52 protein-coding genes and 1 pseudogene (1 of these 53 only partly in view) are annotated in these 56,388 nt (G+C 66.0%); 24 read left to right on the top strand and 29 right to left on the bottom strand.

Features of this window, described 5'->3' with window-relative positions:
* Together ACFWP0_RS22035 and ACFWP0_RS22030 are read left to right on the top strand one after the other, a co-directional pair.
* A protein-coding gene (locus ACFWP0_RS22035; RefSeq protein WP_377845629.1) for a peptidoglycan DD-metalloendopeptidase family protein crosses the window boundary here: on the top strand, positions 1-613 show its 3' portion. It extends 797 nt beyond the left edge of the window; 613 of the gene's 1,410 nt are visible here — the last part of the coding sequence; the start codon falls outside the window, past its left edge; the stop codon is at positions 611-613.
* A 79-nt stretch (positions 614-692) separates the two neighbouring features.
* Positions 693-1,826 carry an anhydro-N-acetylmuramic acid kinase gene (locus ACFWP0_RS22030; RefSeq protein ID WP_377845628.1) on the top strand — a complete coding sequence of 378 codons (1,134 nt, stop codon included), beginning with the start codon at positions 693-695 and terminating at the stop codon, positions 1,824-1,826.
* An 80-nt stretch (positions 1,827-1,906) separates the two neighbouring features.
* Here ACFWP0_RS22030 and erpA read toward each other — a convergent pair whose 3' ends face one another.
* From erpA to pmbA, 12 genes are all read right to left on the bottom strand, one after another.
* A complete protein-coding gene (erpA, locus tag ACFWP0_RS22025) occupies positions 1,907-2,278 on the bottom strand; it encodes an iron-sulfur cluster insertion protein ErpA (protein ID WP_006226695.1) in 372 nt (123 codons plus the stop codon).
* Positions 2,279-2,364: 86 nt separating this feature from the next.
* A complete protein-coding gene (locus tag ACFWP0_RS22020; protein ID WP_377845626.1) occupies positions 2,365-3,114 on the bottom strand; it encodes a DUF6776 family protein in 750 nt (249 codons plus the stop codon).
* A gap of 45 nt (positions 3,115-3,159) precedes the next feature.
* The gene (argC, locus tag ACFWP0_RS22015; protein WP_377845624.1) at positions 3,160-4,224 is read right to left on the bottom strand and encodes an N-acetyl-gamma-glutamyl-phosphate reductase; all 1,065 of its coding nucleotides are present in this window, start codon (positions 4,222-4,224) and stop codon (positions 3,160-3,162) included.
* A gap of 195 nt (positions 4,225-4,419) precedes the next feature.
* Positions 4,420-4,812 (bottom strand): 30S ribosomal protein S9, encoded by a 393-nt coding sequence (gene rpsI, locus ACFWP0_RS22010; protein WP_008163098.1) that lies wholly within the window; start codon positions 4,810-4,812, stop codon positions 4,420-4,422.
* A gap of 9 nt (positions 4,813-4,821) precedes the next feature.
* The gene (rplM, locus tag ACFWP0_RS22005; RefSeq protein ID WP_377845622.1) at positions 4,822-5,250 is read right to left on the bottom strand and encodes a 50S ribosomal protein L13; all 429 of its coding nucleotides are present in this window, start codon (positions 5,248-5,250) and stop codon (positions 4,822-4,824) included.
* Between the two features lie 206 nt (positions 5,251-5,456).
* Positions 5,457-6,167 (bottom strand): ABC transporter ATP-binding protein, encoded by a 711-nt coding sequence (locus ACFWP0_RS22000; RefSeq protein WP_377845620.1) that lies wholly within the window; start codon positions 6,165-6,167, stop codon positions 5,457-5,459.
* Complete coding sequence (locus ACFWP0_RS21995) at positions 6,164-6,952, bottom strand: ABC transporter ATP-binding protein (RefSeq protein WP_377845618.1); 789 nt, start codon at positions 6,950-6,952, stop codon at positions 6,164-6,166. Before ACFWP0_RS21995 ends, ACFWP0_RS22000 begins: the two co-directional genes overlap by 4 nt.
* On the bottom strand, positions 6,945-7,820 hold the full coding sequence (locus ACFWP0_RS21990) for a branched-chain amino acid ABC transporter permease (RefSeq protein WP_377845616.1): 876 nt from the start codon (positions 7,818-7,820) through the stop codon (positions 6,945-6,947). The genes ACFWP0_RS21995 and ACFWP0_RS21990 overlap by 8 nt, the downstream gene beginning before the upstream one ends.
* Positions 7,821-7,823: 3 nt before the next feature.
* Positions 7,824-8,705 carry a branched-chain amino acid ABC transporter permease gene (locus tag ACFWP0_RS21985; protein ID WP_377845614.1) on the bottom strand — a complete coding sequence of 294 codons (882 nt, stop codon included), beginning with the start codon at positions 8,703-8,705 and terminating at the stop codon, positions 7,824-7,826.
* Positions 8,706-8,876: 171 nt separating this feature from the next.
* On the bottom strand, positions 8,877-10,031 hold the full coding sequence (locus ACFWP0_RS21980) for an ABC transporter substrate-binding protein (protein WP_377845612.1): 1,155 nt from the start codon (positions 10,029-10,031) through the stop codon (positions 8,877-8,879).
* 255 nt (positions 10,032-10,286) lie between these two features.
* Positions 10,287-11,384: a TRAP transporter substrate-binding protein gene (locus tag ACFWP0_RS21975; RefSeq protein WP_377845610.1), complete on the bottom strand. Its 1,098-nt coding sequence runs from the start codon at positions 11,382-11,384 to the stop codon at positions 10,287-10,289.
* A gap of 169 nt (positions 11,385-11,553) precedes the next feature.
* Complete coding sequence (gene pmbA / locus ACFWP0_RS21970) at positions 11,554-12,918, bottom strand: metalloprotease PmbA (RefSeq protein WP_377845608.1); 1,365 nt, start codon at positions 12,916-12,918, stop codon at positions 11,554-11,556.
* 58 nt (positions 12,919-12,976) lie between these two features.
* On the opposite strand from pmbA, the gene yjgA reads away from it, so the two are divergent.
* From yjgA to ACFWP0_RS21940, 6 genes are all read left to right on the top strand, one after another.
* Positions 12,977-13,528, top strand: a complete 552-nt coding sequence (yjgA, locus tag ACFWP0_RS21965) for a ribosome biogenesis factor YjgA (RefSeq protein WP_377845607.1) — start codon at positions 12,977-12,979, stop codon at positions 13,526-13,528.
* A 19-nt stretch (positions 13,529-13,547) separates the two neighbouring features.
* Positions 13,548-14,225, top strand: coding sequence for an alpha/beta hydrolase (locus tag ACFWP0_RS21960; protein ID WP_377845606.1), 678 nt, complete (start codon positions 13,548-13,550; stop codon positions 14,223-14,225).
* 363 nt (positions 14,226-14,588) lie between these two features.
* Positions 14,589-15,593: an ABC transporter substrate-binding protein gene (locus ACFWP0_RS21955; protein WP_377845604.1), complete on the top strand. Its 1,005-nt coding sequence runs from the start codon at positions 14,589-14,591 to the stop codon at positions 15,591-15,593.
* Positions 15,593-16,405: an ABC transporter ATP-binding protein gene (locus ACFWP0_RS21950; protein WP_377845906.1), complete on the top strand. Its 813-nt coding sequence runs from the start codon at positions 15,593-15,595 to the stop codon at positions 16,403-16,405. Before ACFWP0_RS21955 ends, ACFWP0_RS21950 begins: the two co-directional genes overlap by 1 nt.
* 3 nt (positions 16,406-16,408) lie before the next feature.
* Entirely contained in the window at positions 16,409-17,245 is an 837-nt protein-coding gene (locus tag ACFWP0_RS21945; protein WP_377845602.1) for an ABC transporter permease, read from the top strand.
* 9 nt (positions 17,246-17,254) lie between these two features.
* A complete protein-coding gene (locus ACFWP0_RS21940) occupies positions 17,255-17,947 on the top strand; it encodes an isochorismatase family protein (RefSeq protein ID WP_377845600.1) in 693 nt (230 codons plus the stop codon).
* 21 nt (positions 17,948-17,968) lie between these two features.
* Here ACFWP0_RS21940 and ACFWP0_RS21935 read toward each other — a convergent pair whose 3' ends face one another.
* Positions 17,969-20,410, bottom strand: coding sequence for a GNAT family N-acetyltransferase (locus ACFWP0_RS21935; protein ID WP_377845598.1), 2,442 nt, complete (start codon positions 20,408-20,410; stop codon positions 17,969-17,971).
* A 134-nt stretch (positions 20,411-20,544) separates the two neighbouring features.
* On the opposite strand from ACFWP0_RS21935, the gene gltX reads away from it, so the two are divergent.
* Positions 20,545-21,951 carry a glutamate--tRNA ligase gene (gene gltX, locus ACFWP0_RS21930; protein ID WP_377845596.1) on the top strand — a complete coding sequence of 469 codons (1,407 nt, stop codon included), beginning with the start codon at positions 20,545-20,547 and terminating at the stop codon, positions 21,949-21,951.
* Positions 21,952-22,048: 97 nt separating this feature from the next.
* Here the strand turns inward: gltX and ACFWP0_RS21925 are convergent, their stop codons facing one another.
* The 3 genes from ACFWP0_RS21925 to ACFWP0_RS21915 all read right to left on the bottom strand — a co-directional run bounded on the left by ACFWP0_RS21925 (position 22,049) and on the right by ACFWP0_RS21915 (position 24,557).
* Positions 22,049-23,248, bottom strand: coding sequence for an MFS transporter (locus ACFWP0_RS21925; RefSeq protein ID WP_377845594.1), 1,200 nt, complete (start codon positions 23,246-23,248; stop codon positions 22,049-22,051).
* A gap of 98 nt (positions 23,249-23,346) precedes the next feature.
* Positions 23,347-23,853, bottom strand: a complete 507-nt coding sequence (locus tag ACFWP0_RS21920) for a hypothetical protein (RefSeq protein ID WP_377845592.1) — start codon at positions 23,851-23,853, stop codon at positions 23,347-23,349.
* A 254-nt stretch (positions 23,854-24,107) separates the two neighbouring features.
* On the bottom strand, positions 24,108-24,557 hold the full coding sequence (locus ACFWP0_RS21915; RefSeq protein ID WP_306938008.1) for an Lrp/AsnC family transcriptional regulator: 450 nt from the start codon (positions 24,555-24,557) through the stop codon (positions 24,108-24,110).
* Between the two features lie 130 nt (positions 24,558-24,687).
* Between ACFWP0_RS21915 and ACFWP0_RS21910 the strand changes: the two genes are divergently transcribed.
* From ACFWP0_RS21910 to ACFWP0_RS21890, 5 genes are all read left to right on the top strand, one after another.
* Positions 24,688-28,194: an indolepyruvate ferredoxin oxidoreductase family protein gene (locus ACFWP0_RS21910; RefSeq protein WP_377845590.1), complete on the top strand. Its 3,507-nt coding sequence runs from the start codon at positions 24,688-24,690 to the stop codon at positions 28,192-28,194.
* Between the two features lie 304 nt (positions 28,195-28,498).
* Positions 28,499-31,429 carry a ribonucleoside-diphosphate reductase subunit alpha gene (locus tag ACFWP0_RS21905; RefSeq protein ID WP_377845588.1) on the top strand — a complete coding sequence of 977 codons (2,931 nt, stop codon included), beginning with the start codon at positions 28,499-28,501 and terminating at the stop codon, positions 31,427-31,429.
* Positions 31,430-31,449: 20 nt separating this feature from the next.
* On the top strand, positions 31,450-32,649 hold the full coding sequence (locus ACFWP0_RS21900) for a ribonucleotide-diphosphate reductase subunit beta (RefSeq protein ID WP_377845586.1): 1,200 nt from the start codon (positions 31,450-31,452) through the stop codon (positions 32,647-32,649).
* A gap of 354 nt (positions 32,650-33,003) precedes the next feature.
* Complete coding sequence (locus ACFWP0_RS21895; protein WP_377845584.1) at positions 33,004-33,708, top strand: histone H1-like DNA-binding protein; 705 nt, start codon at positions 33,004-33,006, stop codon at positions 33,706-33,708.
* A 258-nt stretch (positions 33,709-33,966) separates the two neighbouring features.
* Entirely contained in the window at positions 33,967-34,527 is a 561-nt protein-coding gene (locus ACFWP0_RS21890; protein WP_377845582.1) for a YggT family protein, read from the top strand.
* A 42-nt stretch (positions 34,528-34,569) separates the two neighbouring features.
* On the opposite strand, the gene ACFWP0_RS21885 is transcribed toward ACFWP0_RS21890, so the two are convergent.
* The 13 genes from ACFWP0_RS21885 to ACFWP0_RS21825 form a co-directional block, all read right to left on the bottom strand.
* Positions 34,570-36,018, bottom strand: a complete 1,449-nt coding sequence (locus ACFWP0_RS21885; RefSeq protein ID WP_377845580.1) for a D-alanine--poly(phosphoribitol) ligase — start codon at positions 36,016-36,018, stop codon at positions 34,570-34,572.
* Positions 36,019-36,034: 16 nt separating this feature from the next.
* Positions 36,035-37,162 carry an MBOAT family O-acyltransferase gene (locus ACFWP0_RS21880; protein ID WP_377845578.1) on the bottom strand — a complete coding sequence of 376 codons (1,128 nt, stop codon included), beginning with the start codon at positions 37,160-37,162 and terminating at the stop codon, positions 36,035-36,037.
* A 7-nt stretch (positions 37,163-37,169) separates the two neighbouring features.
* Positions 37,170-37,376, bottom strand: a complete 207-nt coding sequence (locus tag ACFWP0_RS21875) for a hypothetical protein (RefSeq protein WP_377845919.1) — start codon at positions 37,374-37,376, stop codon at positions 37,170-37,172.
* On the bottom strand, positions 37,373-38,560 hold the full coding sequence (locus tag ACFWP0_RS21870) for a D-alanyl-lipoteichoic acid biosynthesis protein DltD (RefSeq protein ID WP_377845577.1): 1,188 nt from the start codon (positions 38,558-38,560) through the stop codon (positions 37,373-37,375). The genes ACFWP0_RS21875 and ACFWP0_RS21870 overlap by 4 nt, the downstream gene beginning before the upstream one ends.
* Positions 38,538-38,777 (bottom strand): acyl carrier protein, encoded by a 240-nt coding sequence (locus ACFWP0_RS21865; protein WP_377845575.1) that lies wholly within the window; start codon positions 38,775-38,777, stop codon positions 38,538-38,540. Before ACFWP0_RS21865 ends, ACFWP0_RS21870 begins: the two co-directional genes overlap by 23 nt.
* A gap of 387 nt (positions 38,778-39,164) precedes the next feature.
* Complete coding sequence (locus ACFWP0_RS21860; RefSeq protein ID WP_377845573.1) at positions 39,165-39,668, bottom strand: glycine zipper 2TM domain-containing protein; 504 nt, start codon at positions 39,666-39,668, stop codon at positions 39,165-39,167.
* A gap of 206 nt (positions 39,669-39,874) precedes the next feature.
* Positions 39,875-40,816, bottom strand: coding sequence for a carbohydrate kinase family protein (locus ACFWP0_RS21855; protein WP_377845571.1), 942 nt, complete (start codon positions 40,814-40,816; stop codon positions 39,875-39,877).
* Positions 40,817-40,828: 12 nt separating this feature from the next.
* Positions 40,829-42,301 (bottom strand): DUF3426 domain-containing protein, encoded by a 1,473-nt coding sequence (locus ACFWP0_RS21850; RefSeq protein ID WP_377845569.1) that lies wholly within the window; start codon positions 42,299-42,301, stop codon positions 40,829-40,831.
* Positions 42,302-42,327: 26 nt separating this feature from the next.
* Positions 42,328-43,260: a 50S ribosomal protein L11 methyltransferase gene (prmA, locus tag ACFWP0_RS21845; RefSeq protein ID WP_377845567.1), complete on the bottom strand. Its 933-nt coding sequence runs from the start codon at positions 43,258-43,260 to the stop codon at positions 42,328-42,330.
* A gap of 107 nt (positions 43,261-43,367) precedes the next feature.
* Positions 43,368-44,714 (bottom strand): acetyl-CoA carboxylase biotin carboxylase subunit, encoded by a 1,347-nt coding sequence (gene accC / locus ACFWP0_RS21840; protein WP_377845565.1) that lies wholly within the window; start codon positions 44,712-44,714, stop codon positions 43,368-43,370.
* A 9-nt stretch (positions 44,715-44,723) separates the two neighbouring features.
* Positions 44,724-45,179 carry an acetyl-CoA carboxylase biotin carboxyl carrier protein gene (gene accB, locus ACFWP0_RS21835; RefSeq protein ID WP_377845563.1) on the bottom strand — a complete coding sequence of 152 codons (456 nt, stop codon included), beginning with the start codon at positions 45,177-45,179 and terminating at the stop codon, positions 44,724-44,726.
* 87 nt (positions 45,180-45,266) lie between these two features.
* On the bottom strand, positions 45,267-45,701 hold the full coding sequence (gene aroQ, locus ACFWP0_RS21830) for a type II 3-dehydroquinate dehydratase (protein ID WP_377845561.1): 435 nt from the start codon (positions 45,699-45,701) through the stop codon (positions 45,267-45,269).
* Positions 45,702-45,790: 89 nt separating this feature from the next.
* A complete protein-coding gene (locus ACFWP0_RS21825; protein WP_377845560.1) occupies positions 45,791-46,324 on the bottom strand; it encodes a TlpA family protein disulfide reductase in 534 nt (177 codons plus the stop codon).
* Between the two features lie 97 nt (positions 46,325-46,421).
* Here ACFWP0_RS21825 and mpl point away from each other — a divergent pair, with 97 nt between their 5' ends.
* The 10 genes and pseudogenes from mpl (at position 46,422) to ACFWP0_RS21775 (ending at position 56,140) form a co-directional block, all read left to right on the top strand.
* Positions 46,422-47,792, top strand: coding sequence for a UDP-N-acetylmuramate:L-alanyl-gamma-D-glutamyl-meso-diaminopimelate ligase (gene mpl, locus ACFWP0_RS21820; RefSeq protein ID WP_377845558.1), 1,371 nt, complete (start codon positions 46,422-46,424; stop codon positions 47,790-47,792).
* A 43-nt stretch (positions 47,793-47,835) separates the two neighbouring features.
* A complete protein-coding gene (locus ACFWP0_RS21815) occupies positions 47,836-48,438 on the top strand; it encodes a YqiA/YcfP family alpha/beta fold hydrolase (protein WP_377845556.1) in 603 nt (200 codons plus the stop codon).
* A gap of 73 nt (positions 48,439-48,511) precedes the next feature.
* Positions 48,512-50,422: a ribonuclease catalytic domain-containing protein gene (locus ACFWP0_RS21810; protein ID WP_377845554.1), complete on the top strand. Its 1,911-nt coding sequence runs from the start codon at positions 48,512-48,514 to the stop codon at positions 50,420-50,422.
* 658 nt (positions 50,423-51,080) lie between these two features.
* Positions 51,081-51,191, top strand: a pseudogene (locus ACFWP0_RS21805) (DNA-binding response regulator); the annotation flags it as partial.
* On the top strand, positions 51,164-51,454 hold the full coding sequence (locus ACFWP0_RS21800) for a hypothetical protein (protein WP_377845917.1): 291 nt from the start codon (positions 51,164-51,166) through the stop codon (positions 51,452-51,454). The pseudogene ACFWP0_RS21805 and the gene ACFWP0_RS21800, both read left to right, overlap by 28 nt.
* An 84-nt stretch (positions 51,455-51,538) precedes the next feature.
* Positions 51,539-52,435, top strand: coding sequence for a TonB family protein (locus ACFWP0_RS21795; protein ID WP_377845552.1), 897 nt, complete (start codon positions 51,539-51,541; stop codon positions 52,433-52,435).
* The gene (gene aroE, locus ACFWP0_RS21790) at positions 52,432-53,295 is read left to right on the top strand and encodes a shikimate dehydrogenase (protein WP_377845551.1); all 864 of its coding nucleotides are present in this window, start codon (positions 52,432-52,434) and stop codon (positions 53,293-53,295) included. The genes ACFWP0_RS21795 and aroE overlap by 4 nt, the downstream gene beginning before the upstream one ends.
* Positions 53,296-53,300: 5 nt before the next feature.
* Complete coding sequence (gene mtgA, locus ACFWP0_RS21785) at positions 53,301-54,038, top strand: monofunctional biosynthetic peptidoglycan transglycosylase (RefSeq protein WP_377845549.1); 738 nt, start codon at positions 53,301-53,303, stop codon at positions 54,036-54,038.
* 93 nt (positions 54,039-54,131) lie between these two features.
* Positions 54,132-55,310, top strand: coding sequence for an LPS export ABC transporter permease LptG (gene lptG, locus ACFWP0_RS21780; protein ID WP_377845547.1), 1,179 nt, complete (start codon positions 54,132-54,134; stop codon positions 55,308-55,310).
* Entirely contained in the window at positions 55,307-56,140 is an 834-nt protein-coding gene (locus ACFWP0_RS21775; protein WP_377845545.1) for a symmetrical bis(5'-nucleosyl)-tetraphosphatase, read from the top strand. Before lptG ends, ACFWP0_RS21775 begins: the two co-directional genes overlap by 4 nt.
* The last annotated feature ends 248 nt before the right edge of the window (positions 56,141-56,388 follow it).

Raw genomic sequence — 56,388 nt, 5'->3', positions numbered from 1 at the left:
CGGCAAGACCTACAGCGCCGTCTGGTTCAGCCCCGACGAAAAGAGCGGTTCGTACTACGACTTCGACGGCACCAGCCTGCGCGGCGCGTTCCTGCGTACCGCCCTGAAGTTCAGCCGCATCAGCTCCACGTTCGGCATGCGCATGCATCCCATCCACAAGACCTGGACGGGACACAAGGGCGTCGACTACGCCGCGCCCTCGGGCACGCCGATCCACTCCACCGCGGACGGCACGGTCGAGTTCTCGGGCTGGCAGAACGGCTACGGCAACGTCGTCATCGTGAAGCACCACGGCAAATACTCGACCCTGTACGCCCACCAGAGCCGCATCGCCGAAGGCGTCGCCAAGGGCTCGAAGATCTCGCAAGGCCAGCTTCTGGGCTACGTCGGATCCACCGGCTGGGCCACCGGCCCGCACCTGCACTACGAGTTCCGCGTCGACAACCAGCCCATCGATCCGCTGTCGGTGGACCTGCCGGTCGCCCGCGCCCTGGAACCCGCGGAAGTCCGCGCGTTCAACCAGGCGGTGGCGCCGTACAAGCAGCAGATCCAGCTGCTGACCGAGTTCCAGCAAACCCTGCCCGACGCGCTAACCAACGTGGCCAGCCGCTAGCCGGACCGGCAAGCAAAACGTCCATGAAAGGCGGCCCGCGCATCTTCTGCCCGGCCGCCTTTCTTCTTTCGAGGCGCCTGTGAATTCCACCAAGCCCACGCAGCTAGGGAGATCAACGCTCTACATAGGGTTGATGTCAGGCACGAGCGTCGACGGCGTCGACGGCGTGCTGGCGCGGCTGGCGGACGGCCAGGCGCCGCAGGTGCTGGCCAGCGCCGGCCTGCCCATGCCCGAAAACCTGCGCCGTGAATTGTTGGCGCTGAATGTGCCGGGCAACGACGAACTCGCGCGCGGCGCGCTGGCCGCCAACGCCCTCGCCCGCCTCTACGCCCAGGCCGTGGCCGCCCTGCTCCGGGACGCCGGCCTGCCGGCGCGGGACATCGCCGCCATCGGCGCGCACGGCCAGACCGTGCGGCACCGCCCCGACAGCGGCTATACACTGCAGCTCAACGCGCCCGCGCTGCTGGCCGAACTCACCGGCATAGACGTCGTGGCGGATTTCCGCAGCCGCGACGTGGCCGCCGGCGGCCAGGGCGCGCCCCTGGTGCCGCCGTTCCATGCCGCGGTCTTCGGCGCGCCGCAAGGCCGCGCCGTGCTCAATCTGGGCGGCATCGCCAATGTGACGCTGCTGGCGCCCGGCCAGCCCGCGCGCGGCTTTGACACTGGTCCGGCCAACGTCTTCCTGGACGCCTGGTGCCAACGCCACCTGGGCCAGCCTTACGACGCCGACGGCCGCTGGGCCGCCACGGGCCAGGTGCTGGCGCCCCTGCTCGAGCAACTGATCGCCAGCGAGCCGTGGTTCGGCCTGCCCCCACCCAAATCCACGGGCCGCGACCTGTTCAACATGCAGTGGCTGGATGATCGGCTGGCCGCATTCGACGGCCCCAGGCCGGCTCCCGAGGACGTGCAGGCCACGCTGCAGCGGCTGACCGCCAGGACGGTCGCCAACGCCATCGACGCGGCCGCCGCGGCCACGCAAGAGGTGTTCGTATGCGGAGGCGGCGCGTACAACGCGGGGCTCATGCGCGAGCTGGCCTATTGCCTGCAGCGCCCCGTGCAGCCCACCGACGCCCTGGGCGTGCCCGCCCAGCAGGTCGAAGCGCTGGCCTTTGCGTGGCTCGCGCAGGCCTTCGTGGAGCGCAAGCCCGCCGGACTGCCGGCTGTCACGGGCGCGCGCGGCGCCCGCATCCTCGGCGCGCTGTATCCCGCGTAAAAGGGGCCGCGCGCTGCGGCCCAATGCAAGCAAAAAGCCCTTCGGCAAGCCGAAGGGCCTTTATGTTTCTCGCCCGGCGATTACACCGAGAACGAGGAGCCGCAGCCGCAGGTGGTGCTGGCGTTGGGATTGCGGATGACGAACTGCGCGCCTTCCAGGTCTTCCTTGTAGTCGATCTCGGCGCCGACCAGGTACTGGAAGCTCATCGGGTCGACCAGCAGCTGCACGCCGGCCTTGTCCAGCACGGTGTCGTCTTCGTTCACGACTTCGTCAAACGTGAAGCCGTACTGGAAGCCCGAACAGCCGCCACCCTGGACAAAGACGCGCAGCTTCAACTCGGGATTGCCTTCCTCGGCCAACAGGTCTTTCACTTTGGCGGCAGCCGAGTCGGTAAATACCAGAGGAACAGGCGGGGCGGCCTGAAGGTCGACGGTTTCGGTCACTGCATTCATGGTTCACTCCTGGCCGGTACGGCCATATTTCAGTGAGCGGCGTCGCCGCTCGTATGGTGTCACTATAGCGCAGGGCTTGACCAGACTCAAAGTTCCAGTTTGACGCTGCGCGAGACCCGGACGGTTTCGCCCTCCAGGACGCTTACCGTCACGCTTTCGGGGACAAATCCCTCGGGCACGGCCAGGAGGCCCTGGCTGCGCTGGTACTGATCGAACCGCAAGGCGAGCGATGCGGCCGTGGTGCTGTCGCCGGTGGCGGTGACCGGCCCGGATTCCGCCTTGACCTGCAGGGGAGCCAGGTCCACCGTCACGGTTTCGCCCTTGAGAACGCCGGTGGCCTGGAACCGCAGCGCGCCCGCGAACGGCGCGGCGCCATTGCGGCCGCTGCGCATCAGCAGCACCTTGTAGCGCAGCCCGCCGCCCTGGCGGTCGATCTGCACGCTCCGGATGTCCACGGAGCCTTCCGGCCCCGGCGGCAGCAATTGCTCGTAGAACGCCAACTGGTCGCGCACGCGGCCGATCTCGGCCTGGGCGGCGCGGAGCTGGGTTTCGAGCTCCTGGCGCGCCGAGCGCTCGATGACCAGTTCGCCGTCGGCGGTGTCCAGCTGGGCGCGGGTGTAGCGCAGCTGCGTGGCTTGCTGCCGCATGGCCTCTTCCTGCTCTTCGGCCTGCCGCGCGCTGATCACCACTGCGTCTTGCGGACGGTAAAGCTGGCGGGCATGGAAAAACCCCGCCGAACCGCCCAGCAGCACGCCGACCAGCAGCATCGCGAGCAGACGCGCCAGCCCGTGGCGGGCGGGACGCGGCTGAGGCGTGGGGGAAGGATCTGCTGGCATAAAGAGCGGCGGCCCGCGGCTAGTGGCCGCGCAGCCCCTATGGCATCACGGCAGGATGGCGACCTGGTCCAGGCCGACCGATTCGGGAATACCGAACATCAGGTTCATGTTCTGGACGGCCTGGCCGGCGGCGCCCTTGACCAGGTTGTCCTGCACCACCATGACGATCAGCTGGTCGCCGTTGCCGGGACGGCTGAGCGCGATGCGCAGGTTGTTCGATGCGCGCACCGAACGGGTTTCGGGGAGGCTGCCTGCGGGCATGACGTCCACGAAGGGTTCGTCGGCATAGCGTTGCTCGAACAGCGCCTGGAAGTCGGTATCGCGCGCTTCCGGCAGGATGCGGGCGTAGATCGTGGAGAACATGCCGCGGATCATCGGCACCAGGTGGGGCACGAACGTCAGGCCGACCTTGCCGCCGGAGATTTTTTCCAGCTGGGCGACGATTTCGGGGTGATGGCGGTGACCCGCCACGCCGTAGGCCTTGAAGTTGTCGGAGGCTTCCGAAAACAGCGAGCCCACTTCCGCCTTGCGGCCGGCGCCCGACACGCCCGACTTGCAGTCGGCGATCAGGGTTTGCGCATCGACCAGCGACTTGCCGCCCTCGAGCAGCGGGGCCAGGCCCAGCAGCACGGTGGTCGGGTAGCAGCCGGGATTGCCGATGACGCGCGCCTTGGAGATGGCTTCGCGGTTCAGTTCCACCAGGCCATACTGGGATTCGGCCAGGATATCCGGGCAGGTGTGGGGAATCTTGTACCAGCGCTCGAAGGTGGGAATGTCCTGCAGGCGGAAATCGGCGGCCAGGTCGATAACGCGGGTGCCGGCGTCGATGAGCTCCTGGGCTTGCGCCATGGCCACGCCGTGGGGCGTCGCGAAGAACACCACGTCGCAGTCCGTCAGCGAGGCCTTTTCCGGGGCGGAGAAGGCAAGCTTCACGCGGCCTCGCAGGTTCGGATACATATCAGCGACCGGCAGCCCGTCTTCCTTGCGGGACGTGATGGCGGTCAATTCCACGTTGGGATGCTGCGACAGCAAGCGCAGCAGCTCGACGCCGGTATAACCGGTGCCGCCGACGATACCAACCTTGATGCGGGTGTTCGATGCTTGGGCCATGATATGTGCTCTTCGGAGAACGAGGATCGATTGTATCGCTCAGGAAACGGGGGTTGCGCCGCAGTGCTCGAAATGGCGCGGCAACCCTGCTTTCCGACCGGATGGGGCGCGTGGAGTTCCGCGCCGGGCCGGCAATGACGCCGCATTGCCGCCCCAAAAACAAAAAGCCCGCCGAAGCGGGCTTTTTGCAGGACATTAACGCTTGCTGAACTGCTTGCGCCGACGTGCCTTGCGGAAGCCGACCTTCTTGCGTTCGACTTCACGGGCATCGCGGGTCACGAAGCCAGCTTGCGACAGCGAGGGCTTCAGCGTCGCGTCGTAATCGATCAGGGCACGCGTGATGCCGTGACGGATTGCGCCGGCTTGGCCGGTTTCGCCGCCGCCGTGCACGTTGACTTTGATGTCAAACGATTCCAGGTGGCCGGTCAGTTCCAGCGGCTGGCGCACGACCATGCGGCCGGTTTCACGAGCGAAGAACTCGTCGACGGGCTTGCCGTTGACGACGATCTTACCCGTGCCCTTCTTGATGAAAACGCGAGCCACCGAAGTTTTGCGACGGCCGGTTCCGTAATTCCAGTTACCGATCATGGCGTTTCCTTAGATATCCAGCGTCTTGGGCTGCTGGGCGGTGTGCGGGTGCTCGGCACCGGCATAGACCTTCAGCTTCTTGATCATGGCGTAGCCCAGAGGACCCTTGGGCAGCATGCCCTTGACAGCCTTCTGAATGGCGCGGCCGGGAAAACGCTCTTGCATTTTCTCGAAGTTCGTTTCACGGATACCGCCCGGGTACGTCGTGTGGCGGAAGTACTTCTTGTCCTTCGCCTTGTTACCCGTAACAACGATATCGGACGCGTTGATGATGACGATGTAGTCACCGGTATCAACGTGCGGCGTGAATTCAGGTTTGTGCTTGCCACGCAGACGACGTGCGACTTCGCTGGCCACACGACCGAGGACTTTGCCCTTGGCGTCGATCACAAACCAGTCACGTTGGACTTCATGCGGCTTGGCCACAAAGGTCTTCATGATGGTTCCTAAGAATAAAAATTTGCTCTGGCCAGACCATCTGGCCAGTGTTCTTTCCCAAACTAGGCCGGAAATGAAACTCCAGCCTCTAATCGACTCCCGCCTAAGCGTTATTACCCGCCCGTGCAATAGCCAAAATGAGGGAAAGCCTGAAATTCTAACACGGTTGCTCAAAAAATGGGCAAGCGGGCAGAATTCAGGCGGGATCAGGCGCCCAGGTAGGCTTCCAGCACGCGCGGATGGCCCAGCAATTCGCGGCCGGAGCCGGTCAGCGCCATGGCGCCGTTTTCCAGCACATAGCCGTGCTGCGCGATCTTCAGCGCCTGGCGCACGTTCTGCTCGACCAGGAACAGCGTCAGGCCGTCGGCATTGATGGCGCGCAGCGAGCGGAAAATCTCCTGCACCACGATCGGAGCCAGACCCATCGACGGCTCGTCCAGCAGCAGCAGCCGCGGCTTGGCCATCAGGGCGCGGCCGATGGCCAGCATCTGCTGTTCGCCGCCGGACAGGTTGCCGGCGATGCCCGTGATCCGTTCCTTCAGGCGCGGGAACAGGTTGAACACGTATTCCAGGTCCGAACTGACGTTTTTCAGGCCGCGGCGATACGCGCCCAGCTCCAGGTTCTCCTGGACGGTCATGGTGGTCAGGATGGCCCGGCCTTCCGGCACCTGCACGATGCCGCGCGCGACCAGCTGGTGCGGAGCCAGGTTGGTGACGTCTTCGCCTTCGAACAGGATGCGGCCGCGCGCCTTGGGCAACAGGCCCGACAGCGCCAGCAGCGTGGTCGACTTGCCGGCGCCGTTGGCGCCGACGAGGGCGGTGATTTCGTTGGCGTTCAGGTCCAGGTCGATGCCGCGCACGGCTTCGATGTGGCCGTAGTTGACCTCGAGTCCGCGGACTTCCAACATAATGCTCATCGTGCGGCCTCCGCCTGTTCGGTGTCTTCGTCGTCTTCGCGGCCCAGGTAGGCCTCGATGACCTGCTCGTTGTTGCGGATCTCTTCGGGACCGCCGCAGGCGATGATCTTGCCGAAGTTCAGCACGGCGATGCGTTCGCACAGGCCCATGACGAAGCGCATGTCGTGCTCGATCATCAGGATGGTGTAGCCGCGATCGCGGATCGCCAGGATCTCGCGCATGAGCTCGGCGCGTTCGCCGGTGTTCATGCCGGCCACCGGCTCGTCCAGCAGCAGCAGCTTGGGCTCGGTGGCCAGCGCGCGCGCCAGCTCCAGGCGGCGCTGTTCGCCGTAGGACAGGTTGTCGGCCAGGTCATTGGCCTTATGGTCCAGGCGCATCCACGTCAGCAGTTCATGCGCGCGTTCGCGGGCGCGCTTTTCGTGCTCGCGGTAGCCGGGCAGGCCCAGCAGCAGGCTGGGAAAACCGTAATTCATGTGGCGATAGGCGCCCACCACCACGTTTTCCAGCAGCGTCATCTCCTTGAAGAGACGGATGTTCTGGAACGTGCGGGCGATGCCCATGCGCGTGATGCTGTGCGGCCTCTTGCGCAGCACGCTCTCGCCCTGGAAGGTGATCGTGCCGCCGCTGGGCGGCAACAGGCCCGTGATCAGGTTGAACACCGTGGTCTTGCCGGCGCCGTTGGGGCCGATCAGGCCAAAGATGGCGCCTTCGGGCACGGACAGGCTGACGTCATGCAGCACATGCAGGCCGCCGAAGCTCTTGGAGACGGAGGACAGTTCAAGCATGGCGCTTGCCTCCTTGGCGGCTTTGACGCATCCAGCGCTTGAAGCGCGCCGGATCCCAGATGCCTTGCGGCAGGAACAACACAATCACCACCAGAATCACTCCGTTCGCGATCAGGCGCAAATCCGCAAAGCCGCGCAGCAGTTCGGGCAGCACCGTAATGATGAAGCTGCCCAGCACGGGACCGGCCAGGCCGCCGATGCCGCCCAGGATCGCCATGGTCAGGATCTCGACGCCGCGGTCAAAGCCGTACTCGTTGGGGCCGATGAAGAAGGTCAGGTGGGCGTTCAGCGCGCCGGCCAGGCCGGCGATCATCGCGCCGGCGACAAACGCCAGCATCTTGTTGGCGCGCACGTCGATGCCCATCAGGCCGGCCGCCGTTTCGTCGCCGCGTATGGCGTCGAAAGAGCGTCCGATCTTGGAGGCGCGCACGCGCCACAGCACGAACAGGACGATGACCACCGCCAGCACCACATGCCACCACTGCGTCAGCTGCGGAATGCCGTTAAGGCCCAGCGCGCCGCCGGTGAGGGACTCGGTGTTCAGGATGGTCACGCGGACCACTTCGCCAAAGCCCAGCGTGGCCATCGCAAGATAGACCCCTGACAGCCGCAAGGTCGGCAAGCCGATCAAGGCCGCCACCAGCGCGGGCGCGGCCATGCCGCCGGCCAGCGCGACCGTGAACGGCGCGTCGTAGTTCATGGTGAGCAGCGCGGCGGCGTACGCCCCGATGCCCATGAAGGCGGCGTTGGCCATGGCCAGCATGCCGCAAGCCAGGGTCAGCCAGATGGAGAGGGCCAGCAACGCGTTGGTGCCCAGCGTGAGCACCAGATTGCCATAGATGGCCCAGAAGTTTTCGAATCCGCTCATACTTTAAGCCTTGCGTTGAACCACTTTGCCGAACAGACCTTGCGGGCGCACCAGCAGGATCAGGAACAGCAGGCCGAAAGCCACCGCGTCGCGCATGGTGGAGCCGATGTAAGCCACCGACAGCACCTCGGCGAAGCCCAGGAAGAGACCGCCCAGCATGGCGCCGCGGATGTCGCCCATGCCGCCCAGGATGATGACCGCGATGCCCTTGTGCAGCATCGGCTGGCCCATCAGCGGGAACAGCGCGTTCGAGTACAGCCCGATCAGCACGCCGGCCACGCCGCCCAGGGCGGCTGCGGCGAACGAGGTCGTGACGAACAGCTTCTCGACGTTGATGCCCAGCAGCCAGGCGGCCTTGGGCGATTCGGCGATGGCGCGCAGCGCGCGGCCGAACTGCGTGCGGCGCATGACGTACATCAGCACGGCCATCAGCGCGAACGACAGGAAGATGATGCCCAGCTCGATGACGGTCAGGTGCAGGCCGGCGACTTCGATCACTTCCTCGGGCACGGTGCCGTGCGGGAAGCGCAGGTTGCTGGCACCGAAGATGCCTTGGGCGCCGTTATTCAGGATGATGCCCACGCCTATGGTGGCGATCATGGGGATCAGGTGGGGCGCGTTGCGCTTGCGCAGCGGCTTGAGCACCAGGTAGTCGATGATGACCCCGGTAAAGCCGGCGACGAAGAACGCGACCATCAGCGCGCCCCACAGGGGCAGGCCGAATTGCTGCACGACGAACAGTGCCGCGTAGGCGCCAACCATGAAAACGGCGCCATGCGCCAGGTTGATCACCCCGAGCACGCCGAAGATCAGCGTGAAGCCCAGCGCGAACAGTGCATACACACAGCCCAGCGACAAGGCATTGACGAATTGTTGTTCGAACATGATGGGACTTTCCAGATCTATGAGGGCCTCCACGCCGTGCCCGCAGCGTGGCCTTGCTGCCCCCGGAAGGGCCTTTTTTTATCTTGGGACGGCCCTGCGACAAAAAGCGCCTTGCGAACGGCGGCGACACCGTCCGCAAGGCGCATCCCCCCGCGCGGGGATGCGTACTGCTTACTTCTCGATGACGTACTTGCCGTCCTTGGTCACGCTGACGATCGGCGCCTGGTCGGCGTCGTAGCCGGCCGGCTTGCCGGCGCGGTCGTTGGCCTGGCGGAACTTGAACGGGCCGGTGGCACCGGTCCAGGTCACGGCCGGCAGGGCATCGCGCAGGGCTGCGCGGTCCTTGGCCAGTTCGCCGGTGATCTTGGTGTTCTTCAGCGCCTGGGCCACGATGTACATGGCGTCATACGACTGCGCCGCGAACTGGTCGGGAGCGTTGCTGAACTTGGCCTTGTAGGCGTCGATGAACTTGATGTTCTCCGGCGCCTTGTTCTCGATCGACCACGGGCTGCCGATCCACAGGTTGTTCGACGCGCCGCCGGGGGCCAGGTCGAAAATCTTGACCGAGTTCATGCCGTTGCCGCCGATGACGGGCACGTTCAGGCCCAGCTGGCGGGCCTGCACCATGATCGGGGCGCCTTCGGCCAGCAGTGCGGACAGCACGATGGCGTCGGGGTTGGTGCCCTTGATCTTGGTCAGCTGGGCCTTGAAGTCCACGTCGCCCTTGGCGAACGTTTCGGTCGTCGTGACCGGGATCTTCTGGTCTTCCAGGGCCTTCTTGAAGTTGTCGTAGCCGCTCTTGGTGAAGACGTCGTCGTTGCCGTAGAGCACCGCCACGTTCTTCAGGCCGGTCTTGGCCTTCACGGTGGAGATGGTGGCCGGCAGCACGTCGGCTTCGGTGACCGAGTTGCGGAACACGTAGTTGCCGATGGACGTGATGCCGTCGGCGGTGTTGGACGTGCCGAAGGCGACCGTCTTGGCGGCCTGGGCGATCGGGTCGGCGGCTTGGGCCGAGTTCGACAGCGTGGGGCCGAAGACCATCAGGACGTTGTCCTTGAAGATCAGTTTCTTGAAGACGTTGATCGCTTCTTCTTTCTTGCCTTGCTCGTCCTCGACCACCAGCACGAGCTTGTTGCCGTTGATGCCGCCCGCGGCGTTGATTTCGTCGGCCGCCAGCTGGAAGCCATTGCGGATCGACACGCCGTATTGGGCGGCGCCGCCGGACAGGGCTTCTGCCACGCCCAGCTTGATGTCGGCTGCGTGGGCAGCCGGGACGATACCGGCAGCGATCAGCGCGGCCAGCAGCTTCTTGGTCTTGGATTGCATGGTTGATACCACCCTAAAGTCTGTCTCGGAATATTGGTAGTCCGGGCTGTTGTAATCCTGCCGGATTGACGTCGGATGCCGCCTAAAGGCGCCAAGTTTGCGCGTCAAGACCCGGGATATTACTCCTTTGTATCAGGCCGAAACTCGAATGCCGTTCAACAAAAGCCTGAAAACCGCCCATTTTTTTGTAAAAAATGTGGGGTTACTAGCAAAAACCCTACTCCTTGCCGAATGCCATTCGGCATCCGGAACCGCCTAGCTCCTGGCCGACAGCGCCACGCCCAGATACTGGCCGTAAGCGCTCTCGGTCAGGCGGAACCACGGCATCTCGCTGTCGCGAAAGCCCATGTAACTATCGTGCATCGCCTTGAATCTGGGGTCTTTCGCGCTCAAGTCCTTGTAGACCTGCTGCGTCGTCTCGAACGCCACATCCATGATGGAACGCGGAAATGTGCGGATTTGCGCGCCATTTGCCGTCAATTGGGCCAGCGCCCGCGGGTTGCGGGCGTCGTAGCGGGCGGTCATGGAGGCGTGGGCGGCCTGGGCCGCGGCTTCCACCAGCGCCTGGTAATTCTTGGGCAGCTTGTTCCACGCATCGTCATTGATATAGAGCGAGAGCTGCTCGCCGCCCGCCCACCAGCCGGGTGCGTAGTAATACTTAGCAACCTTATTCAGCCCGAGCTTGTCGTCGTCATAGGCGCCCGCCCCCGCCACCGCCTGCAGGCCGTCCTTTTCGAAGGCCTCGGCCAGCTTGGCCAATTCCGCCTGCTGCGGCGCCACGCCCATGCGGGCCAGCACGTCGCCGGCCAGGCCGTCCACGCGCATCTTCAGGTCTTTCAGGTCGCCCGCGCGCTTGATTTCCTTGGCGTACCAGCCACCCATCTGGGCGCCGGTATTGCCCAGCGGGAAGTTGATGATTTTTTCGGGCTTGAAGAGCTCGCGGGTCAGGCGCAGGCCCTCGCCCTCGGTCATCCAGGCATTCATCTGGCGCGCGTTCAGGCCGAACGGCACGGCCGCATCGAAGCAGAAGACGGGATTCTTGGCGTAGTAGGCGCGGGAGGACACGTGGCCGCATTCCACCTTGCCGGTGGACACGGCTTCCATCAGGCCCGCGGCGGCGACGATCTCGCCGTCGGGGAAGTGGCGGATGTTGAATTTGCCGCCGGTGGATTCCGACACGAACTTGCAGAAGCTCTCGGCCGCGCCGACGCGCAGGTCCAGGGCGCTGGGAAAACCGGAGGAAAGGCGCCAGCTGAGCGACGGCATGTCCTGCGCGAACGCGGGCGCGCCGACGGCGGCTCCCGTTGCGACGGCGCCAAGACCGGCATGCTTCAAGAATGAACGTCGTTGCATCTCTTTGCTCCTTTACAGCAACACCTGGGACTTCGAGCAATACCCGCCGGATATTACACGCAGGCAGGGGCCGGAATCGCTAGAGGAATTCCCGAGCAGGTAAGGGATTGCAAAGACAGGGAACGCGCAAGCGGGGCCGCGCAGGCCGCCGCTTGCGGGAACGGCGGGATCAGGTCCCGGCGATGGCCATCTGCTCGATCAGGATCGAGCCGGTGGTCTTGGTGCCGCGCGAGATGGTGTCCGCGCCGACCGCGACGATCTGCTGGAACATGTCCGCCAGGTTGCCGGCAATGGTGATTTCCTGCACCGCGTGCTGGATCTTGCCGTTTTCCACCCAGTAGCCGAACGCGCCGCGCGAGTAGTCGCCCGTGACGTAGTTGACGCCCTGGCCGATCAGTTCGGTGACGAGAAAGCCCGTGCCCAGCTTCTTGAGCATGGCTTCGAAGTTGTCGCCGCGCTTGGTCAGCGTGGAGCTGAACACCAGGTTGTGCGAGCCGCCGGCGTTGCCGGTGGTGGCCATGCCCAGCTTGCGGGCCGTGTAGGAAGACAGGAAATAGCCTTCCAGCACGCCGGCCGACACCACACTGCGGCGGCGGGTGCGCACGCCTTCGTCGTCAAAGGGCGAACTGCCCATGGCGCCGGGAATGTGCGGATCTTCTGAAAGGTTGATGTGCTTGGGGAAAATCGGCTTGCCCAGCGAGTCCAGCAGAAAGCTGGCCTTGCGGTACAGCGCGCCGCCATTGGCGGCCTGGGTCAGCGCGCCGACCAGCCCCAGCGCCAGCGGCGCCTCGAACAGGACCGGGAACTTGCCGGTGCGGATGCGGCGGGCCGACAGGCGCGACAGCGTGCGTTCAGCGGCGTAGCGGCCAATGGCCTCGGGCGAGGCCAGCTTGGCAGGATCGCGCTCGGACGAGTACCAGTAGTCGCGCTGCATGCCGTTGCCGCGGCCCGCGATGGGCGCCACGGACAGGCTGTGGCGGGAATACGGGTAGCCGCCAAGAAAGCCGCGCGTGTTGCCCATCACGAACTGGCCTTCGTAGGTGCCCACGGTGGCGCCATCGGTGTTGGTGATGCGCGGATCGACATCGCGGGCGGCGCGCTCGGCGCGCAGCGCCAGCTCGGCCGCTTCCTCGGTGGACACGCTCCAGGCGCGGTGCAGGTCCAGGTCGGGGAATTCGGTGGCCAGTTGATCGGCGTCGGGCAGGCCGGCGGCCGGATCGGCGGCGGTGTGGCGGGCGATGTGCCAGGCGGCTTCCACCGTCTGGCGCAGCGCCGCTTCGGAAAAGTCGGAGGTCGAGGCGGAGCCGCGGCTCTGGCCGGCATAGACCGTGAGGTCCAGCGAGCGGTCGCGCGTCTGCTCAACGGTTTCGATGTCGTTCTTGCGTACCGAGACCGACAGGCCCAGGCTTTCCGAGACTTCCGCGGCGGCGTCGGAGGCGCCGATCTGGCGCGCGTAGGCGAGGGTTTGTTCGACGAGTTCGGAGAAACGCGCGTGATTCGCCGCCAGCGGCAAGGATGAGGAGGTTTTAACCATTGCAGTCCAATTTGCAGAGACGGTTATCATAGCCAAGTCTGTCATTGCGCAGTTTTCCATGAATTCCCATCCTGAAGAAGAATCCGTCGACGACGGTTACGACGAGAACGGCTACGACCGTCCCAGCAAGTCCCAGGTCAAGCGTGAAATGCACGCCCTGCTGGACCTGGGCAAGCAGCTGATCGACCTGTCCCCCGAACGTCTCAAGCAATTGCCGCTGGCCGAGCGCCTCTATGAGGCCATCCGCACGGCGCAACGCACCACCGGCCGCGAGGGCCGGCGCCGCCAGGTCCACTTCGTGGGCAAGCTGATGCGCGACGCCCCCGCGGACGAGATCCGCGCCCAGCTCGACGTCTGGGAGAACGGCTCGCGCGAGGAAACCGCCTCCATGCACCGGCTGGAGGCGCTGCGCGACCGCCTGCTGGACGACGACGACGTCCTGACCGGCCTGCTGGCCAACAACCCGCAAGCGGACGGGCAGCAATTGCGCACCCTGATCCGCGCCGCCCGCAAGGAAAGGCTGGGCAACGCCTCGCTGCTGCAAGGCCAGGAGCCGCAAAAGAAGCATTACCGCGCGCTGTTCCAGGCCTTGAAGACCCTCACCCTCTGATTTTCACCGCCCGCCGTCCATGAACGCACCGACCGAACTGCTCGATTGCATCGAGATCGAAACCGCCCCCAATCCCACGCATGCCGTGATCTGGCTGCACGGCCTGGGCGCCGACGGCAACGATTTCGCGCCCATCGTCCCGGAATTGGACCTGCCTGAGGGTGCCGCCGTCCGTTTCGTGTTTCCGAACGCGCCGGTGCAGCGCGTGACGATCAACAACGGCATGGCGATGCGCTCGTGGTACGACATCCTGGTGATGGATCTGGTGCGGGTGGAGGACGCCCGCGGCATCCGCGCCTCGGAAGCCGCCATCCACAAACTGATCGCGCGCGAGAACGCCCGCGGCATCCCGACCTCCCGCATCGTGCTGGCCGGGTTCTCGCAAGGCTGTGCCATGACCCTGCATACGGGCATCCGCCTGCCGGAAAAGCTGGCCGGCATGATGGGGCTGTCGGGCTATCTGCCGCTGCTGGATACGGCCGAGGCCGAGCGCAACAGCGCGAACAACGCCACCCCGATCTTCCTGGCCCATGGCGAATACGACCCCGTGGTGTCGCTGCCGCGCGCCCAGGCCTCGCTGACTGAACTGCAGACCCTGGGCTACGACGTGCGCTGGCACACCTATCCGATGCCGCACTCGGTGTGCGCCAAGGAAGTGGCCGACATCTCGGCATTCCTGAGAGAAATCCTGGTCTAGGCCCGCTGCGGCGCCGGGACGAAGACGGGCTGCGCGCAATGCGCGGCCCGTGTTCCTTTGGCCGATAGGCGCGGGGCTTTCCCGGCCCTACGATGGGCGGGACGCTGCGGCGCCCTTAAACTTCATTCTGTATACCAAGTGGTATTCAAGCCCCAAATTGTCAGGGGCCAAACCCGGCGCGTCCATAGAGAAAAACGCCAATCGTAAAATGCTTGTAGCCGATTTGTATTGAATATAGTATTCGATCCAAGCCTTACCGGCCCGGGCAAACCGTTCGGGCTTCCCTGTTGTTGCAGTCGATCCATCCCATTGGCCGTGTTGCGCCGGGTTTCGGCGTGGCATTCAAGACGCAGGAGAAAGTCCGTGAAGACCTTGCCATTGCCCCGTCTGGCAGGCGCGGCGCTGCTCGCGCTGATCGCCCCCCTGGCCGCCCAGGCCGAAGCCCTGAATCCCCCCGTGAAGGTCCGCTACGAAGAGGTGGTGCGCTCCATCCTCTACGTGCCCAAGTATGTCGCGCTGTCGCAGGGCTACTTCAAGGACGCCGGGCTGGACGTGTCCATGAAGACCTCGCAAGGCACGGACAAGGGCATGACCGCCCTGCTGTCCGGCAGCGCCGACATCGTGCTGATCGGGCCCGAGGCGTCCATCTATGTGCAGAACAGCGAATCGCCGGTCAAGCCGAAGATCTTCGCCGGCCTGACGGCCACCGACGGCTTTTTCCTGCTGGCGCGCAAGCCGGTCGAGAAATTCGACTGGTCCATGCTCAAGGGCAAGGAGGTGATCGGCTTTCGCCCCGGCTCCAACCCCATCGTTTTCCTGGAAACGGCGCTGCGCAAGCACGGCCTGGATCCGCAAAAGGACGTGAAGCTGCTGAACAACATCGGCATCCCGGCGCGCGCCGGGGCCTGGATGGCTGGCCAGGGCGAGTACGGCATCTTCCTGGAGCCGGAGGCCGGCGAACTGGTGCGCAACGGCAAGGGCCACATCGTGGCCTCGGTGGGCCATGAGGTAGGCCAGGTCGACTACACGGTCTTCACCGCCACCGACAAGTACATCCGCGACAATCCCAAGGTCATCCAGGCCTGGACCGATGTGGTGGCGCGCGCCGAGAAGTACGTGAAGGACACGCCCGCGGCCACCCTGGCCCCGCAGATCATGACCTTCTTTCCCGGCATGGACCAGGGCGCGGTGGCGGAAGCCATCGACCGCTACAAGCAGTACCAGATCTGGAAGACGTCGCCGCTGGTGACGGCGCAGGCGATGGCGCAGCTGCAGGACATGCTCGTCGCCAGCGCGGTCATGAAGGAAAGCGCCCGCGTGAAGTACGAGGACGTGGTGGTGACCGATTTCGCCAAGAAGGCCCAATGATGGGAGCCGCCGTCCACAACCTGAAGCCGGCCGCGGCCACCGCGAAGATCGAGCTGCGCGACGTCTGCCTGTCGTACTTCACGCCGGAAGGCGAGACCGAGGCGCTGTCGAACGTGTCGTTCACGCTGGCGCCGGGCGAATTCGTCAGCCTGATCGGGCAAAGCGGCTGTGGCAAGAGCACGCTGCTGTCGCTGATCGCCGGCCTGATCCCGCCCACCTCGGGCGCGGTGATGGTCGATGGCCAGACCGTGAACAAGCCCAATGCGCGCATCGGCTACATGCTGCAGCAGGACTACCTGTTCGAGTGGCGCACCATCCTGGACAACGTGATGCTGGGCGCCGAGATCCAGGGCAGGCGCGATGCGCGCAGCGAGGCGCGCGCCGTGCACCTGCTTGAAAAATGCGGGCTGGGCGCGTTCCTGTCGCACACGCCGCGCCAATTGTCCGGCGGCATGCGCCAGCGCGCGGCGCTGGCGCGCACGCTGGTGACCGAGCCCGACGTGATCCTGCTGGACGAGCCGTTCTCGGCGCTGGATTCGCAGACCCGGCTGGCGATCTCCGACGAGGTCGTCGATATCTTGCGGCGCGAGGGCAAGACCGTGGTGCTGGTCACGCACGACATCGGCGAGGCCATCGCCATGACGGACCGCGTGATCGTGCTGTCGCGCCGGCCCGGACGGCTCAAGAGCCAATACCGCATCCACTATGGCGACGGGCAGCGGCCCACGCCCTTCCAGGCGCGCTCGCGGCCGGAATTCAATGTCTACTTCAAACAGCTGTGGGACGAGCTGGACGTCCATGTGGAGGGCTGAACCATGAACGCGCCGATTGCCAACACCGTCCCGCTGCGCGCCGTGCCCGGCCCCAGCGACAAATACCTGGACTACCTGCGCCGCGACCGTGCGCGCCGCCGCAACATCCGCGTGGCCCAGGCGCTGCTGCTGGTGGTGTTCCTGTGCGCCTGGGAAATCCTGCCGCGCATGCACGTCCTGAATCCGCTCCTGACCAGCTACCCCAGCGCGCTGTGGCCCACCTTCATCGAACTCTGGAACCACGGCAGCCTGGGCAAGCACATCATGACCACCTTGTCGGCCACGCTCGTCGGCTTCACGCTGAGCATGGCGATCGGCATCGTGGTGGCCGCCGCGCTGTGGTGGTCCGACTTTCTCTACAAGGTGCTGGATCCGTTCCTGGTGGTCGCCAACGCCATGCCCAAGATCGCCTTCGTGCCGATCTTCTACCTGTGGCTGGGTTCGGACTACGCGGTGTACGGCATGGCCGTGGCCATCGCCGTGTTCGTGACCATCATGGTGGTGTATGCGGGCTTCCGGGGAATCGACCTGAACAAGGTGAAGCTCGCCCACACCTTCGGCGCCAGCCGCTGGCAGGTGCTGACCAAGGTGGTGCTGCCGGGCAGCGTGCCCACGCTGATCGCGGCCGTGAAGATGAACATCGGCCTGGCGCTGGTCGGGGTCATCGTGGGCGAGTTCCAGTCGGCGGATTCGGGCCTGGGCTTCCTGATCATGAACGGCAGCCAGGTGTTCAAGCTGAACATCGTCATGACCGCCATCGCGATGCTGGCGCTGATCTCCAGCGTCATGTATCTGGTCATCTACCGCATCGAAGCCGCCGTGGCGCGGCGCTACGGATAAGGAGACAGCATGGAATTCCCGCAATGGGTGAAGGATCGCGTCGTGGCCCGCCAGGGCTGCCTGCATCCGTATGACGAACTGCCCGCCGCCCGCACCGCGGTGGTCGTGGTGGACATGCAGCAGTACTTCACGCTGCCGGGCTACCAGGGCGAATGCGCGCCGGCGCGCGAGATCATCGCCCCCATCAACCGCCTGTGCGACGCGGTGCGCGACGCGGGCGGCGTGGTCGTCTGGGTGCAGACGGCGTCCGACAACGCCGATGTGTTCTGGTCGCACCATCACGGCGTGATGCTGACACCGGAACGCAGCGCCCGGCGCCTGGAAACGCTGCGCCGCGATTCGCCGGGCTTCGCGCTGCACCCGGACCTGCATGCGCGCGACACGGACCTGCGCGTGGTCAAGCGTTTCTACAGCGCGATGGCGCCCGGCTCGTCCGAGCTTGAGCCGCTCTTGCGCGGACTGGGCGTGGACACGCTGCTGATCGCCGGCACGGTCACCAACGTGTGCTGCGAATCCACCGCGCGCGACGCGATGATGCGGGACTTCCGCAGCATCATGGTGGACGACGCGCTGGCCGCGGTCACGCCCGCCGAGCACGAAAACGCCCTGCACGGCTGGATGCTGTTCTTCGGCGACGTGCTGTCGGTGGACGAGGCCACCGCGCGGCTCAAGCCCGCGCAGCCGGCCCGCAAAACCGCCTGAACGGGCCGGCCGCCCGGAGGATCAGGCCAGGTTCAGCCAGACCCTGCGCATGGTCGGGTCTTCCGGGTCCGCGTCGTTGGTGAAGCCCAGGCTGGTCATCAGCGCCAGCATGGGACGGTTGGTCGACAGCACCAGGCCGTCGATGTATTCCAGCCCCTGCTCGCGCGCGGCGTCGATCAGCGCCGTCATCAGCTGGCGGCCCAGGCCGCGCCGCTGCCAGTCGTCGCCGATCACCAGCGCGTACTCCGCGCCGCGGCCGTCCGGATTGCGCAGGTAGTGCGCAAAACCCACCAGCACCTCGCGCGGATGCCCGCGGTTGGCCGGATTGGGCACCTGGGTGGCCGCCACGAGGGCGAGCTCCCGGTGATAGTCCACCTGGGTGTAGCGCGACACCATGCGCGGCGTCAGCTCGCGCATCATGGACACGAACCGCATGTAGCGGGACCGTTCCGACAGGCCGCGGATGAATTCCTGCAGGGCCTCGCCGTCTTCGGGGCGGATCGGCCGCAGCACCCAGGGAATGCCGTCGTCAAACCGGCGCACCTGCACCAGCCGCGCCGGATAGGGGTGGATCGCCATGTGCGGATAGCCCGCCGTCTGCGGCGATTCGCAGCCCGGCGTCTCGGTCAGCGTCATGCGCAGGCCGCCGGCGCGCAGATGGGTTTCGCCCGCGTAGAGGGGATCGATGTCCAGGGATTCGATGTCGGGCAGTTCCGACACCAGCTCGGACACCAGCACCAGCGCCTGCTGCAGCGCTTCGGCGGCCATGTGGCCGATGCGCGGCGCCAGCACGCGCCGCCACAGCCGGCTGCGTTCGATCAGCTGGCGCGCGAGGTAGCCATTGAGCGGCGGCAAGTCCATGCCGCGATCCGCCAGCGACAGCACCGCGTCCGGCCCGCCCGCGCCAAAGCGGATGACGGGGCCGAACTGCGGGTCGCGCCGCACGCGGATCGCCATGGGACGGGATTCGGCGTCGGCGGACACCGCGCCCGCCGGCCTGTCGCTCAGAGGCACGTAGAACAGGGCCAGCAGGGTGCGGATTTCTGAGGTGTTCAGTTCGCGCCGACAATCGGCGCGCACCCGGGCCACGATCTCGCGGGCCGCGGCCAGGTCCGGCACGTGGCCGGCGGGGTCGGGCGGCTGCGTCTGCAGCAGCAGTTGCTGGTTGTAGTGGTGAGACGCCAGCACGCCGAAGGCGTCCGCGGCCGATTCGGGCGTGCGGAACGCCGAGGTGCCCGCATCGTCCAGCATGCGCCGCAGCGGCCGCATGCCTGCGTCGCCCATGAAGCAAGTCACCACCGGCTTCTTGGCGCTGGGCGCGATCTGCGCCAGCTCGCGCGCCACGGCCGGCATGTCGGCCAGCGCATCGGGCGCCAGCAGCACCAGCACGCCGTCCACCCCGGCGTCGTCCAGCACGGACTCCAGGATGGCGCGGATGCGGTCGGGGGTCATCGGCAGGTAGGTGATGACCGGGTTGGCGATGGCCGCGTCCGGCTCCAGCATCGCGGCCAGCGCGCGCTGGGTGGCGGGCGCCAGTTCCGCGCGCAGCACGGCGGCGTCGGGGCCGATCAGGTCCATGGCCAGTTGCGGAGGCCCGCTGCCGTTGGAGATCAGCGCCACGCGGCGGCCCTTGGGGCGGCGCGTGTAGCCCAGCACCTTCACCGCCGAGAAGAGCTGCACGAAATAGCGCACGCGGACCGCGCCCGCGCGGCGCAGGGCGGCGTCGAAGATGGCGTCGCCGCTGTCGGTGTCCGAACGGCCCGCCTTCAGCACGATGACGGGCTTGATGCTGGCCGCGGCCCGCAGGGTGCTCATGAATTCGCGGGCGGGGCCCACGTCTTCCAGGTACAGCACGATGCTGTCCGTGCGCGGATCGCTGGCCAGGAAGTCCAGCACCTTCGCCAGGCCCACCACCGCCTCGTCGCCCAGCGACACGGCGGTGGAAAAGCCGATATGCACGTCTTCGGCCCAGTCCATGACGGCGGCCATGATGGAGCGCGACTGCGCCAGCAGCGCCACGCGGCCCGCGCGCGCCAGCACCGGATGCTGGCTGAAGTTCAGGCCGGCATGGGGCCGCTGAGCGCCGAACGAGCGCGGGCCCAGCAGTTCGCAGCGGTTTTCCTCGGCCCAGGCCCGGCACAGCGCCAGCGTGCCGCGCGGATACGGATCGGGCAATTCGTGGGGCAGGAGGATCACGGAGCGGGGCGACAGGGACGCCAGGCGGCGCAGCGTTTCCGGCAGGACCGCGGGCGACACGCAAACCAGGGCCAGATCGGGCCGCTCGCCCGGCGCCAGGCCCTGCAGGACGTCGGGCAGCTCGGGCGCGGCGCCGACTTCAGTGGTGAGGACCGTGGTTTTCGCCTTGAGCGCGGGCGACAGGGAGCCCGCCGCCGGCAGGGGCCGGTCGGCCACGATCACCAGCGAGCTGGGTTCGAACATGGGCGCAAGAGCGTGTCGCAGCATGGTAAGGGCGGGCCAGGGCCTGTTTGCACTAATCTAAAATACTGTTCATCGTAACAAGACAACCCCGCCGTCCGCTTGATGTGGACACTGCCTGACGCCGTTTTGTGGCGCCGCAGCCGCTATCATTGCCACCTATGACCTCCAACGCCTCCTCCCCCATTCGTACCCGTTTCGCGCCTTCGCCCACGGGCTTCCTGCATCTGGGCGGCGCGCGCACCGCGCTGTTCTCCTGGGCCTTCGCGCGCCACCACCAAGGCACCTTCGTGCTGCGCATCGAAGACACGGACGTTGAACGCTCCACGCCGGAAGCGGTGCAGGCCATCCTGGACAGCATGGACTGGCTGGGCATGCAGCCCGACGAAGGCCCCTTCTACCAGATGCAGCGCATGGACCGCTACCGCGAAGTGGTCGCGCAGATGCTGGCCGCCGGCACCGCCTACCACTGCTACAGCTCGCCCGAGGAAGTGGAAGCCATGCGCGAGGCCGCCCGCGCCCGCGGCGACAAGCCTCGCTACGACGGCACCTGGCGCCCCGAAGCCGGCAAGACGCTGCCCGCCATCCCCGAAGGCCGCAAGCCCGTCGTGCGCTTCAAGAACCCCCAGGAAGGCGCCACCGCCTGGAACGACATGGTCAAGGGCACGATCAGCTTCGACAACACCGAACTCGACGACCTGATCATCGCGCGCCCGGACGGCACGCCCACCTACAACTTCTGCGTCGTGGTCGACGACTGGGACATGGGCATCACCCACGTCCTGCGCGGCGACGACCACGTCAACAACACCCCGCGCCAGATCAACATCCTGCGCGCCCTGGGCGCCGCGCTGCCGGAATACGGCCACGTGCCGATGATCCTGGGCCCGGACGGCGAAAAGCTGTCCAAGCGCCACGGCGCGGTCAATGTCATGGAGTACGACAACGAGGGCTACCTGCCCGAGGCCATGATCAACTACCTGGCCCGCCTGGGCTGGAGCCACGGCGACGACGAACTCTTCACGCGCGAGCAGCTCGTGTCCTGGTTCGACACCAAGCACCTGTCCAAGTCGGCCTCGCAGTGGGATCCCAAGAAGCTGAACTGGGTCAACGCCCACTACATCAAGCAGATGGACAACGCCGAACTGGCCGAGCGCGTGGCGCCCCGCGTGGCGAACCGCGGCGGCCACCCGGAAAAGATCGACCTGCCTGGCGTCATGGGCCTCTTGAAGGACCGCGCCGAAACGCTGGAACAGCTGGCCGACGGCGCCATGCTCTTCTGCGCCGAGTTCAAGGGCGCGCCGGCCGAGCTGGCCGAACAGCACCTGACCGCGCCCGCCCGCGAAGCGCTGGCTGACTTCGCCCAGCGCGCCCAAGGCGCCGACTGGACCCGCGAGGCCCTGTCGGCCCTGATCAAGGCCGTGCTGGCCGACCGCGGCCTGAAGATGCCGCAACTGGCCATCCCGCTGCGCGTTGCCGTCACCGGCCAGACCCAGACGCCCGCCGTGGACGCGGTGCTGGCGCTGCTGGGCAAGGAGACCGTGCTCAAGCGCCTGACCGCCATCTAAGCCTTGAAATGACCGCGAAGGCCTTGCTCGTCACCGGATGAGCAAGGCCTTCGGTGTTTTCGGCCCGGCGCCCTGCCCTTGCGCCGGCCGACGCGGCTCACGCCTGCTGAATCGCCGCCCGCGCCTTCAGCGCCCGGGCAAAGAAGGCGCCCAGCAGCGGCAGCAGCACGGCCGAACCGCCGAACAGCGCCGCCGCGCCGATCTCATCGACCACCGCGCCCGCCAGGGCCACGCCGGCCGCCTGCCCCATGAACAGGCAGGACGCGAACCAGGCCACCGCGGTACCGCGCGCCGACGGCACCATCTGCGTCGCATTGGTTTGCAGGGTCGCATGCAGCAGGTAGTAGCCGAAGCCGGCCAGCACGCTGGCGAGCAGGCTCCACATCCAGACCGGCCCCAGCAGGTACGACAGGAACGCCACGCCCAGCACCAGCCCGCCGGCAATCGCCAGGCCGCGCTCGCCCAGGCGCTTGAGGATGCGTCCGGCCACCACCGTGTAGGCCAGTCCGCCCACGGCGTAGACAGCCACCAGCGCGCCGGCGGCGGTCAGCGAGATATCGAAGCGCTCATGCAGATACGAAGGCGCGAAGGCCAGGGCGCCGAACACCAGCAGGCCTTCGACGAATACGGTCGCCAGCACCACGCGCGCCCACGGCGTGCCCAGCACCAGCCGGGCCTGCGCCACGAAGCCCTGCCTGACCGCGTTGGGATCGACCTGGGCAAAGCCCGCCGCCCGCTGGCGCCGCACTTCCAGGTGCAGCAGCACGCCCACGATCAGATAGCCGGCGACCAGCGCCACGAAGGCCCAGCGCCAGCCCACGGTGTCCGCGAACAGGCCGCCGGCCAGTTGCCCCGCCGACATGCCCAGAATCGTGCCGGTCAGGAAACGCGCCAGGGTCGCCTGCCGGCGTTCGTAGGGAACGTTGTCGCCGATCCAGGCCATGGACAGCGGCACGATGCCCGCGCCGGCGGCGCCCGACAGGACGCGGAAGAACACCAGCGCGTCCAGCGATTCGGCCATCACCGCGCCCGCGCTGCCCAGCGCGCACGCCACCGTGGCCACGCTGACGACGCGGTACTTGCCGTAGCGGTCGCCCATCGGGCCAAAGAACATCTGCAGCACGCCGTAGGCCACGGCAAACGCCGTCACCGCCCGCGCGGCCTGGCCGGTGGTGGTGCCGAATTCCGCCGCGAGCTGCGGCAACATGGGATCACAGATACGGAAGGCGCTGGCGCTGACGAAGGCAGCCAGGGCAAGCAGCGCGATCGCGCGTGCTTCAGAGGACATGGCGGGCATGGGAAACAGGCGGCGAGGCGAAAGTCGAAGCCCGCACCTTACCGCAGCCCGGCCATCTTGGCGAAACCGCCGGGCGAAGTGTCCGCCCGGCGCAACGGTCAGTAGGACAGGCGGTAGCCCGCGGGCATGCGCCGCGCGGTCAGGACAGATCCGCTGTTCTTCAGTTCGCGCAGCGTCAGCCTGGCCTGCTCGACCTTTTCAACGCGATAGCGGTTCAGGTAGATGGGATCGTTGGCGTCCACCGGTTCACCGGCGGATTTGGTGGTCCGCATCGTATAGACGCCGTCCGCCACGCTCCAGCAGCCGGTCTCGCGCAAGGCGGGACGCGTCTTGCGGCCGATCTTCAGCAGGGTTTCGTAGGACATCGTGCCGTCGGCCGACAGCACGATCAGCGACTGCATATCGCCGCTGACGTCGCGCGGCCGCGAGTTCGACAACCAGGTGCCGATCATCGGGTCGCCGGCCTTCGCGGGCACGCAGGCCACAGGCTTGGGCGGCTCCGCGGGCTGGGCCTCGGTGATGGTGGCGGGCTTCCTGGCGGCGCAACCGGCCAGGATAAGAACGGCGCAGGCGATGCCGGCCGAACGCAAGTACACACTGCTCATGACTTCCTCAACACGTCTGTCGACGCGCCGCGCCGATCACACCGGCACGTCCCTCGCGCAGCAAACATCACGCACTCTAAAGAGCCGCCAGGGAAGAATCAACGCCGATCCGCGCCGTGTGCAATTGCGCAACAGTGTTGCCCGGGCGACGCCCCGCATACGGCCGGAAACCGCAAAAATGCGTTGGTTTCAAGCGACACTGCGCCGCTGGCGATGCATGGGTCCTCTATATATAGAGGACGCGCGCCTTTCCTCTATAGCGGCAGGCGCTGCTCGTGCTTGATCTCGCGCAGCGCCACGATGGTGCGAGTCTGGCGGATGCCCGGCATGTTGAACAGGAACCGGTGCAGGAAACGGTCATAGGCCTCGGGGCTTTCCACCAGGATCTTCAAGAGGAAGTCCGAATCCCCGGTGACCGCATAGCACTCCAGGATCTCGGGCGCGTCGCGCACCGAGCGCTCGAAATTCTCGACCGTATTGGCGGAATGCCGCTCCAGGCTGATCTGCGCGAACATGCAGCCCAGCCCCACCTTGCTGCGGTCCACCTGCGCGCTGTAGCCCTGGATCACCCCGCTGGCTTCCAGCGCCTTCACCCGCCGCCACACCGGCGCGGCCGACAGGCCGACCTTCTCCGACAGCTGCTGCGCCGAAGCCCGGCCGTCCTCCTGCAAGGCCTTGAGGATGCCGATATCGGTCTTGTCCATCGCTAAGTCTCCTGGTTTTTGTCGGGAACGAAATGTTCATTGCGAATTATAGGGATAGCACGATCCAAAAACGCAATAAACCTGATCCCTCGCGAACCTATCATGGTGCGAAATACCAGGAGCATTCAATATGGACGGTACGCCCGCCGCCGACCCCCAGCTGGACCTCGAATACCAGCTAGCCGACAACCTCACCCGGGAGTCCGGCCGCATCTTCATGACCGGCACCCAGGCCCTGGTCCGCATCATGCTGACCCAGCGCCGCGTCGACCGCGAACGCGGCCTGAACACCGCCGGCTTCGTGTCGGGGTATCGCGGCTCGCCGCTGGGCGGCGTGGACATGGCCTTGTGGAAGGCGCAAAAGGCGCTGGACGCCAACCAGATCACCTTCCTGCCCGGCATCAATGAAGACATGGCGGCCACGGCCGTCATGGGCACCCAGCAGGCCGGCCTGCGCGCGGACCGCAACGTCGATGGCGTATTCGCCATGTGGTACGGCAAGGGTCCCGGCGTCGACCGCGCCGGGGACGCGCTGCATCACGGCAACGCCGCGGGCGCATCGCGCAACGGCGGCGTGCTGGTGGTGGTGGGCGACGACCACACGGCGGTCTCGTCGTCGATCCCGCACGCCAGCGAGGCCTCCCTGATCGGCTGGCAGATGCCCATCGTGCATCCCACGTCGATCGACGAGTACGAGACCTTCGCGCTGTGGGGCTGGGCCCTGTCGCGCTATTCGGGCACCTGGGTCGCGTTCAAGGCCGTATCCGAGACCATCGAAAGCGGACACTCGTTCACGCCCGCCCCAATCCAGTCCTACGACATGCCGGCGGATCCGGACATGCCGCCCGAGTCGCTGGAGTATTCGGCGCGCGATTTCCTGTCGCTGGCCGTCGAGGCGCGCATGAGCCTGCGCATGAAGGCGGTCGCCGCGTTTGCCCGCCGCCACAGCATCGACAAGCTGACCTGTCCCGCGCCCAAGGCCGCCGTGGGCATCGTGACGGTGGGCAAGGCGCACCTGGACACCATGGAAGCGCTGTCGCGCCTGGGCGTGGACACCGTCACGGCCAACGCGCCCGTGCGCATCTACAAGCCCGGCCTGACCTGGCCGCTGGACGCCGGCCGCCTGCTGGAATTTGCGCGTGGGCTGTCGCACATCCTCGTGATCGAGGAAAAAGGCGCGGTCGTCGAAAGCCAGATCAAGGACATGCTGTTCAACCTGCCGGACCGTCCATCGGTCACCGGCAAAAAGGGTTTCGACGGCGAACCGATGGTGCCGTCGGCGGGCCAGCTGCGCCCGTCGCTGCTGGCGCAGCCGCTGGCCGGCTGGCTCTCCCGCGCGGCCGGGCTGCCGCTGGGCCGCGACCTGTCGGCTTTCGAATGCCAGGCCCCGCTGTCCAACGACGCCGACGGCATGCGCCGCCGCCCCTATTTCTGTTCGGGCTGCCCGCATAGCACGTCGACCAAGGTGCCCGAAGGCAGCCAGGCGCTGTCCGGCGTGGGCTGCCACTACATGGCCGCCTGGATGGACCGCGACACCGGCGGCCTGACGCAGATGGGCGGCGAAGGCGTCGACTGGATCGGCCTGTCGCGCTACACCGAGATGCCCCACATCTTCCAGAACATGGGGGAAGGCACCTACTACCACTCCGGCTACCTCGCCATACGCCAGGCGGTGGCCGCGCGCGCCAACATCACCTACAAGATCCTGTTCAACGACGCCGTCGCGATGACGGGCGGACAGCCCGTGGACGGCCCGATCTCGGTGCCGCAGATCTGCCAGCAACTGCGCGGCGAGAACGTGGCGCGCATCGTCGTCACCAGCGACGAGCCCGAGAAATACCAGGGCGTGGACCTGGGCCCGAACATCAAGGTGCATCACCGCCGCGAACTCGACGCGCTGCAGCGCGAGCTGCGCGAGATCCCCGGCGTGACCGTGCTGATCCATGACCAGACCTGCGCGGCCGAAAAGCGCCGCCGCCGGAAGAAGAACCAGTTCCCGGACCCGGCGCGCCGCATGCTGATCAACAGCGCGGTGTGCGAAGGCTGCGGCGACTGCGGCGTGCAGTCGAACTGCCTGTCCGTCGTGCCGCTGGAAACGCCTTATGGCCGCAAGCGCGCGATCGACCAGTCCAGCTGCAACAAGGACTACTCCTGCGCGGAGGGGTTCTGCCCCAGCTTCGTGTCCGTCATGGGCGGCAAGCCCAGGAAGAGCGCCGCGCCCAAGACCGACCAGGATCGACTGCAGCACCTGATCGGCCAGTTGCCGCAGCCGGCGCTGCCCGCGCTGGACCGCCCCTACCGCCTGCTGGTCGCCGGCATGGGCGGCACCGGCGTCATCACCATCGGCGCCATCGTGTCGATGGCCGCGCACCTGGAAGGCCTGTCGGCCGCGGTGCTGGACCTGACCGGCCTGGCGCAAAAGGGCGGCACCGTCGTCAGCCACATCCGGCTGGCGCCCGCGGGCGCCTCCGCCGGCCCCGTGCGCCTGGACTGGCAGCAGGCCGACGCCGCCATCCTGTGCGACCCGGTGGCCGCCGTGGCGCCGGACTCGCTGGGCGCGCTGCGCCGCGGCCACACGCAGGTCACGGTCAATACCTATGTGGCGCCCGTCTCGGAATTCACGCGCAATCCCGACGCCGCCATGCGCCCGGAAGCGCTGCTGGCCAAGATCCGGCATGCGGCGGGCGAATCGCACACGGCGGCCATCGACGCGCATGAAGCGGCGCTGGCGCTGTTCGGCGACAGCATCCTGTCCAACATGTTCATGCTGGGCTACGCATGGCAGCGCGGCGGCGTGCCGCTGTCGCAAGCCGCCATCAACCGCGCCATCGAACTCAACGGCGTGGCGGTGGCGGCCAATCGCGCCGCATTCGACAGCGGCCGCCTGGCGGCGCACCAGCCCGACGCGCTGGAAGGCGCGCTGCGCCCCCGCGCCCAGGTCGTGCAATTGCACGTGCCCGAGACGTTCGAACGCGCCGTGACGCGCCGGATCGAGGACCTGACGGCCTACCAGGACGCGGCCTATGCCAAGACGTACCAGGACGCGATCGAGGCCGTCGCGGCCCGCGAGCGCGAACTGGCGCCCGAGGCCAAGACCCCGCGGCTGGCGATGGCGGTGGCGCGCGGCCTGTTCAAGCTCATGGCCTACAAGGACGAATATGAAGTGGCGCGGCTCTATGCCGGCGAGTCGTTCCAGGCGCAGTTGAAAGGCCAGTTCGAAGGCGACTACAGCCTGCGCTTCCACATGGCGCCCCCGGTCTTCGCCCGCAAGGACCCGCGCACCGGCGTGCCCCGCAAGATGACGCTGGGCCCGCGCACCATGACCGCCCTGAAATTGCTCACCCATTTCAAGGGCCTGCGCGGCACCTGGTTCGATCCCTTCGGCCACACCGCCGAACGCAAGATGGAACGGGCGCTGATCCAGGAGTATCGTCAGACCATAGACCAACTGCTTGCCGGGTTGACCCGGGACAAGCTCGCTCAAGCGGCTACAATCGCCGCCCTGGCAGAGACCATACGCGGCTTTGGCCACGTCAAGGCCGCAAACGTCGAGAAGTACCGGACGGAATTGGGCCGATTGATGCAAAGCTATACGGCGCCTGCCCCGCGCGACATTCCCCTGCGGAAAACCGCATAAACAGTCGTTCGGAGTGGTCACTGTCCTGGGCGCGCCTTGCTGGGCGCGCCTAGTGCATTTGGTAACAATCTTTTGTGGGATTCGTCTTATCTTCTTCTTGTCCCCGTTAACCTCGATCACTAGAATTAGTGTCCAACGAGGGGTGCTACACTATATGTTGTGGTCGCCTAAGCGCTGATTCCCGTCGGCCACGCCTTTTGGACTAGCCCGTCCAAGCGTTGCGACCCCCCTTAAAAGTCCAATTTCGTACCTGACATGACGTCGTCATGTCGCTATCTACGCGCTTTTTCGCACAGGAGCTTCCATGCAGACTACGATCGCCTCTGTGACCCGGCCTTCGGCCGTGCCGCCCTCGCAAACCGATTCCCCTGCCGACGCCAATGGCGGGCAATGGGCCAGCTACAACATCATCCGCCGCAATGGCTCGGTGGTCGGGTTCGAACCCAGCAAGATCGCCATCGCCATGACCAAGGCCTTCCTGGCCGTCAACGGTGGGCAGGGCGCCGCGTCCGCGCGCGTTCGCGAGCTGGTCGAGACGCTGACCGGCCAGGCCGTCAACGCCCTGGTGCGCAACCGCCCCAACGGCGGCACCTTCCATATTGAAGACATCCAGGACCAGGTCGAACTGGCGCTGATGCGTTCGGGCGAGCATGACGTTGCCCGCGCCTACGTCCTGTACCGCGAAAAGCGCACGCAGGAACGCGCTGCCGCGGCTGCCGCCGAAGGCCAGCAGAAGACTGCCGCAGCCCCGCAGGAACACGTGCTGAACGTGACCGACGCCGGCGTGCGCCGCCCGCTGGACCTGGCCGAACTGCGCGCCACGATCGAAGCCGCCGGCGAAGGCCTGTCCGAATTCATCGACGCCGAAGCCATCCTGAAGGAAACGGTCAAGAACCTGTACGACGGCATCCCCGTCGACGAAGTGTTCAAGTCCGCCATCCTGTCCGCGCGCGCGCTGGTCGAAAAGGACCCGGCCTACAGCCAGGTCACCGCGCGCCTGCTGCTGCACACGATCCGCAAGGAAGTGCTGGGCCGCGAAGTTCCGCAAGCCGACATGGGCGCGCGCTACGCCGAATACTTCCCCAACTTCATCGCCCGCGGCATCGAAGGCGGCCTGCTGTCGCCCGAACTGGCCAGCTATGACCTGGTCAAGCTGGGCCACGCGCTGAACGCCAAGCGCGACCTGCAGTTCGGCTACCTCGGCCTGCAGACCCTGTACGACCGCTACTTCCTGCACATCCGCGGCACCCGCATCGAGCTGCCGCAGGTGTTCTTCATGCGCGTGGCCATGGGCCTGGCGCTGCGCGAGACCGACCGCGAAACGCGCGCCATCGAGTTCTACGAGATCCTGTCCTCGTTCGACTTCATGAGCTCGACGCCCACGCTGTTCAACTCGGGCACGCTGCACTCGCAACTGTCATCGTGCTACCTCACCACCGTCTCCGACGATCTGGAAGGCATCTACGACGCCATCAAGGAAAACGCGCTGCTGGCCAAGTACGCCGGCGGCCTGGGCAACGACTGGACCCCGGTACGCGCGCTGCGCAGCCACATCAAGGGCACCAACGGCGAAAGCCAGGGCGTCGTCCCGTTCCTGAAGGTCGTCAACGACACCGCCGTGGCGGTGAACCAGGGCGGCAAGCGCAAGGGCGCGGTCTGCACGTACCTGGAATCGTGGCACCTGGACATCGAAGAATTCCTGGAACTGCGCAAGAACACCGGCGACGAGCGCCGCCGCACGCACGACATGAACACGGCGAACTGGATTCCCGACCTGTTCATGAAGCGCGTCATGGAAGGCGGCGAGTGGACGCTGTTCTCGCCGTCCGACTGCCCCGACCTGCACGACAAGTACGGCCGCGCCTTCGAAGAAGCCTACGTCGGCTATGAAGCCCGCGTCGCCAGCGGCGAACTGAAGCTCTTCAAGAAGATGCCGGCGCTGACGCTGTGGCGCAAGATGCTGTCGATGCTGTTCGAAACCGGCCACCCGTGGATCACGTTCAAGGATCCTTGCAACATCCGTTCGCCGCAGCAGCACGTGGGCGTCGTTCACAGCTCGAACCTGTGCACCGAGATCACGCTGAACACGAACGAATCCGAAATCGCGGTGTGCAACCTGGGTTCCGTGAACCTGGTCGCGCACATGAAGCCGGCCGCCGGCGGCGGTTTCGAGCTCGACCACGACAAGATCAAGCGCACGGTGAGCATCGCCATGCGCATGCTCGACAACGTGATCGACATCAACTACTACGCCGTCGAGAAGGCCCGCAATTCCAACGCGCGCCATCGTCCGGTGGGCATGGGCATCATGGGCTTCCAGGATTGCCTGCAGATGATGCGCGTGCCGTACGCGTCGCAAGCCGCCGTTGAATTCGCCGATCGTTCGATGGAAGCGGTGTGCTATCACGCCTACTCCGCGTCGAGCCTGCTGGCCGAAGAGCGCGGCCGCTATCAATCGTATGAAGGCTCGCTGTGGTCGCGCGGCATCTTGCCGCAAGACACGTTGAAGATGCTGCGCGATGAACGCGGTGGTCATGTCGACGTCGATGAATCGAGCACGCTCGATTGGGATACGTTGCGCGCGCGCATCAAACAACACGGCATGCGCAACTCCAATTGCATCGCAATCGCCCCAACCGCCACTATTTCCAATATCATTGGCGTATCTGCGTGCATCGAACCCACTTTCCAGAACTTGTACGTCAAATCGAATCTCTCCGGCGAGTTCACGGTCGTAAACGATTACCTCGTGCGTGACCTGAAGAAACTCGGTCTCTGGGACGAAGTCATGGTCGCCGACCTCAAGTACTTCGACGGCAGCCTGTCCCGCATCGATCGCGTACCTTCCGAACTCCGCGAACTCTACGCCACCGCGTTCGAAGTCGAACCGAGCTGGCTGGTTGAATGCGCGTCGCGCCGCCAGAAGTGGATCGATCAGGCCCAGTCGCTGAACATCTACATGGCCGGCGCATCGGGCAAGAAGCTGGACGACACCTACAAGCTGGCTTGGACGCGTGGCCTGAAGACCACGTACTACCTGCGTACCCTTGGCGCCACCAGCGCCGAGAAGTCCACGGGACGCGGCGGCGAATTGAACGCCGTCAACTCGAGTGGCCAATCCACGGCTTCGGCCGTGGCCGCAGCACCTGTTTTGCCGGAACCCGAAGTTCTCGGGGCGGTTTGCACCATGCGGCCGGGCGACCCCGGCTTCGAAGAGTGCGAAGCCTGCCAATAACCGCCTCCGGAGAATGAATCATGATTAATTGGGAAGACGACACCATCGCAACGCAACCTGCGCAATCCCCCGCACCCGCGGCGGGTGGGCAGGCTGCGCCCGAAGTCCGGGCGGCGACGGGCGTATTCGGCGACACCGCCATGCCCACGCCCGCCGCGCCTGAACACGCGGCGGGCCTGGCCGCCAGCGGCACAGCCACCTCGCAGCGCGTCAAGGTTGCCGACAAGCGCATCATCAACGGCCAGACGGACGTCAACCAGCTTGTGCCCTTCAAGTACAAGTGGGCTTGGGAAAAGTACCTGGCGACTTGCGCCAACCACTGGATGCCGCAAGAAATCAACATGTCGCGCGACATCGCCCTCTGGAAGAACCCGAACGGGCTCACCGAGGACGAGCGCCGCATCGTCAAGCGCAACCTGGGTTTCTTCGTCACGGCCGACTCGCTCGCCGCGAACAACATCGTGCTGGGCACCTACCGCCACATCACGGCGCCCGAATGCCGCCAGTTCCTGCTGCGCCAGGCATTCGAAGAAGCCATCCACACGCACGCCTATCAATACATCGTCGAAAGCCTGGACCTGGACGAAGCGGAGATCTTCAACGCTTACAACGAAGTTCCGTCCATCCGCGCCAAAGACGAGTTCCTGATCCCGTTCATCGACGCGATCGCGGACCCCAACTTCAAGACGGGCACGCCCGAAGCCGACCAGACGCTGCTGAAGTCGCTGATCGTCTTCGCTTGCCTGATGGAAGGCCTGTTCTTCTATGTTGGCTTCACGCAGATCCTGGCGCTTGGCCGCCAGAACAAGATGACCGGCGCCGCCGAGCAGTACATGTACATCCTTCGCGATGAATCCATGCACTGCAACTTCGGCATCGATCTGATCAACACCGTCAAACTGGAAAATCCGCATCTTTGGACGCCGGAATTCCGCGAAGAAATTCGAGAACTCTTCCGCAAAGCGGTCGAACTCGAATACGCTTACGCCGAAGACACGATGCCGCGCGGCGTGTTGGGCTTGAACGCACCTATGTTCAAATCCTACCTGCGCTTCATCGCCAACCGTCGTTGCCAGCAAATCGGTATCGAACCGCTGTACCCGCAGGAAGAGAATCCCTTCCCGTGGATGGCGGAAATGATCGACCTTAAAAAGGAACGCAACTTTTTTGAAACTCGCGTGATCGAATACCAAACCGGTGGCACGCTGAGCTGGGAGTAACGCAGTTCGCCATCGAGCCCGGCGCGGGCACGCTCTCTCTCCATATAGATAGGGCGTTGCGTTCGCGACAGGCTTGATGGCGGTCTCCCCGGTCAGGGTGTTTTCGAACACGTAGAACAAGCGGTCGGCGGTCTGTGATCAGATTGCCTACCGGCGCCATTTGAAATGGCTCGCGCCAAAGGAGCGGGGGCCATATCAAATGGCTGTGCCGAATTCATTAGCGCAAACCGTAGTAGCTGTTGCTCGCACAGAACAGCGGCATGCGCCGATGAATAGCCCGGGCACGGCTCGCCTTGTCGGCGAGCCGGGGCACGGGTTTAAGTTCTGGGACCCCTGAACCTAAGGAGCATGACCATGGCAACAGCCAAGAAAGCCGTAAAGAAAGCAGCGGTGAAGAAGCCCGCCGCCAAAAAGGCAGTAGCGAAGAAGGCCGCACCGGCCAAGAAAGCTGCCGTCAAGAAGGTAGCAGTCAAGAAAGTCGCCGCCGCCAAGAAGCCGGCAGTGAAGAAGGTTGCCGCCAAGAAGCCGGCAGCCAAGAAGGTCGTCGCCAAGAAAGCGGTAGCCAAGAAGGCCGTCGCCAAGAAGGCGGTTGCCAAGAAGGCCGTCGCCAAGAAAGCGGTAGCCAAGAAGGTCGTCGCCAAGAAGGCGGTTGCCAAGAAGGCCGTCGCCAAGAAAGCGGTAGCCAAGAAGGCCGTTGCCAAGAAAGCGGTTGCCAAGAAGGCCGTCGCCAAGAAAGCGGTAGCCAAGAAGGCCGTCGCCAAGAAGGCGGTTGCCAAGAAGGCCGTCGCCAAGAAGGCCCCTGCCGCCAAGAAAGCGGTTGCCAAGAAGGCTGTAGCCAAGAAGGCCCCCGCTGCCAAGAAGGCTCCGGCTGCCAAGAAGGCTCCCGCCGCCAAGAAGGCTCCGGCCGCCAAGCCTGCTGCTGCCGCCAAGAAGCCTGCTGCGAAGAAAGCCGCTCCGAAGAAGCCCGTAACGCCGCCGACCACGGCTGCCGCCCCGGGCGCGAAGACCGCGCTGAATCCCGCTGCGTCGTGGCCGTTCCCGACGGGTGGCCGTCCTTAATCAGGACGGTTCGAAGCGCTAGCTTCACTAGAGCCGCCTGGCCTTGGCCGGGCGGCTTTTTTGCGTTGGGCCGCCCCAAGGCAAAGGCGCCCCTAGTGTGTAAAGGCGTCCCGGACATCCATGAGACGCCCGCCCAGCCTGAAGCTTGTCTCCCGCAAGTGTCACACACCGCACCGGCGGGAGGCGTGCGCCAGGCGGGGGGTTTTTTCACTCTTGGCGTGCGACAATTGACTCCTCTTTTTTGGGGTGATCGCGTCCATGCTCGGTGAAATCTTCCGCTTCCTTCTCGAAATCGTGTTCACGCTGTTCGGCGCGGCGCTGATTGCCCGCGCCTGGATGCACGCGATACGGCTCCATCCCTTCAACCCGTTGGCGCGCGTGATCTACCAGGCCACCAATTGGCTGGTGATGCCGCTGCGCAAGATCATTCCCGCAGGCAACAAGATCGACTGGACCAGCCTGGTCGCCGCCTGGCTCGCCGCGCTGATCTACCTGGTGCTGATCTGGCTGGTGGCCATCGGCGCGCTGATCCCGGCCGCCCTGCTGCCCGCCGCGATGGGGTCGGCGTTGATCATGACCGCCAAATGGGCGCTGAACCTGGTGGTGTGGCTGACGCTGATCCAGGCGGTGCTGTCCTGGGTCAACCCGATGGCGCCCATGATGCCGCTGCTGCAATCGCTGACCGCGCCGATGCTGGATCCCATCCGCCGCGTCCTTCCGCGCACGTCGATCGACTTCTCGCCGCTGGTGCTTCTGATCGTGGCGCAGGTCCTGCTGATGGTCCTGGCTCGTCTGAGCTACGGCATGATGGGCGTGTAATGCGCCCGGCGGGGCAACGCCCCGCCTGATGCGGAAACCACGCTACACCGGAATCGCGGTGTAGATCTCGATCAGCTTCTTGCGGTCGATCTTGTGGTTGTTCGACATAGGCAGCGCCGGGCAGGCAACCAGCTCGGACGGCACCATATAGGGCGGCAGGCGCTCAGCCAGCCGCGATTTCCATCCCTCCAGCGCATCCGCCGCCAGCAGGCTTGCAGCCTGGTCCTGCGCGCCCAGCCCCGCCACGAAGCCGATCAGGCGCACCGCCGTGCCGTCGGGCCGGCGCAGCACCGCGCAGGCGCTGCCTTCCACGCCCGGCAGGCTGTGCAAGGCCTCGTCGATTTCGGCGAGTTCGATCCGGTAGCCATTCAGCTTGATCTGGTCGTCCATCCGGCCTCGGCAGAACAGCAGGCCGCCCTCCTCCATTTGCCCCAGATCGCCCGTGCGGAATGCACGGCGCCCATCGGCGTAGGTGTAGAGCTTGGCCTCGTTCAGGTCGGCCCGGTTCAGATAGCCGCGCATGACGTGGTCGCCCACGATGCAGATCTCGCCTTCGTCCACCATCAGCACGCTGTCGGGCTTGGCGTGTCCCACCGGCAGCGGATCATGCGCCGCCAGCACGGCGTCGGTGACCTCGATCCAGGTGGTGGCCACGGTAGCCTCGGTCGGACCGTAGGTGTTCAGGATGACCGCGTCGGGGAACCGCTGGCGCAGCTTCTTGGCCAGCGCCGCAGGCAGGGGCTCGCCGCAAAAGAGGAAGGTGCGCAGCGTGGGCAGCGTGGCGGGCGAAAAATCGCGATTGGCCAGCTGCTGGTGCGCGAACGACGGCGTGGATACCCACACCGTCACGCCATGCCCGGCCAGGCGGGGCATCCAGGCGCCGGCCGCCGCGATCTGCTCGCGCGCGTTCAGCACGCAGCTGCCGCCGGACGCCAGGGTGGCGAACACTTCATACATGGACAGGTCGAAGCTGAACGGGGCCTGGTTCATGAATACCGGCGCGTCGCCCAGTCCGAAGCTGCCCAGCATCCAGTCGCCCAGCAGGCCGACGCTCTCGCGGCCGATCTGCACGCCTTTCGGATCGCCGGTGCTGCCGGAGGTGAACATGACGTAGGCCAGGCCGCGTTCGGCTAGCGCGGCGCCCTCGCCCGGCGTGAAGCTGCCCGCCGCGGCATCATAGACGGCGGCCGCGCGGACGATCTCGACGATGCGGCGCAAGCGCTCGGGCGGATAGATGGTGTCCACCGGCACGAACGGCGCGCCGATCAGCAAGGCGCCCACCATGGCGACGAAGAACGAGGCTTCCTTGTGGCCATAGATGGCCACTGGCACATCGGGCGCAACCCCGTGCTTGCGCGCCTCGTCGGCCCAGCCGCCTGCCTCGTCGCGCAGTTGCGCCCAGGTCAGGCTGCGGTCGGCGGCGGCAATGGCTAGCGCGTCGGGAGCGCGCTCGGAATCCACGAACTGGAAGGACTTCAGGTCGAAACGCATGCCGCGACTCCCGGCGTCAGATGGGGCTGCGGCCGCTGAACACGTAAAGCGCCAGCGCAGCCAGGATCAAGGTAAGCACGCGCCCGAGAAAGCGCATGACGGGCTGCGCCAGCGCGGCCTGCAAAGCCGGCCGCGTGCGCGAGGCATTGATCAGCAGGTTGTGGCCCACCGAATACATGCCGAACATCAGGCCGCTGACGATGTAGTGCAGCGACAGGCCGTTCCATACGCCCATGGCCAGCAGGGTGGCGAAGATGCCGATGTTCTGCGCCGCCATGCGGTGCCGGCCGAAGAACCTGGTCTTGCTCAACGCCTTGTAGATGGGCATGAACACCACGTCGCGCAGCCATTCCGACAGGCTGATGTGCCAACGGCGCCAGAAGTCCTGCGGATTCAGCGTGGCCAGCGGATTGCGGAAGTTGATCGGCAAGGTAAAGCCGAACAGCATGCCGATGCCGATCGCCATCGTGGAATAGCCGGCGAAGTCAAAGAACAGGTAGGCGCTGTAGAGCGAAGCGTTCAGCGCCACGCCGGTGAACGAATAGTCGTGCGCGTCCAGCGTCGCCAGGCCGTAGCGCCAGATCAGTTCGGCCAGGCCGAACTTCTGGATGACGCCCAGCATGATGAGCTCCAGGCCGGTCAGCCAGGTATTCAGGTTCACGCCTTCGTAGCCGCGCTTCAGATCCTCCTGGAACGCGCGCCAGCGATACATGGGGCCGGCCAGCAGCGTCAACGGGAAGAAAAGGTAGATGAAGTAGTCGAGCGGCGAAATGCGTTCGTTGCGCGGCGCGAACAGCAGCACGTCGATGGCGCGGAAGGTCGCGAACGACAGGCCCAGCATGGCGCCCAGGTGCGAGACGCCCGTCTTCACCAGCAGCAGCGGCGTCATCGTGATGATGACGGCCAGCCAGGTGGGGATGTAGTTGCGGCGCATCGCCCACAGCGCGCTGCCCGAAATGGCCAGGAGCGCAATCGGCTGGTAGGGCCGCGCCCAGAACACCGCCATCCAGACACCCAGGCAGATGACGCCGATGATGTGCCGGTAGCCGATGCGCAGCGGCATGCCGAAGGAGCGGTACGCCAACAGGCCCAGGCCGCCGAACAGGGCGCCGCCAAAAAAACTCAAGCTTGCGAACAATTCCATGCTGCGCTCAGAACTGTTGGTACTGGAATTCGACCTTGATCGGTCCGCCGCTGCCCGTCGTGGGCTGCGCCTGCAGCACGAACACCAGGATCACCCCGATGTACAGGCACAAATGCCAGAAGAACCGGCGTCCCCACGGCGCGCCCGCGTTGCGCGCCTCCTGGCCCGCCACGGGGGCATTTTTTTCTGACGCGGCTCTACGAAAGAATTTCATCGGGAAAAGTACTCCGCAATGCCTTGGTCGGCCATTGCCCAGCCGAGTTCGGCCAGATGCATGTCGTCGCGGACCATGCCCGGTTCAAAGGGAATGCTGTAGAGATCCAGGCAGCCCATCTGATAACGCGCGCACATGCCGGTAATGGCAGCCACCACCGGGTCGAAGCGCTCGACGTCCAGGATGAGCTTGGGGTTGAACGGCTGGATGACGAAGTAGGCCCTGACCTTGCGCTTTTGCAGCAGGGCCATCACGCGCGACAGATCGCCCAGCTCGGCGCGGGTGATCGGGTCGATGTCGGCGAACTCGTTGCGGGCTGGCGAGTACAGCGGCGCCAGGTACTGCTTGTAGTAGTCGTCGCGCACGTCGTAGGGGTTGTTGCCCCCCAGGGTGCGCTCGACCTCGCGCGCCTCATGGGTCAGCCGCCCCCACTGCCCCGAGTTCAGGCGGGCGGACGACGGCCACGAGACAAAACGGTGCGCGGGCACGGACAGCTTGCTGCGCGGACGGTCGGGGGCAGGTTCCTTGCGCGCGTTCCACCACAGCGCCAGCTTGTCCTTCAGCTCGGCGACCTGGCCATTGGCGATGAGCCACAGCAGGCCCCAATTGGCGTTGTCGCTGATCCAGGTCTGCATCTGCTCGCGGGTGCTGGGCTGGTCCCACAGGCGGTCCCAGACCGGGCCCGTCACGTGCTCGGCAAATGCGCTGCGCGGCAACTGTCCGCCGGACGCGAACCAGGCGGGCGACACCATGATCGCCAGCCGCGTGTTGGGCGTGAGCGAATCCGCCACCGACTCCAGCACGCTGACAATGCCGTAGGACTGGAACATCGCATGGCCGTAGGCCAGCGTCGGCACCTTCAGCTCTTCCGGGAAGAAGCGGTAAGGCACGAAACGCAGATCATGGCTGGACAGTTCGGACGAACCCAGCACGACCAGCGTCCCATCGCTCAGGGCGTTGCCCAGGCGATTGAGGTTGACGTGCTGGGTGCCCCAGTCCGGCCCCAGGTTGGGCAGGTAGTTGCTCTTGTTGGCCGCGGCGGTCGAGGGGGTCGACACGGGACTGACGATGCGGCTGAGCAGGTCATCCGCGCCGCAATACGTCCCCACCGCCAAAGCCACCGCCGTCGCGGCGGCCGCGACATGGGACAGCAAACGGGTATTACGAAGTATGGGCAGCGACATAGTCGGCAAGCACGCGGACCGACTGAAGGTGCAGAGCGATTTCAGGAGCCGGGATGCTGCAGCCGTACTCGGACTCGACCGCCAGCGTGATGTCCACGGCGGCGAGCGAATCGACCAGGCCGGTGGCAATCAGTTGCGTGTCGGGAGTGACTTTCTTCATGACGATCGACTCGACGATCTCGCCGATCTTGGTGTGGAGTTCTTGCTCGGTATGCATAGGTATTGCAGCGTAACGTTGCCGTGTAGGCAAAACATCCCCCGCCCCGGGATTCAGGACGTTGAGGATACAGAAAAGAGCTGAAACTCAACTGAAAAATCCAGCCCTCCAGCGTGACAGCACGACGCACTCAGTTACATTAAATCCGGGGCGCGCCGCCGATCGCAGTTCGCAATCATTGCACTTCGGCCGGCGAATCGCCATGAGACTTATGGAGGAAAAGGCAGGGAAACGGGAGGCCTGCGGGTAAATCCCGGGTGCTGCGTTGCAGCGGAGCGACAGATTTTTACGCCGGCGAGTACCGGACCCGGCCCCGTTATCGGTCGAAGCCCTGGAAGGCAAGGTTGGGGCCAGGCGAAAAAAAAGCCCGCTTTCGCGGGCTTTTTATTACATCGGCGTGACGCGTGTCGGACCTGCGCCGCTGATCACCTGGACGCGCTGGCCCACGCTGACGGGCACATCCGCTTCCTGGGCGACGACGCGGGTTTCGCCGTTATCGAGGCGCACCGTGATTTCGAAGCCGGAATTCCTGCCGGTCTGGTTTTCCACGGCATTACCGGCCAAAGCGCCCAGAATGGCGCCGCCGACGGTGGCAATGGTGCGGCCAGTGCCGCCCCCAATTGCGTTACCCGCCACACCGCCCAACGCGCCGCCGGCCACCATGCCGACACCGCTGGACCGGTCGTTCTGAATGACAATGGGGCGCACGCCCGTGACCGTGCCCGTGCGGACGATCTGTTCGCGCTGCGCCTGGTCATAACTGTAAACACCGCTGGAAGCGCTGCGATTGGCGCAGCCGCCCAGCACAGCCATCGACGTCACGACTGCTGCGATGGCCAACCAGCGGCCGGTGCGCGGCGTCACCAGGGAAAACGATTTAATTTGGTTCATTTGGACTCCTCGATCGGGCAACCCCGACGATGGTTGATCATACCCGCGCGCGCCTCCCGGAAAGCAGGTCCGCAACACACTGAAACGCACCGCCAGACCCTGCAAAGAGCCGCTTGAAACGGCGCCCGGCAGGCCGCCGCCCCTTGTAGATCCAACATTTATTCGACCCGGCCGGGGCGTCGTGGTTCCCAAATGAAACCGTCCGGTCAGGCCGGCAGATGAATGCCGTAGGTGGCATGCAGCACGGCGTCGATCTCCGCGCGGGTGGGCGCGTGATTCTGCGGACCGCGCGACGCGATCTTGATCGCGCCCATGACGTTGCCCAGGCGGCAGCTGTCTTCCCAGCCCCAGCCGCTGGTCAGGCCGTAGAGCAGGCCGCCGCGCTGCGCATCGCCGCAACCGGTAGGGTCCACCACCTGGGCGGCGCGCACCGGCGCGATCTGGATGGTCTTGCCGCCGGTGAGCAAGGTGGCGCCTTCGGCGCCGCGCGTCACCACCACCGCTTGCAGGGTGCTTGCGATGTCGGCGACGCTGCGGCCCGTGCGCTGCTCGACGACGCCCGCTTCGTAGTCGTTGACGGTCAGCGCCTGCGCAAGCTTGAGCATGCGCTCGAGGTCGGCGCCGTCAAACAGCGGCATGGCCTGGCCCAGGTCGAAGATGAAAGGAATGCCGCGCCGATGCAGGCGTTCTGCGTGGGCAAACATGCCTTCCTTGGCGTCCGGCGCGACAATGGCCCAGGCCGCGTCGGCGTCGCTCAGGTCGTTCTCGGCCGCGAACGACATGGCGCCCGGGTGGAAGGCCGTGATCTGGTTGTCGTCCAGGTCGGTCGTAATGAAGCACTGCGCAGTGAACGTCTCGGGAATGATCTTGACGCGGCTGACGTCGATGCCCAGGGCCGACAGGCGCTCCAGGTATTCGCCGGCGTCTTCGCCCACCGTCGCGACCGGCACGGGCTTGCCGCCCAGCAGATTCATGTTGTAGGCGATGTTGCCCGAGCAGCCGCCGTATTCCTTGCGCATGCTGGGCACCAGGAAAGACACGCTCAGGGATTGGATGCGGTCAGCAAGAATATGCTCCTTGAAACGCCCTTCGAACACCGCGATGGTGTCAAACGCCATGGAGCCGCAAACCAGAACCGGGGTTGTCATGCTTGTCATCCTTTAAGGAAAGAACTTATCGAGTTGGTAGCCATTGACTTGAACACCGGTCACCTCAATGGGCACGGATATCTTCAGCTCGCCGGCGGGGCCGAACGGCCCGCGCAACTGCTCGGGCGTGAGGTAGTTTTCGGGCATCAGCACCTTGCGCACCACCACCGTGTCCGACAGGTCGGTCAGGTCCAGCACCAGCGCCGGCCAGTGCTGCGGCTTGTCGTAGCGGTTGCGCAGGATCAGGCTCAGCACCAGCCGGCTGCGGCCGTCGTCGATCGCGGCCGCGCCCGCCGGCGGCTGTAGGGAAGAAGAGGAAATCGCGATGCGCTCCAGGCGCCGGGCATAGCCCACCGTGCATCCCAGCGGCTTGCAAGCGACATCGAGAACCGGACGCAGCACCGGCGCCGAGTTGGCGATATCGGTGCGATACGCGTACAGCAGCTGCAGGCCCAGCACGACCAGGCCGGCCAGGCAGGCGTAGCCCCACAGCTTGCGCCACAGGCCGCGGCGCTCCTCGCGGTCCTGGTCCAGGAATTCAGGCGGCGCGCGGCCGACGTCCGTGGCGCTGGAATAGCGCGTGCGGGCCTCGCCCAGCACCGGCTCGCCGATGACGTCGCGGTCGAGTTCGTCTTCGCCTTCGTATTCGTCGTCGCGCTCCGCATCGCGCACGTCCTCGTGCTGCGGAGCAGACTCGGGGCCGTCGCGGCGCCGGGCGCCGTCGTCGGCAAACGAGGGTTCGGCGTGATGCGAGGCCTTGCGGCGGCGCGCATCCCAATCGATGACGGGTTCGCCTGCCCTGGCGGCGAGTATGGGTTCGTCGCGATGCGCGGACGGCTGCGCGACGGGCTCGGCCCAGCGCGGCGCCGGCTCCCGGCGGAAAGCGTCGCCGTCATCGTCGGCGCCAATGTCGCCATCGTCGGCGTCGTCGAGGCCATCTTCAGGCAGATCGTCCGGCTCGGCGCGCCGGCGGATGTCGTCCCGGCCGCGCAGCACGGCGGGCGGGATTGCCGGGGGTTCCGGGGCGACGGGTTCGTCCTCCCACGGGGCGATCAGGCGCGGCTCGGCGGCCGGCGTGGGGACGGGCGCGGGAACGGGCGTAGATACGGGTGTAGATACGGGTGTAGATACGGGCTTGGATGCGACCGGAGCGACGACGGGCCGGGATGGAACGGGCGGCGGAACCGGCGTGAAAGACGGAGCCGGGGGCCGGGCGGCGGGTACTGCCGGGATGGGCGGCGCCACAGGCGCGGCGGGCGTGGCCAGCACCGGCGCGGCGGCGGCCGCCGCGGCGGACGACGGCAGCGCAGCGCCGGCAGGCGCCATAGTCGCGATGGGCGCGCCCGGCTCGGGGAGCAGGCAGGCGCGGCCATCGAATACAGTCGAGCACGCGCCGCAGCGCACCAGGCCATTGCGGACCCGGAGCTGGTCAGGCACCACCTTGAAAGAGGTGCCGCACTGCGGGCAACGGGTGGTCAGGGCCATGATGCGAGATCCTGCGGCGACGGCGCTCAGGCTTTCTGGCCGTGCAGGCACACCCAGCCGTCGCGCGCGCGCCAGACCGACATGGCGATCCAGGGCGCATAGGCGGCGGCCACTTCCTCGGCCTGACGCTCCAGCACGCCGGACAGCACGAGATGGCCGCCCGCGGCGACGCGGCCGGCCAGCATGGGCGCCAGCACCTTCAGCGGGTTGGACAGGATGTTGGCGACGACCACTTCGAACGTGCCGTCCGCCAGCGCGTCGGGCAGCATGGCTTGCAGCTCGACGCGGTTGACCTCGGCGTTGAAGATCGTGCTTTGCACCGCCTGGGCGTCGATGTCGACCGCCTGGGTCGGACCCGCGCCCAGCTTGCGCGCGGCAATGGCCAGGATGCCCGAGCCGCAGCCGTAGTCCAGCAAGGCGGCGCCCGCGGGCAGTTCGGCTTCCAGCCACGCGAGGCACAGGTGCGTCGTGGGGTGGCTGCCCGTGCCGAAGGCCAGGCCGGGATCGAGCTCGATATGGATGGCGCCGTCCTGCGTGGGAACGGCTGCCGGATCGAGGCCGGGCACATCGGGATTGTCGCGGTGCCAGCTCGGCACGATCCAGAGGCGTTCGGCGATGTGGATGGGACCGAATTGCGACTGCGTCAGGCGAACCCAATCGGCGTCGGGCACGTCGCGCAGGCTCCAGCCGGCAAACACCGCCGGATCCAGCTCGCCCGCGGCGGCGGCCTCTTCCATGATCTGCGTGGGATCGGCCCCGTCAGGCAGCAACGCGACGACGCGGTTGCGGTCCCAGGCCTGCACGTCGGGCTCGGTGCCGGGTTCGCCGAACAGGGGACGCTCGACTTCGGTGCCCAGGTCGGCGTCCTCGACGGACACCGACAGCACACCCGCGTCGAGCAGCGCATCCGACAGGGCTTCGGCCTGCGCCTCCAGGCAATGGAGCACGAGTTCACGCATGATTTTTCTTCCATCTGGCCAACGGGCCGCGGCATATGCCGCGGCCCGATCGACCGTAAAACGTAGAGATAAAACTAAAAAGGGGCCGCGAGGCCCCGAGTCGTCGATCAGGGACGCTGCGCCAACTTGTTTTCCAGATAGTGGATGCTGGTGCCGCCTTCGATGAAGCGGGCATCCTGCAGCATTTCGCGATGCAGCGGGATGTTGGTGGAAATGCCTTCCACCACCATTTCCGACAGCGCGATGCGCATGCGGGCCAGCGCCTGGTCGCGCGTATCGCCGTAGGTAATGACCTTGGCGATCATCGAATCATAGTTCGGCGGCACGAAATAGCCGTTGAACGCATGCGAATCGATGCGCACGCCGGGACCGCCCGGGGTATGCCAGTTGGTGATGCGGCCGGGGCTGGGCACAAAGCGGAACGGATCCTCTGCGTTGATCCGGCATTCGATCGCGTGGCCCTTGAAGGCGATGTCGCGCTGGCGCAAGGTGAACTTTTCGCCGGCGGCGATCAGGATCTGCTGCTGCACCAGGTCGATGCCGGTGATCAGTTCGGTAACCGGATGCTCGACCTGGATGCGGGTGTTCATTTCAATGAAATAGAACTCGCCGTTTTCATACAGGAATTCGAACGTGCCGGCGCCGCGGTAGCCCATCTTGCGGCAGGCGTCGGCGCAGCGGTCGCCGATGCGCTCGATCAGGCGGCGGGCGACGCCGGGAGCCGGCGCTTCCTCGATGACTTTCTGGTGGCGGCGCTGCATGGAGCAGTCGCGTTCGCCCAGCCAGACGGCGTTGCGGCCGCCATCGGCCAGCACCTGGATTTCGATATGGCGCGGGTTCTCGAGGAACTTCTCCATATAGACTTCCGGGTTGTTGAACGCGGCGCCCGCTTCGGAACGCGTCATGGTGACGGCGTTCAAGAGCGCGGCCTCGGTGTACACCACGCGCATGCCGCGGCCACCGCCGCCGCCAGCCGCCTTGATGATGACCGGGTAGCCGACTTCGCGCGCAATGCGCACGATTTCCTGCGGATCGTCGGGCAAAGCGCCTTCCGAACCCGGCACCACCGGCACGCCGGCTTCGATCATGGCGCGCTTGGCGCTGACCTTGTCGCCCATCAGGCGGATGGTGTCGGGACGCGGGCCGATGAACACGAAGCCGCTCTTTTCGACGCGGTCGGCGAAGTCGGCATTTTCGGACAAGAACCCGTAACCCGGGTGGATTGCCTCGGAATCCGTGACTTCGGCGGCCGAAATGATGGCCGGCATGTTCAGGTAGCTTTCACGCGACGGCGCGGGCCCGATGCACACGGATTCGTCGGCCAGGCGCACGTACTTGGCTTCGCGGTCGGCCTCGGAGTGAACGACCACGGTTTTGATGCCCAGCTCGCGGCAAGCGCGCTGAATGCGCAGGGCGATTTCGCCCCGATTGGCGATCAGGATTTTTTCGAACATTTTCAGCTATCAGCCAATGACGAACAGGGGTTGACCGTACTCGACGGGCTCACCGTTTTCGACCAGGATTTCTTTGATGACGCCGGACTTGTCGGCTTCGATTTCATTGAGCAGCTTCATGGCTTCAATGATGCACAGCGGATCGCCTTCCTTGACGGTGGCGCCCACGTCGATGAACGGCGCGGCGCCCGGGTTCGGCGAACGGTAGAAGGTGCCAACCATGGGGGCCTTCACGACGTGGCCCTGGATGACCGGCGCGGCTTCGGCCACCGGCGCGGCGGGAGCAGCGGCCTGGGCCACGGGCGCGGCGGGCACGCCGGCTTCGGGCTGGTGGTAGGCCACCGGCTGCAAGGTCTGCGAGAACTTGACGATCCTCACCTTGCCTTCGCCTTCGGTGATTTCCAGCTCGGCGATACCCGATTCAGCCACCAGGTCGATCAGGGTTTTGAGTTTTCGAAGATCCATAGAAGCTGCTTCCCGAGATAGTGTCGGCGGCGTCCCAGCGTCGGGTCCGCGCCGTATAAGATGTAAAAGCGGTGAATTAGTGCGAGATCAGTGCCGCACTGCGTAACGCAGAGCCGCCTCGTAGCCATCCGCGCCCAGTCCGCAGATCAGGCCTTGCGCCAAGTCGGACAGATAGGAGTGATGCCTGAAGGGCTCTCGCTTATACAGATTGGACAAATGTACTTCAATAAATGGGATCGCGACCCCAGCCAGCGCATCGCGAATTGCGACGCTGGTGTGCGTATATGCCGCTGCGTTGATGATGATGAAGTCTGTGCCGTCTTGCCGGGCCGCTTGAATGCGGTCAACCAGCGCGCCTTCGTGATTGCTCTGCCACGCGGTCAGCGTGGCGCCCAGTTCGCCTGCAAGCAGCTCAAGACGCTCATTGATCTGGAGCAGCGTGAGACTGCCGTAGATATGAGGTTCCCGGGTGCCGAGCAGGTTCAGGTTCGGGCCATGCAATACCAGTATGTTTTGCGCCATGCGCTTGCCAATGAGTGGATTGCCAATTGTTGGCAAAACAGCCGATAAACCAGCTTTTTACGCCAATTCCTACTATTTGTCCAACAGACTTACGCCTTCAAACCAGATAGGGTTTTATCCAGATCATCGGGCTGTATTTCACCCAATATCTTCCGGTTAATTCCGCCATCTGCATTGAAAACAATAGTAAAAGGCAGACCGCCGCTGGGGTTTCCCAGCTTGCGCAGGGTATCGATAGCCCCGGCGCCGATAACCCACAAGGGGTAGGAAACCTGTACTTTCTCGACAAATTTTTGCATATTGGCGGCAGAATCAACACCGATGCCGACAAACCGAATATGCGGGTATTTTTTCTGCAAGGCGTCGAGTTCGGGCATTTCCTTCACGCAAGGCGCGCACCAGGTTGCCCAGAAATTGACCACCATGGGCTGACCCTTCCAGCCGGCCAGCGAATGCGATGCGCCGTTCAGGTCCGGAAGCTGCATCTGCATCAGCGCGGCGACGGGATCGCCGGCATCGGCCGGCGCCGCGGGAGCCTGGGGCTTGCGGCCCAGCAAGGTCAAGCCGCCCGCAACCGTGGCGGCCACCGCCACGGCGGCGGAAAGGAGTAGGCGTCGATTCATGGCGCGATCATAACCGCTGCGGCCGTTTTTCGCCGCCGCCCGGCGGCGGATGCCCGCCAGCCCTCTATATATACAATGCGGGACAGGAGAGTTTTCAATGCACCTGCACATTCTTGGCATCTGCGGTACGTTCATGGGCGGCCTGGCGCTGATCGCGCGGGCCGCCGGCCACAAAGTCACCGGTTGCGATGCGGGCGTGTACCCGCCCATGAGCACGCAGCTGTCCGAACAGGGAATCGAGCTGATCGAAGGCTTCGGCGCCGAACAGTTGGCGCTCAAGCCCGACCTGTACGTGATCGGCAATGTGGTCAGCCGCGGCAACCCGCTGATGGAAGCCATACTTGAGTCCGGCGCGCGCTACGTGTCGGGCCCGCAATGGCTGGGCGACAACATCCTGCCCGGCACCCATGTGCTGGCGGTGGCCGGCACCCACGGCAAGACCACCACCAGCTCGATGCTGGCCTGGGTGCTCGAAGCCGCGGGCATGGCGCCCAACTTCCTGATTGGCGGGGTCGCGCAGGACCTGCGCGTGTCGGCCCGCTACGATCCGGCGCGCCGTCCCTTCGTGATCGAAGCGGATGAGTACGACACGGCGTTCTTCGACAAGCGCTCCAAGTTTGTCCACTACCGCCCCCGCACGGCCATCCTGAACAACCTGGAATACGATCACGCCGACATCTTTCCGGATCTGGCGGCGATCGAAACCCAATTCCACCATCTGGTGCGCACCATCCCCGGCTCCGGACGAATCGTGCGCCCGGCGCATTCCGACGCGCTGGACCGCGTGATTGCGCGCGGTTGCTGGTCGGATACCGTCACGTTTGGCGCTGATGGAGCATGGCAAGCCACCGCGGCGGATGCCGACGGCGCATTCGGCGTCGTGCGCGGCGGCGTGGCCGTGGGCACCGTGCGCTGGAACCTCTCGGGCGAGCACAACCGCATGAACGCCCTGGCGGCATTGGCCGCCGCCGAACACGTGGGCGTGCCCGTTGAAGAAGGCATCGCCGCGCTGACCCGCTTTGCCGGCGTCAAGCGCCGCATGGAATTGCGCGGCACCGTCAACGGCATCAAGGTGTACGACGATTTCGCCCACCACCCCACGGCGATCGCCACCACCGTGGAAGGCCTGCGCCGCCAGGTGGGTCCGGCGCGTATCCTGGCAGTGCTGGAGCCGCGCTCCAATACGATGAAGCTGGGCACCATGGCCGCCCGCCTGCCGCAAGCCCTGGCCGATGCCGACCTGGTGTTCTGCTTCGGGGCCCGGGCCGGCAAGCACGCCCTGGGCTGGAATCCGGCCGAGGTGCTGGCGCCCTTGGGCGACCGGGCTTCCAGTTACGATGACATCGGCGCGCTGGTGGACGCCGTGGCCGGCGCCGCCCGTCCGGGCGACCAGGTGCTGGTCATGAGCAATGGCGGCTTCGGCGGCATCCACGGCAAGCTGCTGGACGCCTTGCAGGCGCGTGGCTGATTTTTCAGCGGATTTTGGCAACGCACGACGGGAACGGCAAACAATGATCCTCTACCTACACGGTTTCCGTTCCTCGCCCGCGTCCTTCAAGGCCCGGCTGATGGCCGACGCCATGGCCGGACGCGGCCTGTCCGCGGACTGGGCCTGCCCGCAACTGCCCGCCAGCCCGCGCGAAGCCATGGCCCTGGCGATGGGCATCGCCCGCAACCGCCTGGCCGGCGCCGCCACCCCGCGGGCGCTGACCGTGATCGGCTCGTCCCTGGGCGGTTTCTACGCCACCTGGATCGCCGAGCAGCTCGGCTGCAAGGCGGTGCTGCTGAACCCGGCGGTAGAGGCCGCCCGGGACCTCGCGACCCAGGTCGGCGAGCACCACATGTATCATTCCGACGCGCCGTTCGTCTTTCTGCCCGAATATGTGGACGAACTGGCCGCCATCCATGCCCCCCGCATCACGCAGCCCGACCGGTACTTCCTGATGGCCGCGACCGGCGACGAGGTGCTGGACTGGCGGGAAATGCGCGATCGGTACGCAGGCTGCCGCCAGCGTATCGTGCAAGGCAGCGACCACGGGTTGTCCGATTTCGCGGAATGGATGCCCGAAGTGCTTGAATTCGCCCTTGGCGACAAGCAGGTTCGCCCTCAATAATCAGTATCAAACCTCAACACCCTATATAGCTGCGCAAGGCGGCGCGTGCGCGCCGCCCAGGACGATCCCCACCATGTATGTGTTTTACGAAGACGACGGCAGCTTCAAGGCCGGCAATATCCTGTCCGAGACCGACGCCAGCCTTCAGGTGGAGTCGGAGTCGGGCAAGCGCAGCAAGATCAAGCGCGCCAATACGCTTTTCAACTTCGCCGCGCCCGAACCGGCGGCGCTGATGAGCCAGGCTGCCGCCACCGCCGAGTCCCTGGACCTGCAATTCCTGTGGGAATGCGCGCCGCAGGAAGAATTCGACTCGCCCGCGCTGGCCGCCGACTACTTCGGACATGCCCCCACGCCCGTGGAGCAGGCCGCGCTGCTGATGCGCCTGCACAGCGCGCCGGCGTACTTCCATCGCCGCGGCAAGGGCCGCTACCGCCCCGCCCCGCCGGACATCCTGGCCGCCGCCCTCGCCGCGCTGGACAAGAAGCAGCGCCAGGCCGAGCAGCAGCAGGAATGGGTGGACGAAATGGCCGCCGGACGCCTGCCCGAACCGATCGCGCAGGCCGCCGAGTCGCTCCTGATCCGCCCGGACAAAAATTCGCAGCAATGGAAGGCGCTGGACGCCGCCTGCGCCAAGCTGGGCAAGAGCCCGGACCGCCTGCTGCTCGAACTGGGCGCCTGGCCGCACGCGCTGGCGCTGCACAAGCGCCGCTTCCTGGCCGTGAACTTCCCGCGCGGGTTGGCCTTCCCCGACCTGGAACTGCCGCCCGTCGACCGCGAACTGCCGCTGTCGGACGTCGAGGTCTATTCGGTGGACGATGTCACCACGACCGAAATCGACGACGCGCTGTCCGTCACCCCCCTGCCCGACGGCCGCCTGCGCGTGGGCATCCACGTGGCCGCGCCTGGCCTGACCGTCACCCGCGACAGCGAGTTCGACAAGCTGGCCCGCGCCCGCCTGTCCACCGTCTACATGCCCGGCGACAAGATCCCGATGCAGCCGGACAGCGTCATCAAGGCGTTTTCGCTGGACGCCGGCCGCGAAGTGCCGGTGCTGTCGCTGTACGTCGTGGCCGACCCGGAAACCGGCGAGGTCATCGAATCGGAAACGCGCCTGGAACGCATCGTCGTGCGCGAGAACCTGCGCCACAACATGCTGGATGCGCAGGTCACCGAAGCCAGCCTGGCCGATCCGTCGGCGGAGCTGCCCTACGGCCACTGGCTGCGCCCGCTGTGGAAGCTGGCGCAGGCGCTGTCCGCGCAGCGCGAGAACGTGCGCGGCAAGCCGGAGAACAATTCGCGGGTGGAGTACAGCTTCTACCTGGACGGCAACCCGGACGATCCGGACACGCCCGTGCGCCTGGTGCCGCGCCAGCGCAATGCGCCGCTGGACCGCATGGTGGCCGAATACATGATCCTGGCCAACAACCTGTGGGGCGGCCTGCTGAACACGCACGGCGTGCCGGGCATCTACCGTTCGCAACAGGCCGGGCGCGTGCGCATGAGCACGCAGGCGCTGCCGCACGAGGCCATCGGCGTGCCGCAATACGCCTGGAGCACGTCGCCGCTGCGCCGCTATGTGGACCTGGTCAACCAGTGGCAACTGATCTCCGCGGTCGAGCATGGCGTGTCGGCGCGCCTGGTGGCGCCGTTCAAGCCGCGCGATGCCGACCTGTTCGCGATCATCGGCGCGTTTGACGCGCAATACGCGGCCTGGGCCGAGTTCCAAAGCGCGATGGAGCGCTACTGGTGCCTGCGCTGGCTGAAGCAAAACGGCGTGACCCGCACGGTGGCCCATGTGCTGCGCGACGACCTGGTGCGATTCGGGAATGCGCCGCTGGTGACGCGGGTGGGCGGCATGCCGGAACTGGAGCGCGGGACGGCGGTCGAGATCGATATTCTCGGGATGGATGAGCTGTCGTTGGAGTTGGATTGCCGGTATGTGGGGCAGGTGAAGGTTGAGGCTGCCGAGGATGCGGCGGTTTAGTTTGCTTGCGTTGCTGGGCGGGTTTTCTTCGTAGGCATTTGCTTCAGATCTTCGTAGGCACTTGCGGCTTTGTGGGCAACGGCGTCGGGTCTTCGTAGGTCGCCCGGCGACGCGGGCGATGGGGCTGCGGGTGTCTGGGCCTGTTGCGCTGCTAGATCTGTGGTCAGGACAGGGAATCTGCGGGGCGCTGCCGGTGTCTGACACCCGTGTGAGACGATCTTCAGCTTGGGTCGCCGTCTCATGGGTGTCAGACACCTGGTTCGGGGTTGCATCGGTATCTGCCGGTGTCTGACACCCGCGTGAGACGATCTTCAGCTTGAGCCGCCGTCTCATGGGTGTCAGACACCTATTCTGCATGGGTGTCAGACACCTATTCTGTGCGCCAGGCAGTATCTGACCGTCAACGCCGCGCAGCGGCATCATGGACCGCAAGACGCCGCCAAAGCCCCCGAGGCCGGCCGGGGATGGGCACCGCAAGACCTTCTTTATTTAAAGAATGTGCAGGCCGACATGCCAAGCACGCCATCCTCCCCGGCAACCTGGAAATTTCAACCGCTCGAGTCCGAGCCGCCGCCACCCGGACGCCTCAAGAAACCACCACCTCCCACACCCCCCGTTTACACTCCCCCAAAAAACCCACAACCCAGGAGGAGCAAACATGCGCATTCTGCTGGTCGAGGACAACCTCGATCTGGGCGATGCCGTGGAGAGCAAGCTGCGGTCCGCCGGCCATGGCGTGCAATGGGTCCGAGACGGGGTGGCGGCGTTGCCCGGGGCGAGGACGCCACCGCGGTCATCCGGGTGGAGCAGGTGCGCCTGGCGGACGACCCGGACGGCAACCATGTAGACATGCCGCTCCTGACCAGCATGTATCTGGGCGACCGCTGGGAATATCTGTTCCGCACGCCGGACGCGGATCCCGCGCGCACGCTGGCCCTGCGCGCCTATGGCCCCGAAGGCCGCGAACCCGGCCCCTGCCGCCTGGCGCTGCCCGCGGGCAAGGTCTGGATCTTCCCCCGCGCCGCCGCCTGATGCGCCCTCGTCCATCCGTCCGAGGGCTGTTACAGGTCCCGGACGGGTCGCGCCGCGGACGTGGACTCGCCTTACAATGCGGTCGTGCAACGCCCTGACTCCCCCTCCACGCTGAGCCGTTACCTGCAGTGGCTGGGCTCACCCGCCCAGCACTACCTGCGCATCGGCATTGCAATATCGCTGTTGGTACACGCCGGCGCTCTGGCGTGGCGTTTTGGCGCGCCCGCCCTCACGCGGCCGCCCGTGACCAGCCTGGAGGTCGTGCTGCTCAACGCCCGCAGCGAGACGCCGCCGGACGCGCCGCGCGCCCAGGCGCAGAACCAGATGACCGGCGGCGGCAACGCCGAACGCGGCTTGTCCACGACCCCGCTGCCCCAGACCGGCGCCTCGGCCGAGACCATCGTGCTGGAGGCCATGCGCCGGCGCCAGGTGCAGCTCGAAGCCGAGCAGACCCGCCTGATGACCCAATTGCGCTCGGCGGACAAAGCCGGGACGGAGCGCCAGGCCGTCAATCCGTGGCCGGACGGGGCCGACCTGGGGCAGGACGCCGAGGACCAGGCCAGCATCATCCAGAACGCCCAGGTGGCGGCGCTGGCGGCGCGGGTCCAGCAATACAGCGCCGAACCGCGCAAGCAATTCGTCGCGCCCTCCGCCGAAGCCTCGCGCTACGCCGCCTACCTGGACGCATGGCGCACCCGCATCGAGACGATCGGCACCCAGCACTACCCGGACGAAGCGCGCGGGCGCATCTATGGCTCGCTGCGCATCACGGTATCCGTGCGCGCCGACGGCAGCATCGCCGACGTCGAGATCGACCAGCCCTCGCCGCATGCCGTCCTGAACCAGGCCGCCCGCCGCATCGTCCAGCTGGCCGCCCCGTTCCCCCCGTTCCCGCCCGACATCGCCCGCGATACGGACGTGCTGGTCATCACCCGCACCTGGCATTTCGTCAACGACACCCTGGAAACACAAGCCCCATGACCGAGGCGACTCCCCTGCCCCGCTACGCCGTCATCGGCAACCCCATCGCGCACAGCCGCTCGCCTGAAATCCACGCCATGTTCTCGCGGCAGACCAGCAAGCCGCTGCGCTACGAGCGCCTGCTCGCGCCCGTGGACGGCTTTGCGCAGGCGGTTGCCGCCTTCGTCGCCGAGGGCGGGCTGGGCCTGAACGTGACGGTGCCGTTCAAGCTTGACGCCTATGCGCTGGCGGCCGGCCGACTCTCCAGCCGCGCCCGGCTGGCCGGAGCGGTCAACACCCTGTCCTGGCGCGACGGCGCCTGGCACGGCTGCAATACCGACGGCGTGGGCCTGGTGTCCGACCTGCTGCGCCTGGGCGTGCGCCTTGCCGGCGCGTCCGTGCTGGTGATCGGCGCGGGCGGCGCCGCCCGGGGCGTGCTGCAGCCGCTGGCCGACGCCGGCTGCGCCCGCCTCCATATCGTCAACCGCACGGCCGCGCGCGCCGAAGAGCTGGCCGCCGCCTGGCGCGCGAGCGGCGTGTCGCCCCAGACCCAGGTCACGGCAGGCGCGCTGACGGACGCCGCCACGGCGGACGGCTGGAACCTCGTCGTCAACGCCACGGCCAGCGGCCTGCAGAATGCCGCCCCCGACCTTCCCCGCGGCCTGTACGCGGCCGGCGCGGCCGGCTACGACATGATGTACGGCGCCCGGCCCACCGCCTTCATGAAGCAGGCCGAGGCCGACGGCGCGGCGCTGACGGCCGACGGCCTCGGCATGCTCGTGGGCCAGGCGGCCGAGAGCTTCTTCATCTGGCACGGCGTGCGTCCCGACCCCGCGCCGGTGCTGGCGGCGCTGCGCGAGGCGCTCGTGGCGGGGCGCTGAGCGTCATGGCGACGCGCACTGGCCGCCAAAGCAAGGGCCGTCATTGGTTCCGGATCACCACCGGCATACTGATGGCGCTGCTGTGCGCCGTCCTGCTGTATCAATTCTGGCTGTTCGCCCAGGTCGTCTGGTACAACTACCAGAACCCCGGCAGCAGCGCGATGATGCGGGAAGAGCTGTCCCGCCTGCGCGAGGACAACCCGGCCTTCGAGCTGAAATACGAATGGGTGCCCTACGACAAGATCAACCGCTCGCTCAAGCGCGCGGTGATCGCCTCGGAAGACTCCAAGTTCACCGAGCACGACGGCATCGAGTGGGACGCCATCCGCAAGGCCTGGGAATACAACCAGAAGCAAGAGGAAGCCGGGCGCACCAAGATGCGCGGCGGCTCCACCATCACCCAGCAGCTGGCCAAGAACCTGTTCCTGTCCAGTTCCCGCAGCTACCTGCGCAAGGGGCAGGAACTCGTCCTGGCCTACATGATCGAACACGTCATGAGCAAGGAGCGGATCCTGGAGCTGTATCTGAACGTCGCCGAATGGGGCGTGGGGGTGTTCGGCGCCCAGGCCGCCGCCAAGCATTATTTCAATACCTCCGCCGCCAATCTGGGAGCCAGCCAGTCGGCCCGGCTGGCGGCCATGCTGCCCAACCCGCGCTTCTACGACAGCCACCGCAACTCCAGGTATCTCGGCTCCCGGGTCGGCACCCTGACCCGCCGGATGCAGATGGTGGATATCCCCTGACAGGGAAACCGGATGAAACCGTCCGGCCGCCCACCCTGAGCGGCCGGATTTGTTAAGCTTTCACGTTTACGCGCTCCACACCTTCTTCCCTACATGCGTACCGCACGTCGCTACCTGGCCCGCGAGATCTATCGCTCTTGCGCAGTGGTCCTTATGGCCCTGCTGGGCCTTTTCACGTTCTTCGCTCTGGTGGACGACCTGGACAACGTGGGCGACAAGTTCTCCATGATGGCCCTGCTCTACATGCAGGCGCTGGCGATCCCCACCCGTCTCTACGACCTCCTGCCCATCGGACTCCTGATCGGCGCCATTCTTGCGCTGGCCGGACTGGCCCAGCGCAACGAGCTCGTCATCTTGCGTGTGTCCGGCGTCAGCGGCATGCGCCTGTTGCGGATGCTGTGGGTCGTCACGATCCCGCTGATGATCGGCGCGGGCCTGCTGTCCGAATACGTCACGCCGTGGGCCGAGATGAAGACCGGCGAGGCCAACCTGATGTTCCGCGGCAAGGCCGGCGGCGACCGCTTGAAGAGCGGCTACTGGTTCAAGGAGCCCACCGCCAACGGCGGCACGCGCATCATCAACATCGCCGAACTCAAGGGCGACGGCCAGGTGGCCGGCGTGACGCTCTACGAATTCAAGAAGGACCTGACCCTGTCGGCCCTGTCCACTGCGCCGACCGGCCTGTTCGCCCACGGCGACCTGGTGCTCAAGGACGTCGCCGAAACGCGGCTGGACAGCGAGGCCTCCGAGGCCCTGGCCAACGCGCGCCCGCCGAAGAACCCGCCCGCCACGGTGATCAAGCTGCCCGAGCGCACCGTCGACACCACGCTGAGCGCCGAACGCCTGCTCGCGCGCGTGCTGACCCCGGAACGCATGTCGATCGCCACGCTGCTGGACTACGTGGATTATTTGCGCAACAACCAGCTGCAATATGGTCGACAGGTTGTCGCCTTGTGGCGCAAACTGGCTTATCCGTTCACGCTCCTGGTCATGATCACGATCGCCGCTCCCATCGGACTGATGCAAACCCGCCGCGGCGGCGTGGGCGCCAAGGTTTTCCTGGGCATCCTGCTGGGCGTGGGCTTCTTCATGCTGAACCAGCTTGCCCTTAACGTGGGCATGCTGGGCAAGTGGCCGCCCTGGCTGACTGCCCTGGGCCCGAATCTGGGCGCCATGATCGTGGCGCTGGGCGCGATGAGCTACATGGAATACCGCCACACCATTACCCGTATCGTCCAACAACGCTGGCCTTGGAGCAAAAGTCCCGCATGAACGGCAGTATCTGGATGATCGGCGACGTGCAGGGTTGCTGCTCGCCGCTGGATCGCTTGCTGTCCCACCCCGACCTGGTCGGCGACCCCCGGTCGCGCTTCTGGTTCGCGGGTGATCTGGTCAACCGCGGCCCGCAGTCGCTCGACAGCCTGCGTCGGATCATCGACCTGGGCGATCGCGCAACCGTGGTGCTGGGCAACCATGACCTGCACCTGCTGGCCACGGCCGCGGGCGTCCGCAAGCCGTCCAAATCGGACACGTTCGAGGATATCCTCCGGGCGCCGGACGCGGCTGCCCTGATCAATTGGCTTAGGTTCCGTCCCCTGGCGCATTTCGAGCAAGGCCACCTGCTGGTCCATGCCGGCACGCTGGCCAAGTGGGACGTCGCCAAGACGCTGGCCCTGGCCGGCGAAGTCCAGGACGCCCTGCGCGGCCCCAATTGGCAGAAGGCCTTGCAGAAGATGTACGGCAACGAGCCGGCCACGTGGAAGGAAGACCACAAGGGCGGCAAGCGGATGCGGGTCATCATCAATGCGCTGACGCGTATCCGCCTGTGCACGCCCAACGGGCACATGGAATTCGCCACCAAGGTCACTCCGGGCGCCTGGCCGCCCGGACTGGTCCCCTGGTTCGACGTGCCCCACCGCGCAACGCGCGACGTGACGACGGTTTTCGGACACTGGTCGACGCTGGGACTGCTGCAGCGCACGGACGTGATCTGCCTGGACACCGGCTGCGTGTGGGGGGGAACGTTGACCGCGTTGCGGTTGCAGGATCGGAAGCTGGTGCAGGTCAAGTGTTCGCAGTTTCAGGATCCGATGTCGGAGTGACTGGGGTTGTTCTGACTTGGTGACTTTGGGGCTGTGGGGCTGTGGGGCTGTGGGGCTATGGGGCTGTGGGGCTGTGGGGCTATGGGGCTTCGTAACTTGGTGCTTTAGCTCTTCGTGGGTACCTGCCTCAGGTCTTCGTAGGTCGCCCGGCGACGCGGGCGGTGGGGCTGCGAGCGCCCGCCATTGCGGTCCGGAGCCTTCGCTCCGGACTGCCCCCTCGTCATCTTCGTTGTCGCCTTCGGCGACTG

It is taken from the genome of Achromobacter sp. NPDC058515, from assembly GCF_042721735.1.
Classification (GTDB): domain Bacteria; phylum Pseudomonadota; class Gammaproteobacteria; order Burkholderiales; family Burkholderiaceae_B; genus Achromobacter.
This window is presented reverse-complemented; position numbering and strand designations above follow the sequence as displayed.

Excerpts from the sequence above, each read along its gene's own strand:
- erpA (WP_006226695.1), bottom strand. The coding sequence starts at position 2,278 with ATGAATGCAGTGACCGAAACCGTCGACCTTCAGGCCGCCCCGCCTGTT.
- ACFWP0_RS22020 (WP_377845626.1), bottom strand. The coding sequence starts at position 3,114 with ATGCCAGCAGATCCTTCCCCCACGCCTCAGCCGCGTCCCGCCCGCCAC.
- argC (WP_377845624.1), bottom strand. The coding sequence starts at position 4,224 with ATGGCCCAAGCATCGAACACCCGCATCAAGGTTGGTATCGTCGGCGGC.
- rpsI (WP_008163098.1), bottom strand. The coding sequence starts at position 4,812 with ATGATCGGTAACTGGAATTACGGAACCGGCCGTCGCAAAACTTCGGTG.
- rplM (WP_377845622.1), bottom strand. The coding sequence starts at position 5,250 with ATGAAGACCTTTGTGGCCAAGCCGCATGAAGTCCAACGTGACTGGTTT.
- ACFWP0_RS22000 (WP_377845620.1), bottom strand. The coding sequence starts at position 6,167 with ATGAGCATTATGTTGGAAGTCCGCGGACTCGAGGTCAACTACGGCCAC.
- ACFWP0_RS21995 (WP_377845618.1), bottom strand. The coding sequence starts at position 6,952 with ATGCTTGAACTGTCCTCCGTCTCCAAGAGCTTCGGCGGCCTGCATGTG.
- ACFWP0_RS21990 (WP_377845616.1), bottom strand. The coding sequence starts at position 7,820 with ATGAGCGGATTCGAAAACTTCTGGGCCATCTATGGCAATCTGGTGCTC.
- ACFWP0_RS21985 (WP_377845614.1), bottom strand. The coding sequence starts at position 8,705 with ATGTTCGAACAACAATTCGTCAATGCCTTGTCGCTGGGCTGTGTGTAT.
- ACFWP0_RS21980 (WP_377845612.1), bottom strand. The coding sequence starts at position 10,031 with ATGCAATCCAAGACCAAGAAGCTGCTGGCCGCGCTGATCGCTGCCGGT.
- ACFWP0_RS21975 (WP_377845610.1), bottom strand. The coding sequence starts at position 11,384 with ATGCAACGACGTTCATTCTTGAAGCATGCCGGTCTTGGCGCCGTCGCA.
- pmbA (WP_377845608.1), bottom strand. The coding sequence starts at position 12,918 with ATGGTTAAAACCTCCTCATCCTTGCCGCTGGCGGCGAATCACGCGCGT.
- yjgA (WP_377845607.1), top strand. The coding sequence starts at position 12,977 with ATGAATTCCCATCCTGAAGAAGAATCCGTCGACGACGGTTACGACGAG.
- ACFWP0_RS21960 (WP_377845606.1), top strand. The coding sequence starts at position 13,548 with ATGAACGCACCGACCGAACTGCTCGATTGCATCGAGATCGAAACCGCC.
- ACFWP0_RS21950 (WP_377845906.1), top strand. The coding sequence starts at position 15,593 with ATGGGAGCCGCCGTCCACAACCTGAAGCCGGCCGCGGCCACCGCGAAG.
- ACFWP0_RS21945 (WP_377845602.1), top strand. The coding sequence starts at position 16,409 with ATGAACGCGCCGATTGCCAACACCGTCCCGCTGCGCGCCGTGCCCGGC.
- ACFWP0_RS21940 (WP_377845600.1), top strand. The coding sequence starts at position 17,255 with ATGGAATTCCCGCAATGGGTGAAGGATCGCGTCGTGGCCCGCCAGGGC.
- ACFWP0_RS21935 (WP_377845598.1), bottom strand. The coding sequence starts at position 20,410 with ATGCTGCGACACGCTCTTGCGCCCATGTTCGAACCCAGCTCGCTGGTG.
- gltX (WP_377845596.1), top strand. The coding sequence starts at position 20,545 with ATGACCTCCAACGCCTCCTCCCCCATTCGTACCCGTTTCGCGCCTTCG.
- ACFWP0_RS21925 (WP_377845594.1), bottom strand. The coding sequence starts at position 23,248 with ATGCCCGCCATGTCCTCTGAAGCACGCGCGATCGCGCTGCTTGCCCTG.
- ACFWP0_RS21920 (WP_377845592.1), bottom strand. The coding sequence starts at position 23,853 with ATGAGCAGTGTGTACTTGCGTTCGGCCGGCATCGCCTGCGCCGTTCTT.
- ACFWP0_RS21915 (WP_306938008.1), bottom strand. The coding sequence starts at position 24,557 with ATGGACAAGACCGATATCGGCATCCTCAAGGCCTTGCAGGAGGACGGC.
- ACFWP0_RS21910 (WP_377845590.1), top strand. The coding sequence starts at position 24,688 with ATGGACGGTACGCCCGCCGCCGACCCCCAGCTGGACCTCGAATACCAG.
- ACFWP0_RS21905 (WP_377845588.1), top strand. The coding sequence starts at position 28,499 with ATGCAGACTACGATCGCCTCTGTGACCCGGCCTTCGGCCGTGCCGCCC.
- ACFWP0_RS21900 (WP_377845586.1), top strand. The coding sequence starts at position 31,450 with ATGATTAATTGGGAAGACGACACCATCGCAACGCAACCTGCGCAATCC.
- ACFWP0_RS21895 (WP_377845584.1), top strand. The coding sequence starts at position 33,004 with ATGGCAACAGCCAAGAAAGCCGTAAAGAAAGCAGCGGTGAAGAAGCCC.
- ACFWP0_RS21890 (WP_377845582.1), top strand. The coding sequence starts at position 33,967 with ATGCTCGGTGAAATCTTCCGCTTCCTTCTCGAAATCGTGTTCACGCTG.
- ACFWP0_RS21885 (WP_377845580.1), bottom strand. The coding sequence starts at position 36,018 with ATGCGTTTCGACCTGAAGTCCTTCCAGTTCGTGGATTCCGAGCGCGCT.
- ACFWP0_RS21880 (WP_377845578.1), bottom strand. The coding sequence starts at position 37,162 with ATGGAATTGTTCGCAAGCTTGAGTTTTTTTGGCGGCGCCCTGTTCGGC.
- ACFWP0_RS21875 (WP_377845919.1), bottom strand. The coding sequence starts at position 37,376 with ATGAAATTCTTTCGTAGAGCCGCGTCAGAAAAAAATGCCCCCGTGGCG.
- ACFWP0_RS21870 (WP_377845577.1), bottom strand. The coding sequence starts at position 38,560 with ATGTCGCTGCCCATACTTCGTAATACCCGTTTGCTGTCCCATGTCGCG.
- ACFWP0_RS21865 (WP_377845575.1), bottom strand. The coding sequence starts at position 38,777 with ATGCATACCGAGCAAGAACTCCACACCAAGATCGGCGAGATCGTCGAG.
- ACFWP0_RS21860 (WP_377845573.1), bottom strand. The coding sequence starts at position 39,668 with ATGAACCAAATTAAATCGTTTTCCCTGGTGACGCCGCGCACCGGCCGC.
- ACFWP0_RS21855 (WP_377845571.1), bottom strand. The coding sequence starts at position 40,816 with ATGACAACCCCGGTTCTGGTTTGCGGCTCCATGGCGTTTGACACCATC.
- ACFWP0_RS21850 (WP_377845569.1), bottom strand. The coding sequence starts at position 42,301 with ATGGCCCTGACCACCCGTTGCCCGCAGTGCGGCACCTCTTTCAAGGTG.
- prmA (WP_377845567.1), bottom strand. The coding sequence starts at position 43,260 with ATGCGTGAACTCGTGCTCCATTGCCTGGAGGCGCAGGCCGAAGCCCTG.
- accC (WP_377845565.1), bottom strand. The coding sequence starts at position 44,714 with ATGTTCGAAAAAATCCTGATCGCCAATCGGGGCGAAATCGCCCTGCGC.
- accB (WP_377845563.1), bottom strand. The coding sequence starts at position 45,179 with ATGGATCTTCGAAAACTCAAAACCCTGATCGACCTGGTGGCTGAATCG.
- aroQ (WP_377845561.1), bottom strand. The coding sequence starts at position 45,701 with ATGGCGCAAAACATACTGGTATTGCATGGCCCGAACCTGAACCTGCTC.
- ACFWP0_RS21825 (WP_377845560.1), bottom strand. The coding sequence starts at position 46,324 with ATGAATCGACGCCTACTCCTTTCCGCCGCCGTGGCGGTGGCCGCCACG.
- mpl (WP_377845558.1), top strand. The coding sequence starts at position 46,422 with ATGCACCTGCACATTCTTGGCATCTGCGGTACGTTCATGGGCGGCCTG.
- ACFWP0_RS21815 (WP_377845556.1), top strand. The coding sequence starts at position 47,836 with ATGATCCTCTACCTACACGGTTTCCGTTCCTCGCCCGCGTCCTTCAAG.
- ACFWP0_RS21810 (WP_377845554.1), top strand. The coding sequence starts at position 48,512 with ATGTATGTGTTTTACGAAGACGACGGCAGCTTCAAGGCCGGCAATATC.
- ACFWP0_RS21800 (WP_377845917.1), top strand. The coding sequence starts at position 51,164 with ATGGGTCCGAGACGGGGTGGCGGCGTTGCCCGGGGCGAGGACGCCACC.
- aroE (WP_377845551.1), top strand. The coding sequence starts at position 52,432 with ATGACCGAGGCGACTCCCCTGCCCCGCTACGCCGTCATCGGCAACCCC.
- mtgA (WP_377845549.1), top strand. The coding sequence starts at position 53,301 with ATGGCGACGCGCACTGGCCGCCAAAGCAAGGGCCGTCATTGGTTCCGG.
- lptG (WP_377845547.1), top strand. The coding sequence starts at position 54,132 with ATGCGTACCGCACGTCGCTACCTGGCCCGCGAGATCTATCGCTCTTGC.
- ACFWP0_RS21775 (WP_377845545.1), top strand. The coding sequence starts at position 55,307 with ATGAACGGCAGTATCTGGATGATCGGCGACGTGCAGGGTTGCTGCTCG.